This window comes from Streptomyces sp. NRRL S-337 (assembly GCF_000720175.1).
GTDB lineage: Bacteria > Actinomycetota > Actinomycetes > Streptomycetales > Streptomycetaceae > Streptomyces > Streptomyces siderophoricus.
Window position 1 is genome coordinate 171,623 of record NZ_JOIX01000003.1, and the last position, 55,791, is coordinate 227,413.

Here is a 55,791-nt window from a genome sequence, read left to right on the forward strand (position 1 = left end):
TGTCAGCGAAGATCAGCGTGCACTCGGCAACGGCGCACCGTCGGAGCCGGTGCATGCCCCGCCCCACCAGATGCAGCGCGGTGCCCACGGAGATGAGGGAGAAGAGCAGGGAGCCGAGGGGCTGGTCGGCGTCGCGGTAGTGCAGGTGCCAGCCGCTGCCCGCGTGGTCGGTCAGCCGCGGATGGGCGGCGGTCGCCCCCAGCATCTCGTTGAGCAACGCGGCCCGCGCACGCTCGTCGTCGGCGGTGTCGACGACCTTCTCCCATGCCTCCAGCGCGACGTGGACACGCTCCAAGTCTCGTGATGTCACCGGGAGTTCGAGCACCAGCCCGGCGGCGCGGCAGCGGTCCGCGAGCTCCTCCGGGCTCGTCGGCCGCCGGTTCGCCAGGTCCGCGGCCAGGTTCACGGCATCCTCGCCGTAAGGGTTGAGGTGCATAAGACCATTACAGCATCGTGCTCGGCATGGCACATCACAAGCACCACCCACACCACGAACCCGACACCGGACACGCCGGCGAGCTGCGTCGGGCGCGGCGGGACGACATCGCGGGGCCGCTACGCCTGCGGGCCCTGGTGTTCGGGACGCTGGGCGGTGATTTCTCTCACCGACCCGGCGTACCGGCGGCGCGGGCACCGTCGCGCGATCATGCAAGGCCTGCTCGACCGGTTCCGGGAGCTCGAGGTCTGCCGGGTGGGCCTGTACGCCTCGGTCGACGGCGAACCGCTCTACCGTGCGCTAGGTTTCGTCGACCACCCCGACCCGTCGCTGTATTGGCGACCGTGAGAGGTGGTCGGCCGTGACATCCCTGGAACCTCAACAGCCTCGACACCCCCGTCTGCCTCACCCGCCGCCGCATCAGCCTCGGCCGTCCCGGCACTGCGTCACCCCGGGCCGAGGGCCAATGACCGTTGACCCGCCGACGCGCCGCGCCGGGCGGTACCGATGGATCGTCCTCGGCATCGCCACCTTCACCCAGGCCGCCTCCGCCTTCTTCGTGCAGGGCATCGGGGCGATGGGCATCGACCTGCAACGGGATCTGCACCTGAGTACGGCCCAGTTGGGCCTGCTGCTCTCCGCGGCCCAACTACTGCCGCTGGTCGGGCTGTTGGTGGCAGGAGAACTGCTGGACCGCTACAACGAGCGCTGGGTCGTCGGGATCGGCGGCTGCGTGGTGGCCGCGGGCCTGCTCGTGGGGAGTGCGGCACCGGGATATCTGTCCCTGCTCCTCGTATTGCTGGTGGTCGGCGCGGGCTACAGCACCGTTCAGCCCGGCGGGAGCAAATCGGTGGCGTCCTGGTTCGACGCGTCCCGGCGAGGGCTCGCGATGGGCATCCGGCAGGCCGGGCTGCCGCTGGGGGCGGCGTTGGCCTCGGCCGTACTGCCCCTCCTCGCCGCCGCTGCCGGCTGGCGAGCCACACTCGTGGCCGGTGGCCTGGTCGCCCTGCTGGGAGCCGGCGTTTTCATGGGCTTCTACCGGCGGCCGCCCACCCGAGCCACCCCGCCGGAAGAAGGCCCGTCGGCTTCTCGCAGCCCGTCGGCCCCGCCCGGGTTGTCTTCCTCGGTCAGGGCGCAGCTGGGTGCTCGGCTGCGGATGCTGCGCGAACCGGCCATGGTGCGGATCATGCTCTCCGGAGCGAGCCTGATTTCGGTGCAGACGGGCGTGGGAATCCTGACCGTGCTGCATCTCCACGAGCGGGCGTCCGTGGGGGCCGGCGCGGCGGCCCTCGTCCTGGTGGCCGCCCAGGCGGCGGGCGCGGTCGGACGGATCGTCCTCGCGTGGGGCAGCGACCGGCGGAGGTCCGGGTCCGGACGTCGCCTCTCTGGTCGATGCGTCTCTGGTCGACGCGTCTCCGGTCGTTACGTCTCCGTCATGACCTGCATGGTCGCCGTGATCGCGGGACTGGCCTTGCTGATGACGCCCGTGGGGAGCTCACCCGTGGCGGCCTGCGCGGTGTTCGTCTGGCTCGGGTTCTTCGGTCTCGGCTGGTACGGCCCGTGGGTCGCCTACGTCACCGAATCAGCCCCGCCGGACAAGACGGGCTTCGCTCTCGGCCTGGCCATGTCCGTCAACCAGGTCGCCATCGTGGTGATGCCACCCACCCTCGGTCTGCTCAAGGACGGCACGGGCAGCTTCACGCCGGTCTGGGGGCTGCTCGCCCTGCTGACCGCTGTCGCCCTGATGCTCACGGCCCGCGGTGAACGTCGGGCGGCGGGGCAGTCCGAGAAGCCGTAGCGGTCGATGTGCTCCTGCGGTGGGCGGAACCACGGGAAATGACGCACGCCGTCGTACCCGGCCGGAGTCTCCCCGCTCCGGCCGGGAGACCGCGCTTCACCGTTTCGGTGCTCGCTTCGGCTTCTTGCCGCGTACCGACGGCTGATCCGCGTTCACTTCCTCGGCGCTTCGGTCGCGCTCGTCCTTGGGCGGCTGCCGTTTCAGGGCCTGGCCCGTCTCGTCCTGGTGTGCCTGCCGTTGTTTGCGCTTCTCGGCCATGCTGACTGACTCCTGAGGTGCGACGACGAGCCGGAATGTGGTCTCCACCACCGCTGTCCATCACCGCATGCCGCATGTGGACGGGCAACTCGGTGACCGCCATTCCGACCACCGTTCCGGCTTCGCCGTGTGCGCGGCCCATGCGGCGCCATGGTTGTGCCGCGCCTTGCCGGGCAGCCGCCTGAAAGCCCGGCGGATCGCTGATGCCTTGACGGACCGGTCACGTTCCGGCCCGTACGCGCAGGACGAACGGGAGATCACACCTGACGAGCCCCGACGAGCCTGACGAACCCCGACGAGCCTGATGAGGAGAGGGAGACCACCTGTGACGACCACTTCGGCAAGCACGTCCGTCACCACTTCAGCAAGCACCGCCACGACCAGCTCGGCAAGCCCGTCCGACACGTCCCGCCACCTGGCCTCCCTTCCTCTCCTGAGGGGGCAGAAGGCGCTGGTCACCGGTGCCAACTCCGGGATCGGCAGGGCGACCGCCGTTGCGCTGGGGCGGGTGGGGGCCGATGTCGTGGTCAATTACGTCGCCGGCCGCGAAGCCGCCGAAGAGGTCGTCCGGGAGATCGAGGGCTTCGGGGTGCGGGCGTATGCGCATGAGGCGGACGTGTCCCAGGAGGACCAGGTCGGCGCGATGTTCGCGCGCATGGCCGAGGAGTTCGGCACCATCGACGTCCTCGTGGCCAACGCCGGGCTGCAGCGGGACGCGCCCAGCACCGACATGACCCTCGACCAGTGGAAGAAGGTTCTCGACGTCAATCTCGCCGGAGAGTTCCTGTGTGCCCGTGAGGCGGCCAGGGAATTCCGGCGCCGCGGGGTGGTCCCGGAGGTCTCCGCCTCCGCGGGGAAGATCATTTGCATGAGCTCGGTCCACCAGGTCATCCCCTGGTCGGGCCATGTGAACTACGCGGCTTCCAAGGGCGGCGTACTGATGATGATGGCGACCCTGGCCCAGGAGCTCGCACCCCATCGGATCAGGGTCAATGCGGTGGCCCCGGGAGCCATCCGCACGCCCATCAACCGCAGCGCCTGGGAAACTCCCGAGGCCGAGGAGGAACTGCTGCGCCTGATTCCCTACCGGCGGGTCGGTGACCCCGAGGACATCGCCAACGCCGTCGCCGTACTCGCCTCCGACCTCATGGATTACGTCGTCGGCAGCACCCTGTACGTGGACGGCGGGATGACACTCTTCCCTGGCTTCGCCACGGGGGGATGACCGGGCGACGGACCACGGGCCGCCTTTGCCGCAGGGAGACTCACGGTGCGCGCGGTGGTGGTATCACCACGGCAGCCGCTCATCGTTGATCATCCAGTCGTCGCCCAGCTCCTGCCGCAGAGCTGTGAGTGCCGCGTCCGACTGCTGGTCGAAGAGCTCCCGTTCTTCGTCGGACCACGGGGACGGGCCGGCCGGGTCCTTCCAGTCCAGGGAGGACTGGAACCACTCGCACAGCCGCGTGAGTTCGGTGCGGGTGGCCGAGCTGATCGGCAACCGTTGCAGATCGGTGGGGTAGCCGTACGGGTTCTTGAGCTCGTGGGGCCACAGCGGGGTGTGCGGGACGCCCGCTTCGAAGAAGAAACGCAGGTGCTTGGACATGCTGCAGCCTCTCACGACGGATGAGAGGACCCTCCCTGGTTTTGTCGCCCGGGGACCGGTCAGTCCGGGCGTACGGAGTCGAGGAGCGTGGCGCAGCGGCCGAGCAGGGCCACCAGCGTTGCCCGCTCCTCGTCCGTGAACTCCGCGGCCAGTGCGCGCTCGACGCGGATGGCGCGTGCGTCGGCGTCGTTCATCACTGCCCGGCCCTGGTCGGTGAGCCGGGTTTCCAGGACGTTCCGGTGCCACTCGTGCGGGGTGCGCTCGATGAGGCCGCGCTCCTGGAGGTTCTTGAGCACCGTGTTCATGGTCGGCGGCGTCACCCCGCAGGACCGCGCCAGTGCGGCCGCGGAGATCCCGGGCTTCTCGGACAGGAAGAGCAGGGCCGCGTACTGCGGAACCGTCAGACCGGCCGGCTTGAGCGCCGCGTGCTTGGCGCCCTGGAGCGCCCGCTCGGCGAGCTTGATGGAGGATCCGAGGCGCTCGGAAGCGGGCATGGACGTCATCTCCGCATCGTAATGGCTGTGCCGAGGGGGAGACTCCACCGGCGGAGGAGGGTCTACATGTGAGTGAGGACCTACATGTCTATACGAACCTTGACGGGCATTAGAGTTCTAACCTAGGTTCGTGTCTATCGCCGGTGGGGGCCCCGCGGTTCCCGGTCCGCGCGTGCTCCGGTTCCTGACTTCTCGGACCGGATCTCTGTCTGCTACCGAGAGGCGCTCACGTTGTCCCGAGAGGCATCCACCTTCTTGTCCCGCACCAACCGGCGCCGGCGCCATGTGCTGGGCGTGGCGGCTCTGGCCCTGACGGCCGCTTCCGCCTCCGTCACCGTCGCCGCCACGGCCCAGGCGCACGTGCCCGCCTCGCCCCCGGCCGCCGCCCAGCAGGGCGCCCATGCGCGGGTCTTGGCCGCCTACGACCTGCCGGGTGACCGCGTCTACCCCGAGGGCATCGCTGCCGACCCGGTGAGCGGCGACCTCTACGTCGGCTCGTACGCGACCGGCGCCGTGTACAAGGCGACGCCCGGTCACCGCACCGCCGAAATGTTCCTGCCGGCCGGTACCGACGGACGTCATACCGCCAACGGCCTCAAGGCCGACCGTGCCGGTCATCTCTGGGTGACCGATTCGACGGCCGGTGTCGCGGTGTATGACCTGCGGAGCCGCGCGCTCGTCGCGCGGTTCGACGTCACGGGGTCGGCCAAGTCCTTCGTCAACGACCTCGCGATCACTCCCGACGGGACCGCATATCTGACGGACAGCTACCGGTCCGTGCTCTACCGGGTCACACCGCGGCAACTGGCAGCGGCCGCGGCGCACGGCGGACGGGCCGAGCTGACCACCGCGTACGACCTGACCGATGCGCTCGGCCCGCGCCCGGCGGACGCCGTCAGCCTGAACGGCATCGCGGCCGATCGCTCAGGCCGCTATCTGCTGACCGTCGACATGACTGCCGGGACGCTGTACCGCGTCGATCTGCGCTCCGGGGCGGTGCGCCGGGTCGCGCTGCACGGCGGGGACGTCCTGCACGGCGACGGTCTGGAGCTGCGCGGCAATACGTTGTGGGTCGTCCACAACGTCACCAACACGATCAGCCGCTGGCACGTCTCCGACGACGGCGCGTCGGCGCGCCTGGAGCGCAAGGTCACCGACGAGGCGCTGCAGATCCCGACCACCATGGTGCGCAGCCACGGGCGCACGCTCGTCGTGCGGTCCCAGTTCGACAAGGGCGGCCCCATGGGTCCGGGAACGCCGCAGATACCGTTCACCGTGGCGACGGTGAACGGTATCTGAGGCGGAAGCCTGAGGTGGGCGCCGGCCGAGCCTGCGGCTGGCGCCGTGCCGGGGGCTCAGGGGTGCCAGATCTCCTTGATGCTGTTGATCTGGCCCTCGGAGTCCAGGGTGATGTCGTAGATGTTCCCGGAGCAGGTGTAGGGCGGCTTCACGGCGCTCTGGTTCGTCATGCAGTCGCCGGCGTGCGTCCACAGCTGGCCGACCGGAACCGACTTCGTGCGGCCGGACCCGGTGGCCAGTTCCGCCTTGACGTCCTCGGCGAAGAGGTAGTACTTGGCCTTGCCCTGACCGTGGTAGATCCAGTCGTTGGGCGTGCAGAACGGCTTGGCGTCCTTGGCGGACAGCGAGCCCTTCGACGGGGGAACGGCGGGCTCGACCATCTTGTGCCCGGCCGGCAGCTTCGGCGGCGCCCCGCAGTCGCCGGGGCCGTCGGCCTGGTCCGAGGCCTTGTCGCTCGGGGCCGGCTTCTTCGACGGCTGGGCGGAGGCGCTGGAGCCGCCGGAGCCGCTGGAGCCGCCGGAACTGCTGGAGCCGGCGCTGTCGCCGTGGGGATCGTCCTCCGGGCCGCAGGCGGTGAGGCCGACGCCGAGCGTGGCGACGAGCGCAAGCGTGCCGATGAGTCGTTGAGTTGGCTTCATCCCGAAAGTCCCCCGTGATGCGCAGAATGACGTGATCATGATTGATCGGGAGAGTTCTACACCAGGGAGCAGTTCGAGAGCCAATCGCGGGGGCGGCGGCTGCCGGAACCCGCGCTGTTTCTCCGGCACTTCGACGATCACCAGGGTCCCGTGGCTGCCCGGGCGCCCGGCGTGCCGGGCGCCGGGGCAGCAGGGGAAGGCCTCATGCTCGGCTGGGGTTCCGGTCCGGGGACGGGGTGATCATCGCGGCGAGGACGGAACGGAGGTCTTCGCCGGGTAGCGGGCGCAGGGGGCGCGCCAGGCGGTCGGAGTGGTAGTGCCAGTGGTGGTTGAGGTCCGGGTGGATGTCGTCGGATTCCACGAAGTCGACGGTGGCGCCGAGGAGTTGGGAAAGCTCGGCGCCGAGGTCGTGCCAGGTGACATGGCCGCTGATGGCGTTGGCCACGCCGTGTACGGGAGCGTCCAGGCAGGACACCACCGCTCGGGCCAGCGCCGCGGCGTGCACCCAGGCAGCGCCGTACCAGGCGTGACCGCCGGCGCCCGGGCGGGGCACGGCCAGCGGCCGGCCCTCGCGGATGGCCTGGTAGAGGACTCCCGTGGCGCCCCAGCGCAGCTGGTCGCGGAGCCGGTCGTGCGGGCCCCAGACCAGCGGGGAACGGACCGCGCTCGCGCCGCCCCGCCCCGCGGTGCCGGCCGCCCGGAGCAGCCGCGCCTCACAGTCGAGCTTCGCCCGGCCGTAGGGGCTGAGCGGTTCGTACGAGGGGGACTCCTCGGCCACCTGGCCGCCGTCGGGATGCCCGTACGCGTCCACGCTGCTGACGAAGACGAACGGGCCCCGCGACCAGGCGTCCACCATGGCGTCCATCGCCGCCACATCCACCTCGGGACGGGTGAAGGTGCAGGCCGCGTGGATGATGGCGTCCGCGTCCTGAACGGCCTTGCGCAGCCCGTCGAGGTCGGTGAGGTCGCCCTCGACGACCTCCACGCCGTCCGCCGCGACCAGGTGCGCGGATTCGGGACGGGCCAGGGCCAGTACGGGGCGCCCCTGGGCGGCGAGTTCCTGCACCAGGAAGCTGCCGACGCCGCCGGTGGCGCCGGTGACCAGTACGGCGCCGTTCCGCGCCCGGCCCGCCCGCGGTGCCGGCTGTCCGGCCGGCGCTGTCCGGCCCGTGCCGCCGGTCCGCCCCGGGCGGGTGGACGCTCGGAGGGATGCGGCGGCGCGTTCCGCCGCCCGTGCGTCGAGGAGGGCGGAGACCGCGCGGGGAGTGCGGGCCTGCATGATGTCCAGGCCGGTCAGGGGCAGGGTCAGCGCGCGACGCAAGCGTTCGGCGAGCTGTACGGCGACGAGCGAGTGACCACCGAGGGCGAAGAAGTCGTCGTCCGGGGCCGGCGTTCGGCCCAGGAGTGCCGCGAAGCCCTCGCGTACGGCGTCGGCGTGCGGCCCCTCGGGTGCGGGCGGCGAGGGGAGGCCGGGCAGATGCGCCGGGTCCACCGTGCCGTCGGCGGCGCGGGGGAGAACGTCGAGCAGGGTGACGGCGGCCGGGACGAGGCCGGGCGCCAGGCGCTCCCGCAGGTGGGCGCGCAGCTCGGCGGGCGACGGGCCGCCGATCTCCCGCAGGACCGCGTAGGCGAGCAGCGGGCCACCGGCAGGGGAGACCACCGTGGCGTCGGAGACGTCGGGGTGGCAGCGCAGGAGCCGCTCGGCCGGGTGCGCATCGCTGCCCTGCAATGCGTCGAGGCCGGAAGGGAGTTGACCGCCGGCACCCTTGGCAAGGTGAGAGAGCGGCAGGTCGTCCGTGGCGGCCGCGAGTGCGGTGAGGACGGCCGCGTAGGTTGCGCCGAAGGCGGTGGCTGCCTCCTCGTCCAGTGCGGCGCGGCGGTACTGGACCAGGGCGGCCGGCCGATCGGTGTCCACCAGGCCGAAGGAGAGGTCGAACTTGGCCTCGCCCACGCCGACCTCGACGTACTCCGCGTCCGTCCCGGGCAGGCGCAGCGTCGTCGGGGTGCCGAGGACGTCCGCGGTCACCCGCACCAGGGACGTGCCGTCCGCACCGCGGGCGGCGGCACCGATCCGGTCCACGATGCGGTCGAACGGCACGTCGGCGTGCTGCTGGGCATCGAGCAGGGCGGCACGCACCCGCGTCAGCAGCGTGCTGAAGGACGGCTCGCCGGAGGTGTCGACGCGCAACGGGAGCGTATTGACGCACAGCCCGACCAGTCCGCGCATGGCCGTTCCCCGGCGGTGCGTACCGGCGATGCCGATCACGAGGTCGTCCTGCCCCGTACAGCGGTGCAGGGTGGCGAAGGCGGCGGTGAGCGCCACGGTGAACGGCGTGGCGTGGTGCCGCCGGCCCAGCTCGCGCAGGGCGGCCGGTACCTCCGGGTCGAGCGGTGTGGTGTGTGACCCGGTGGGCCGGGCGGTGAGGTCGGTGGGCGGGTGAGCGGGGCCGGGGAGTCGTGGGGGAGCGGCGCCTTCGAGGAGGGCGTGCCAGTGGCGCAGCCCCTCGTCGAGGCCGTCGGCCGCGGCTCGGTGTTCGTGCCGGGCGAAGTCGGCGTACTGGGGCGGTGGGGCCTGCGGCTGTGGCTTCGACAGTGGCAGTGACGAGGGCTGTGCGGGGTCGGACCCGGGGGCCGGAGCGGAGGCTTCACGAGGACGGACGGCGGTCTCGTACAGTGCGGCGAGTTCCTCCGCCACGATCTCCAGGGACGGCCCGTCGAGCGAGATGTGATGGAACGTCAGAAGCGCGGTGTGGTCCTGGGCGCCGTGTCGCAGGACGAGTGCGCGGGGCACGGTCCCCGCGGCGAGGTCGAACGGGCGGCGGGCCTCCGCCGCCAGCAGCGGTGGGGCGTCCGCCGGGTCGGCCGGGACCACCGGCACCGCGAACGACTCGGGTGCCGGCAGCACCTCCTGGCACGGCTCGCCGTCCCGCTGTACGTAACGGGTGCGCAGGATCTCGTGCCGGCGGACGAGCTCGGTCAGCGCGGAGGCCAGCGCGTCGACGTCGAGCGGGCCGCGCAGCCGGGTGGCGAACGGCACGCTGTACGAGGCGCCGTCGTGACCGAGCCGGTCCATCAGCCACATGCGGTGCTGGGCGCGGGAGAGCGGTGCCGGGCCGCGGTCGGCGGAATCGGGGCGGGCGGTGGGCCGGGCCGCGGCGCGTTCCCGGGCCCGGCGCAGCAGCTCCTCCTGGAAGGAGGGGGCGGCGGGGCGGTCAGTGGCCATCGGTGTCCTCCGGGGCGTGCGGGTGAAGATCACCGTGCGCGGCGAGCAACGCCCGCTCGACCAAGGCGGCCTGGCCGGCCACGGTGGGGGAGCCGAAGAAGTCGGCGAGCGACAGTTCCACGCCGAGTTCCTCGCGGAGGTCGTCGGTGACGGCGAGCGCGAGCAGCGAGTGGCCGCCGAGGGCGAGGAAGTCGGCGTCCGGGCGGGTCACTTCGCAGCCGAGGGAACGGCTCCAGACGTCGGCGACTGCCTGCTCCAGTGGCGTCAGTGGTCCGTCCGGAGCAGCCGTCGGCGACCCGTCCGCCCCGTCCGACTCGTCCGAACCACCTGAAACACCTGAACTACCTGAGCTCTCGGCCCCGTTCGCGGAGAGCAGGTCGGCCAGGGCGCGGCGGTCGACCTTGCCCGAGGGGTTGAGCGGCAGGTCGGCGACGACGGTCAGTTCGTCGGGTACCAGATGGGCGGGCAGGGCCGCGGCCAGCCGGTCACGCAGGGCGTCCGGCCGGGGGACGGGACCGGGTGCGGCGACGACGAAGGCGACCAGCCGGGCGTCGTCGGGGGCGGGGCGGTGCACGGTGACGGCCGCATCGGCCACCTCCGGCTGCTCCCGCAGCGCGTACTCGACCTCCCCCGGCTCGATCCGGAAGCCGCGCACCTTCACCTGGTCATCCGTGCGGCCGTGATAGTCGAGCACACCGTCCGGGCGTCGGGAGACCACATCGCCGGTGCGGTAGAGGCGGCCCCACCGGGGGTGGGTGGTGAAGCGTTCGGCGGTCAGCTTCGGACGGCCGGTGTAGCCCAGCGACAGCCGACTGCCACCGACCCACAGTTCGCCCCGCTCGCCGTCCGGGACCGGCCGGCCGGCCTCGTCCAGGACGTGCGCGGTGGCTCCGGCGATGGGACGGCCGATCGGTATCTGTCCGGCGCAGTCGGCGGCGGTGACCCGGTGGGCGGTGGCGAACGTCGTCGTCTCCGTCGGCCCGTAGCCGTTGACCAACTCCAGCCAGGGGAACGCCCGCAGCACCTCGCGGGCATGGTGCGCGGCGAGCGCCTCGCCGCCGACCACGACCGTGCGCAGCGGCGCGAAGATCCGGGAACGGCGCACCGCCAGCTGGTGGAAGAGCGCGGTGGTGAAGAAGGCCACCGTGACGCCGTGCCGCTCCGCCTGCTGGGCCAGGTCCTCCAGCGAGGGCCGCTCAACGGTGCACACCACGACGGCGGCGCCGTTGGCGAGGGCGCTCCACACCTCGAAGGTCGACGCGTCGAAGGTCAGCGGCGAATGGAACAGCACCCGGTCGCGGGGCGTCAGGGTGAGGTACGCCGGGTCGCTGACCAGCTCGGCTATCGCGCGGTGGGCGATCGCCACGCCCTTGGGGCGACCGGTGGAGCCGGAGGTGAACATGATGAACGCGGCGGCGTCGGGGAGGGGCCCGTCAGCCTGGGTGCCCTCGGCCTGCGGTGCGTCAAGCCGCGGTTCCTCCACCTGCGGCTCGTCGGGCAGGGCGAGGGTCGGGCCGGGCGGAGCGGCGGATTCCAGCAGCTTGGCGTCCCCGACGGTCAGCGTCACGCCGGCCTCCGCGGCCAGTGCCTCGCTCCGCGGGCGCGGGTGCACCGGATCGAGCGGTACGCAGACGGCACCGGCCCACCACAGCGCGAGCTGGGCGATGACGGTACGGGCCGAGCGGGGCGTCAGCAGCGCCACGGCGTCACCCCGGCGGACTCCCCGCCGGCGCAGATGCCCGGCGAGCGCCCGGGCGGCACGGACCAGCTGCGCGTACGTCAGCGTGGTGTCGCCGTCCGCCACGGCCAGGGCGTCCGGGGTCCGTTCGGCGTGCCGCGCCACGAGTGCCGGCAGGCCGGTCGGAGCGGGCTCGCTCGGCAGGGTGCTTTCGGTGGGCACGGGCCCTTCCTTCCAGGTGTCGTCGGGGTGCGGGGACAGCGGGACGGTCATCTCAGTCCCGCCCCGGCTTCGGGTCCACGTCCGCGGCTGCCCGGCGGGCGTCCACCAGGGCTGCCACGGCGCGCAGATCGGGCTGGCGGAGCAGCTCCGGAGCACGCAGCCGTACGCCGGTCTCCCGCTGGACGGCGGTCAGCAGACGGGCGGCGATCAGCGAGGTGCCGCCCGCCGCGGTGAAGTTCTCGGCCAACGTGGTCTCCGGCCGGGCGAGCAGATCGCGCACCGTGCCGAGCACCAGCCGTTCCCCGGGGGTGGACCCGTCGGGGAGCACCTCCGACTCGGACGGCGCTGCCGGGCCGGACGAACCGGGGCCGGGCGGACCGGGCGGTACCGGCGAGACGCTCTCCTCGGTCGCTCGGCGCACCAACTCCGGCCGGTCCACCTTGCCGTTGGCGTCCAGGGGGAAGGCGTCGACGATGCCTACGGCCGAGGGGACGGCCTGCTCGGGCAGCCAGGCCTGGACCGCCGTCAGCAAACCCTCCGCCGTCGGGGTGGCGCCGCCGGCCGGCCGTACGTACGCCACCAGGCGGGTGCGGCCGTCGGGCGTCCGGGGTGCGACGACGACGGCGCTGCGCACCGCCGGGTCCTGCTCGAACGCGGCCGCCACCTCCGCCGGTTCGATCCGCACGCCGCTGATCTTCACCTGGTCGTCGAGGCGTCCGAGGAACTCCAGCAGCCCGTCGGCCCGCATCCGCACCCGGTCCCCGGTGCGGTACAGCCGGTCCACGCCGGGCGGCAGGGCGAGGTCCGCGGGCGGGGTGGTGAAGCGGCGGGCGGTCAGCTCGGGGTCCAGGTAGCCGAGCGACAGGCACCGCCCGCCGAGCCGCAACTCGCCCTCGGTGCCGCGGGGTACGGGGCGGCCGTCGTCGTCGGTGACCACCACGGTCACGCCCGGCACCGGGCCGCCGATCGGCGGCGCGCTCTCCGCGTCCTCCGTCTTGGCGGCGTCCGCGCCGCGCATGGCGTACGAGGTGGCCATGACGGTGGCCTCGGCGGGGCCGTAGGCGTTGTGGACGGTGGCCGTCACGTCCGCGGCCGGGCGGCGGCGCAACCGGTCGCCGCCGACGATGAGGTGACGGAGTGTCAGGCCGCTGGGCCAAGGACGGTCGAGGAGCGGCTCGATCATCGGGGTGGCCCCGATCGACACCGATACCGCGGCATCGCGCCACCAGTCGGTGAGCACCTCCGAGTCCCAGCGGACCTCGTCCGGCGCGGGTACCAGCGCGGCGCCGGACGTCAGCCCGGCCCACAGTTCCAGCACGTGCGGGTCGAAGGCGACGCCGATGAGCAGGGAATGGCGGTCGCCCGGGGCCAGACCGGTTTCCGCGCGGTACCAGTCGAGCAGGGTGCCGAGGGCCGCCTCGGCGACCGCGACCGCCTTGGGACGGCCGGTGGAACCAGAGGTGAGTACGGCGTAGAACGCCTCGGCGGGCGCGCGACGGGCTCCCGCGCCGGGTCCGTCCGCGAACGCCGCGACGGCCTGCGCCGGGGCATTGGCACCCACCACCGGCAGGGGCAGCACCACCTGGTCGACCGGTCCCGCCTGGTTCCGTTCCCCCTGCCCGGAGGTTCGGAAACGGGGCGGCAACAGCACCGGATCGCCGATCAGACAGGCCATGTCCAGGTCCTGGGTGACGGTCCCGACACGGCGTTCACCGGGCTGCGGGCCGAGCGGCAGGTAGACCGCGCCGAGGCGGGCGAGCGCGACGGCGGTCACCACCAGCGCGGCCGAACGGTCCAGGCAGACGCCGACCAGGTCGCCGGGCCGGACCCGGTCGCGGAGCGCATCCGCCACCGCGTCGGCGGCGGTGCCGATCTCCCGGTACGTCCAGGTGTGCGCGCCGTCGATCACCGCGGGCGCCTCGGGTGAACGGGCGGTCCACTCCGCGAAGCGGGAGAGCACACCGGCCGGGGCGCCGGCCGCGGGCGTGGCGCCGTGGGCGATGCTCAGCGGGCCGTCCTGGACCCGGGAGGTCTGGGGGGCCGGGGAGACCTGGTGGGCCTGGAGGGTCGGGGTCGAGGTCGGGTGCATCACGCCTCCGTCGCAGTGGTCGCGGCAGTCACAGGGGTCACGACGGGGGTGGCCGTGGTGGTCGTAGGAGCCGCGGCCGTCGTGGGCGCGGCGGCGAACGCCGCGAGGGCGTCGGCCTGGTCGGCGAGTACCGGGTTGCGGAACAGCAGCCGCAACGGCGGGCGTTCGCCCAGGTGGGGTTCCAGCCAGGCGGACAGCTGGGCGGCGAGCAGCGAATGACCGCCGACGTGGAAGAAGTGCGAGGTCGCGTCGAAGCGGCGGTGGCCCAGGACCTCCTGCCAGCCGTCGGCGAGCAGCGCCGTCATCGGGTCGTCGGACACCGGACCGGTGGCGTCGCCCTCCCCGGCCGGGGCCGCAGAAGCCGCGGCCTCCACCGGAACCGTCGGCTCCAGCGCCGCGGCCGTACGGGACAGCGCCACCCGGTCCGGCTTGCCGCCGGCCAGCCTCGGCAGTACGTCCAGGCGTGCCCACCGCCCCGGCACCAGAGCGGCCGGCAGCCGGCGGCTCAACTCCGTGTGCAGGGCCTGCTCGTCCCACTCCGCGCCCGGTGTGCCCTTCGCGTCCGGGCCGGTGTTCTCCAGGAAGCCGACGAGCCGGGGCCCACCGGGGGCCTCGCGTTCCAGGACGACGGCGCACGACCGGCCGCCGAGCACGGCCGACGCGGCGGCCTCCACCTCCTCCAGCTCGATGCGGTAGCCGCGCAGCTTGACCTGGTTGTCCCGGCGGCCCAGGAAGTAGAGCAGCCCGTCGCGGCCCCGGTAGCCGAGGTCACCGGTGAGGTAGACCCGTTCCCCGCCGAGCGCGTCGACCGTGACGAACCGGGCGGCGGTGGCCTCCGGGTTGCCGACGTACCCCTCGGCGAGCCCGGCCCCGGCGATCGCCAGCTCGCCGACCGCGCCGTCCGGCAGCGGACGGCGCCCGGCGTCCAGGACGTGGATGCGCTCGCCGGGCAGTTCGGTGCCCAACGGGATCTCCGCGCCCTCGGCCAGGCCGTCGGGGGTGATCTCGTGGACGGTGGAGCTGATGGCGGCCTCCGTCACGCCGTAGACATTGAGCACCGTGGCGTCGGTGTCGGCGAGGAAGGCGCGCATCACCTCGGCCGGGAGGCGCTCCCCGCCGAGGACCAGCAGCCGGGGCGTCCACCGGCCGTCGCGCAGGGCGGGGGCCATGTCGTCACGGGTGGCGAGGAAGTAACTGGTGGGCAGGTTCGCCACGGTGACCCTGGCGGTGGTCAGCAGCTCGGTCAGCTCGGCCCCGGTCGGCACCTCGTACTCGGGCACGACCAGGCACGCCCCGGCGTACAGCGACGGCAGCACCTCCTCCAGCGCCACGTCGAACGACGGCTGGGCGAACAGCAGCGCCCGGTCACCGGGCGCCAGGCCGAATCGCTCGGCGGCGCCGGTCAGATGGTTCGCCAGCGCCGCCCGTCCGACGGCCACGGGCTTGGGCACACCCGTCGAGCCCGAGGTGTGGATGATGTACGAGGCGCCGGGCACCACCTCCGCCTGCCGGGCCCGGGGAAGGACCGGCGCGTCGACCGGGGCCACCGGGAGACCGGCAGGGACGGAGGGGCCGGCCGGGCCGGTGACCGGGGCCTCGGCGGGAGTCAGTACCAGGGCCGGGGAGAGCCGCTCCAGCAGCAGCTCCAGCCGCGCCGGCGGATCGGACGGCGACAGCGGGCAGTACACCGCTCCGCTCCGCAGACACGCCAGCAGCGTCACGACCGAGTCGAGGCCGCGCGGCAGCACGGCGGCCACCGGCTGACCGGCCGTCACCCCCGCGGCGCCCAGCCGCTCCACCAGCGAGTCCACCTGCGCGTCGAGGTCGCCGTAGGTGATCCGGCGGGCGCCGACGAGCAGCGCCGGCAGCGACGGGTCATGGGCGGCGGCGGGGTCCAGCGGGTCACGGTCGGCACCGTCCTGGGCCGCCGGGGTGAGGGGCGTGCCGGCCTGGACCGGCTCGGGAGCCGAGGGCAGCGCCAGGTCGGCGAGGACGGTGCCCGGGGCGTCGAGGTAGGCCCGCAGCAGGTCGAGGAACCGCCCGGCGAGCAGCTTCGCCACGTCCTCCCCGAACATGTCGGCGTCGTAGTCCCACACCAGCGTCATGCCCGGCGCACCGTGCCGCGGTGTGACCCCGCGCCGGTCGTCCGGCAGCAGCACCACGTCCAGGTCGAAGCGCGTGGTGCCGGTGTTGAAGCCCTCGAACAGTGTGATGTCCAGACCGGGTACGTCGATCTCGGGCAGCTCCGCGTCGTGGGCGCTGAACATGACGCTGAACAGCGGGTTGTCCGCACCCGAGGTGTGCAGACCGAGCGCCCGGGTCAGCTCCTGGACCGGCACCTCCTGGTGCGGCAGCGCACGGATCAGGGTGTCGGTCACCTCGTCCATGGACTCCTCGGCCGGTGCGTCCGGATCCAGCCGGAGCGGGAGCGGAATCGTGTTCACGAACATCCCCACCGCGTCCTCGAACCCGCGCGGGCGGTTGCCGACCGCGGTGCCGATGACCATCTGCGTGCGGCCGCTGTGCCGGCGCAGCAGCTCGGCGAAGAGCCCCAGCAGCGCGGCGAACGGCGTCAGACCGCGCGCACGGGCGTGCTCCCGCAGCCGGCCGGCCAGGTCGGCGCCGATCGACTGGCGCAGCTGCCCGCCGTGGTGGCGGCGCCGCGACCCCGGCCGGGTCAGCCCGGGCAGCGGCATGTCGTAGGAGAAGTCGCGCAGTTCACCGGTCCAGAACTCAAGGCCGGCCCGCCGCTCCTCGTCGCCCGCGGCACCGCTCTCCCGCTGCACCCGGACGTGATCGGCGTACGAGGACGCGGCGGGCAACTCGACCGGCTCGCCCAGGACATGGCCCCGGTAGACGGTGAAGACGTCCCGCAGCAGGATCGCGAAGGAGTGGCCGTCGTGGATCAGATGGTGCTCGACGTGGATGAGCCGGTGCCGGTCCTCCGCCAGCCGGACCAGCGTCCAGCGCAGCAGCGGCGCCTGATACGTGTCGAGCGGCGTCTCCGCCTCGGTGCGCAGCAGCTCCTCGAAGGCCCGGTCGGGGTCGTCCGCCCCGCTCAGGTCCACCGTCCGCAGCCGCGGCGCACAGCCCTCGGCGACCCGCTGGCCGGGTACCGCGCCGGGGACGGCGACGAGTTCCAGCCGCAGACCGGGGTGCCGGTCGAGGACGGCGGCGAGCCCGCGGCGCAGGGCCTCGGCGTCGAGGGTGCCCCACAGATCGAGTGCGGCGGTGAAGTTGTACGCGCGGCTGCCCGGCTGCACCTGTTCGTGCAGCCAGACGATCTCCTGCGAGGAGGAGAGCGGAAGCATGGGCGGTCCTTGATGTGTGGTCGGATCGGAGTGGCGCGGCCGGGCATGGTCGGGCCGGTCCGCGCGGTGCGCAGGCCGGGCCGCGGATCACACGGCCGGCCGCGAGGTGGCTTCAGGAGCGATGGGGCGGGCTCGGAAAGAGGTGAAGAAGGTAAAGAGGGGAAGGAAGGCAGGCAGATGGCCGGGTCAGCCGACCGCGGCAGCGGGGGCACCCAAGGCACCGGTCAGCGCGGCGAAGGCGTCCTCGGCCGTCCCGTCGGAGTGCACCGCGCGGTCCCACACCATGCGCAGCCGCAGTTCCGGGCCCTGGGTGACGGACACCGCGAAGGGTCCGCGTACCGCTCTGCCGTCGATGTGGATCTCCCGGCCGGTGACCCCGCCGAGCCGGAGCGGGGGCCGCCGGCGGGCGTCGTCCACGGTCAACAGCCCGTCGAGACCGCCCCGCCAGCCGGACCCGGCGGCCCGTGCCGCGTGCACCACCGCGTCGAACGGCGTCCCGGCGTGGTCCAGATCGTCCCACCACGCGCCGGCCGTCTCCTCCGGCGTCGCCGGGCCCGTGCCCGTCGCGGTGGGAAAGACCACGGTGTTGAGGAAGCAGCCGAGCACCGGTGCGGCGGCGGAGGGACGGCCGCCCCACGGATAGCCGAGCGGCACCACGTGGCCCTTCCCGTACAGCACCTCCGCGGCGGCGCGGCAGGCGTCGAGCAGATGGGGGAAGGACGTTCCGGTCTCCGGAGCGGGTATCCGCCGCTCGGCCGAACCGCTCGGCAGCCCGTCCTGCGCCAGGCTCTGCGGCCCGTTCGTGGACCGCGCCCGTTCGCACGCCGCGCGGAGCCGGTCGCCCCAGTACGCCATCGCTGCCGGCGACCCCGCCCGTTCCTCCGCGGCCAACTGCAGGAGTACGGCCTCCCGGTAGGCGTCCAGCTCGGCGGCGGCGTCGGCGGGCGACGGGCCGTCCGCCGTGCGGCCCGCGGCATAGGCGGCGCCCAGCTCCTCGACGATCCGGTTCAGCGACTGCCCGTCGCACGCGGTGTGTTCCAGCACCACGGCGAGCACTTCCCGTGGCCCTTCGGCTCCCGATCCGTCGGGTCCGCCCGGTCCCGCCGCGCCGTCCAGGCCGTCCGCCGCCAGGAACAGCCGCAGTGGCGCTCCCTGCGGGGCCCAGTCGCGCAGGACCCGCCGCAGCGCGGCCGCCGCGTCCTCACCCGGCGCACGGGAGACCCGCGTGACCGGCACCTCCGGCGGCCCCAGCCGAAGCACCGGGGTACCCCGCAGCACCTCAGGACGGGCGCGCAACACGGGGTGCAGTACGGCGAGGCGCCGGGCCGCCGCGGCGAGGCGTGCGAGGTCCACCGTGCCGCGCGGGAAGGAGAAGAACATCGGCACCAGGTCGGGCCGCCCGGCCGGGTCCATGGCCCGTACGAGGACGAAGCGCCGCTGAGCACCGGTGACCGGCAGCAGGGCCGGTGCCCCGTCGCCGTCGGCACCATCGACGCTGTCGTCGAGCCGGCGGAAGCGGGCCAGGTACTGGCTCGTGATGCTGTGCACGGAAGCCTCTCTGGGGAGGGAGAAGTGAGGTGGGGAGGGAGGCGGGGAGAACGGGGACGAGGGCTCGGGCGCGGCGCGCGCTCTAACCGCGCCCGGCGGCCTCGACCTGCCGGCCGGCACCGGCACCGGCGGCGGTGCTCTCGTCCGACTCCTCATCGATGGCACCCAACTCGCCGTCTGTGGATGGGAGTTCACGCATCCTCCGCAGCGGCGAGAGCAGCAGCGGCAGCGGTACGGCGAGGAAGCCCGCCGCGCACCACACCAGCGCCGTACGGGCGCCGTACGCATCGGCCAGGGCACCGCCGGCCAGCGCGCCGAGCGGCAGCGTGCCCCACATCACGAACCGCAGGGTGGCGTTCATCCGGCCGAGCAGCCTGGGCGGGCAGACGGTCTGGCGGAAACTGACCTGGGCGACGTTGTAGACGACCGCCCCGAAGAAGACCACGCCGGAGCCGAGCGCGAACAACGACGCTCCCGCGCCGCGCCCGGACAGCGGCCACAGCACCGCGAACGGCCCGGTGACCAGGGCGGACAGCCAGATGATCCGGGCCCGGCCGAGCCGTGCGGCGAGCGGGCCGGCGCACAGGGCGCCCGCCAGGCCGCCGAGCGCGGCGGCGGACAGCACCAGGCCGACGGCCGCGGGTGCCAGCCCCAGCTCCCGTACCAGGAAGACGGACTGGGTGGCCATCAGCATGGCGGAGAAGAGGTTGGCCAGCCCGGTGGCCAGGGCGATCACCCGAAGCAGACGGTGGCCGAACACGAAGCGCAGCCCCTCGCCGACGTCCTTGCGGAGCGAGGCTCCCGGTACGCGTTCCGGGAGGCTCTCCGGCCGCTTGATGCGCCACAGGAAGAGCGCGGAGAGCGCGTAGCCGCAGGCGTCCGCCACGATGGCCAGCGGCGCGCCGAGCAGCTGCACCAGGCCACCGCCCAGCCCGGGGCCCGCGACCTGTGCCGAGGAACGCACGGTCTCCAGCGCTCCGTTGCCGGCGACCAGCTGTTCCTTGGGCAGCAGTTGGGGTACGAAGCTCTGGTGGGCGATGTCGAAGAAGACCGTCGCCACACCCGTGACCAGGGCGACGACGTACAGCTGGGCCATCGTCAGCACCCCGGCGACGGCGGCCAGGGGGATGCTCGCCATGGCCACGGCCCGCACCACATCGGCACGGATCAGCAGCGGCAGCTTCCGCATCCGGTCGACCCAGGCTCCCGCGGGCAGGCCGACCAGCAGGAACGCCGCGGTCTCGGCCGCGGTGAGCAAACCCACCTGGAACGCGGGCGCGTTGAGCCGGAGGACTGCGACGAGGGGCAGCGCGACCAGGGTGACCTGGGAACCGAAGAGTCCGGCCGCGGCTCCGGTGAGGAGCAGGCGGAACTCGGGCATGCGCAGCGGGCCGCTTGTGGCGGCTCGGGGTCTGACGGGCATGCTGATGACATTCGGGGACCCGACGATCTCCGGTCAAAACGAAGAGCGTAGTTTCAGACGGGTTTCTTCACCAATTACGCACACGCGCCGGAAATTTTCCGCCAGATTCTGGCAACGACAGGATGTCCGGAGTCTGTGCCGCCCTGGTCCGTCGGCAGGTCCGGTCGGGCCGACGGCGGATCAAGGCCCCGCCGGTCTGCACGCAACGTCACGAGTCGCAATCTGACCGAAAACTGCCATCGATGTCCCCTTATGAACGGAACCCCGCGCTTCACCCGCTATGCGGTCGCCGGCCCCGTTCGCGGACTCCCTCTGGAGTCACTGCGACGCGTCGGCTGCGGCGGGCGAGTCACCCTCGACGAGGGTGGCGACGGCCCGGCACAGGAGGTGCAGGCTGCGCCGGAACTTCTCGTCCTGGCTCAGCCGGGGCATCTGCGTGAGCAGGAGCGGGAAGCGCGCGTGCAGGTCCGCGTAGACCTCTTCGGTGACGGGGGGAACCTGCACCCCGCTCTGTTCCTGGAGGACGAAGCCGGTGATGTGGCTCAGCAGGGTGTCGGCGGCGGTGCCGGCGTGTTCGGCGGGGACACCGACGCCGAGAAGCGTGTGCAGAAGACGTTCCATCAAGGACAGGCCGCCGGTGCTGAGCATCCTGGGGCTGTCGACCAGCAAGAGCGCTCCACCCGGGTGCTTGAGGAGGGCCTGGCGCAGGGTGGTGGCCTGGGCCTCGATCCGGTCCCGCCAGGTCGCCCCGGGCGGCAGGGCGGCCAGCGCGGTGCTGCCGTCGTCGTAAGCCTGCCGGCAGACCCGGTCGGCCATCAAGGCGAGCAGGTCGTCCTTGCTGTGCACGTGGTAGTAGAGGCTGCCCGCGTGCGCGCCGAGCCGGTCGGCCACCTGGCGCATGGACAGGCCGTGGTAACCGACCTCGGCGAACGTGGCCATACCGGCATCGATGATCCGCTCCTTGGTGAGCTTCATCTTCCCACCGTAAAGCTTTTCCAACGCTGTTCGAAAGCTGTGTTAGCCTCCGGCCGACCATTTCGAACGGTGTTGCAGGGGGCGGGACATGGACGAGCTGCTTTTCAACGTGACCACGGCCGCGTTGATGGTGATGATCATCAACAGCGGGCTCGGTGCGGTCGGACGTGACTCGCTGTGCGGGCGCCCCGTCCCGTGGGCAGCGATCGCCCTGAGCGCACTGGCGGTGGCCGGCGTCGTCCTCCAGTTGTGCTGGTCGGGCGCGATGGCCGCCCTCGACAACGACCCCGCCAAGAGTGGCTGGTGGCGGGTGTTCACCTCGGTCTTCCTGCAGAACGGCGGCCCGGGCGGCGCCCTCTGGAACATCGCGACCCTCGCCCTCGCGGCCACGCTCGCGCAGTGGCTCTGGGGCGGCACGCTGACCCTGGGCTTCTTCGTCGCCGGCATCCTCCTGCCGGAGCACCTCGACGCGCTGCTCGGAATCGGCGGCGGCTCCAGCACGGACCCGCGCAACTTCGCCGGCAGTTCGGGCGCGACCTACTTCCTGGGCGCCACCCTGGCCCTGGCCCTCCTGACCCGCACCCGCGTCAGGAAGCAGCAGGCCCTCGCGATCGCCGTCCCGGTGCTCGGCCTGGTGATGTGGCTCGCGCAGGAGAACGGCCACGGTCTGGTCGCCGTGTACGGCTTCGCGCTCGGCGCGCTGGCCTGGGCCGTGCGCCGCTTCCTGGGCCGCACGGAGACCGAGCCGTCGCCACACTCCGCGTAACACCTGTCCGGGCCAAGGCGACCGGCGTCAGCGCACGGCGAGCACGATCTTGCCCTTGACGCGGCCGGTCGCACTGAGCTCATGTGCCTTGCCGGCCCCCTCCAGGGGAAGTGCCTGGTCGACGACGACCTTCAGCCCGCCGCGTGCCACCAGCTCGCCGATCTCCTGGAGGTCGGAGCCGGAAGGGGTGAAGCCGAACTCCGCGTAACGCAGGCCGAGTTCGGCGGCTCGTTCCCTCATCGCAGTGCGATCCGGCCCGGTGCCTCTGATGTCGAGCAGCACCCCTTGTGGGGTGAGGGTGGCCAGCGAGCGGGGACCGTATGCGCCGCTGATGGGGTCCAGCACCACATCGATGTCGCGCGCCACCTCCTCGAAGTCGACGGTGGTGTAGTCGATGAGCTCGTCGGCGCCCAGCCCGCGCAGGAAGTCGTGCTTGTCCTGCCGGGCGGTGCCGATGACATGGGCGCCCCTGGACTTGGCGATCTGTACCGCGAGATGTCCGATGCCGCCGGCCGCCGCGTGGATGAGCACCCGCTGACCGGCCTGGACGCCGGCGATCTTGACGAGCGGCTGCCAGGCGGCGAGCGCTGCGGTCGGGAGCGCCGCGGCGTGCAGATGGTCCAGGCCCGGTGGGACGAAGGCCAGAAACTCCTCCGGTACGGCCACGTACTCGGAATAGGTGCCGCGCGGTGGCAGCACGGCTGCGAACACCGCGTCGCCCGGCCGGAATCGCGTCACCTGGCCGCCCACCGCTTCCACCACGCCGGACAGGTCCAGTCCCAGGACGAACGGCGGCTCGCCCGGCCTGCCCAGCAGGCCCGAACGCCGCTTCCAGTCGGCCGGGTTGACCCCGGCGGCATGCACCCGCACCAGCACCTCGCCGGGCCCGGGTACCGGCCGCTCGGTCTCGATGACCTCCAGTACCTCCGGGCCGCCGAACACCCGCTGGCTGACCGCCCGCATGCCGCCGCTCATCTCTCCGCCTTCCCCACACCCGCTCCGCCGTGGCCGGTCGGCCACTTCTCCATCCTGGAAGAAGGCGGTACCCGTTGTGAAGTAGGCACCTGTTTGATATCTAGGTACCTCATGGATACCACTGCCCGATCCCGAACCGACCGAACCGATCAAGCTGATCAAGGTGATCAAGCCGGCCGGGCCGACTGGAAGCTCACCTATCGCCGTGACTGCCCCTCGCGCACCGTCGTCGAAGTGCTCGCCAGCAAGTGGGCGTTGTACGTCCTGGCCGCCCTGCGGCGCTACGACCGGCCGATGCGGTTCAGCGAACTGCGGCGGGTCCTCGACGGCATCACGCAGAAGATGCTGACCCAGACCCTGCGGGCCCTCGAACGCGACGGCCTGGTCAGCCGTACCGTCTATCCGACCGTACCGCCGCGCGTGGACTACGAGTTGACCGCGCTCGGTGTCGAGGCCGGGCAGCTCACCGCCGCCATCGCTGACTGGTCCGTGGCGCACGCCCGGGAAATCCTCACGGCTCGCGGACGGTTCGACGAACGCGACGCCGCGCCGCCGGCACCGGTGCGGTAAGCACCCCCGGAAGATCCCTAACGCCCCGCCCTGCGCTTGTTCCAGACGTCGAAGCCGACCGCGGCGAGCAGCACCAGGCCCTTGATGACCTGCTGGTAGTCGGTGCCGATGCCGACCAGCGACATGCCGTTGTTGAGGACACCGAGGACCAGGCCGCCGATGACCGCACCCATGACCGTACCGACGCCGCCACTCATGGAGGCGCCGCCGATGAACGAGGCGGCGATGGCTTCGAGTTCGAAGTTCAGGCCGGCCTGCGGGGTACCCGCGTTCAGCCGGGCCGCGTAGACACATCCGGCGAGCGCCGCCAGTACGCCCATGGTGACGAAGACGGCGAAGGTGATGCGCTTGTCCTTGACGCCGGACAGCTGCGCGGCCGCCTTGTTGCCGCCGAGGGCGTACACATGCCGTCCGACGACCGCGTTGCGCATCACATGACCGAGGATGAGCAGCAGGCCGCCCATCAGGAGCATCACCACCGGCACGCCGTGGAAGCTGGCCAGCGTCAGGGTGAAGGCCACGACGGCGGCGGTGAGCGCGGTGCACCTGGCCACCCACAGACCCGTCGGCAACACGTCCAGTGCCAGGGCGAGTTGGCGGGTGCGCTGCCGCCATTCCCGTAGCAGGAGGAGCACGACGGCGCAGAGGCCCAGCGCGAGGGTGGGGTTGTGGTACTGCGTGTACGGGCCCACTTCCGGGAGGAATCCCTTGGCGAGGTCCTGGAAGCCGTCCGGGAACGGCGCCAGGGACTGGCCCTCCAGCACGATCTGCGTCGCGCCGCGGAACAGCAGCATGCCGGCCAGCGTCACGATGAACGACGGGATCCCGAGGTACGCGATGAAGAAGCCCTGCCAGGCCCCCGCGACCGCCCCGATCAGCAGCGAGAGGAGCAGGGCGGGTACCCAGGGCAGGTCGTGCTTGACCATCAGCACCGCCGCCATCGCGCCGACGAAGGCGACCAGCGAACCGACGGACAGATCGATATGGCCCGCGATGATCACGATCATCATGCCCATGGCCAGGATGAGGATGTAGCTGTTCTGCTGGATCAGGTTGGAGACGTTGTTCGGCAGCAGCAGCGTGCCGTCGGTCCAGATCTGGAACAGCACGACGAGGAAGACCAGGGCGATGAGCATGCCGTACTGGCGCATGTTGGCCCGGGCGCGGTGGAACAGCAGGGTCAAGGCCGGCGGTGACGCGGGCGGGTCCTCGGGGGGAGTGGTCGTGGTGGTGGTCATGGCGGGGCCTCAGCTCCCGTTCCTGGTCGTACGGCGCAGGGTCATATGGCGCATCAGGACTTCCTGGGTGGCCTCGGTGCGGGAGACCTCACCGGTCAGCCGGCCCTCGGCCATGGTGTAGATCCGGTCGCACATCCCGAGCAGTTCGGGCAGCTCGGAGGAGAGGAAGAGGACCGCCTTGCCGCGGGCCGCGAGTTCGCCGATCACGGTGTAGATCTCGTACTTCGCGCCCACGTCGATGCCGCGCGTCGGCTCGTCGAGGATCAGCACCTGCGGGTCGGCGTGGATCCACCTGCTCAGCACGACCTTCTGCTGGTTGCCGCCGGACAGCCGGCCCACCTGCTCGGCGACCGTGGGGGTCTTGATGTGGAGGGCCGTGCGGTAGTGCTCGGCGACCCGGCGTTCGTGGTGTTCGTCCACGAAGCCGCGCATGCCGTGCCGCCGGCCGGCGTCGTGGCGCCGCATGCGGGGCAGCGAGGCCAGGGAGACGTTGCGCTGCAGGGTGTCGAGGAGGTTCAGGCCGTAGCGCTTGCGGTCCTCGGTGACGTAGGCGAGGCCCGCGGCGATGGCCGCCGGTACCGTTCTGGTGTCGACCTCGCGGCCGCCGACGGCCACCGTGCCGGCGACGTACTGCCCGTAGGAGCGCCCGAAGACGGACATCGCGAGTTCGGTGCGGCCCGCGCCCATCAGCCCGGCGAGGCCGACGATCTCGCCGCGGCGCACGGTGAGCGACACCTGGTCGACGACCGTGCGCCGATGGTCGACCGGATGGCGTACGGTCCAGCCGCCGACGGCGAGGGCCACCTGGTCGGCGTCCTCGCCCCGGTAGGGAGCGCGGTCAGGGAAGCGGTGGTCGAGATCGCGGCCGACCATGCCCCGGATGAGGCGTTCCTCGGACAATTCCGGTGCAGTAGAGGTGGCTTGACGCACCGTCAGCGTCTCGATCGTCCGGCCGTCGCGCAGGATGGTCACCGAGTCGGCGATCGCCCGGATCTCGTTGAGCTTGTGGGAGATGACGATGCCGGACACGCCATGGGCGCGCAGCTGGAGGATCAGTTCGAGCAGATGAGCGCTGTCCTGGTCGTTGAGCGCCGCCGTGGGCTCGTCCAGGATGAGCAGCTTCACCTCCTTCGCCAGGGCCTTGGCGATCTCCACCAGCTGCTGCTGTCCCACGCCCAGCTCCGCGACCGGTGTCTGCGGCTTCTCGCGCAGCCCGACCCGCTCCAGCAGCCGGCTCGCCTCGCGGTAGGTGGCGTTCCAGTCGATGGTGCCGCGGGCCGATCGTTGCTCGTTGCCCAGGAAGATGTTCTCGGCGATCGACAGCTGCGGCACCAGCGCCAGCTCCTGGTGGATGATGACGATGCCGCGCTGTTCACTGGCCCGGATGTCCTTGAAGGCCACCGGCTCGCCCTCGAAGCGGATCTCGCCCCCGTAACTGCCGTGCGGATACACGCCGCTGAGGACCTTCATCAAGGTGGACTTCCCGGCGCCGTTCTCCCCGCAGACGGCGTGGATCTCGCCGGCCCGTACGGTCAGATGCACATCACAGAGCGCGGTGACACCAGGGAAGGTCTTCGTGATGGCGCGCATCTCCAGGACGGGCCGCGGTCGCCCGGCCGTCGGCAGCGGCTCACCGACGGGCCGGGTCACCGCAGCTGTCCCGCGGTGAAGTACCCCTCGCGCACAAGGATGTCGGTGTTCCCCTTGTCGATGCTCACCGGCTTCAGCAGATACGCCGGCACGGTCTTCTTCCCGTTGTCGTAGTCGGTCGTGTTGTTGACCTCGGGTTTTCGGCCGTGGAGCAGGGCATCGCCCATCTGCACGGCACTTGCGGCGAGTTTGCGGGTGTCCTTGAAGACCGTCTGTGTCTGCTCACCCCGGATGATGGACTTCACCGAGGCCAGTTCCGCGTCCTGCCCGGTGACGACCGGCAGGTCCGCGCCCCGGTAACCGGCGCTCTTGAGGGCGGAGATGATGCCCAGCGACATGCCGTCGTACGGGGACAGCACCGCGTCGACCCTTTCCTCGCCGTAGTTCTTGCTGATCAGGTCGTCCATCCGCTTCTGTGCGGTCCCGCCGTCCCAGCGCAGCGTGGTGGCCTGGTTCATTCTCGTCTGCCTGCTGCCGACCACCAGTTGCCCGCTGCGCAGGTACGGCGTGAGGACATCGAGGGCGCCGTGCCAGAAGTAGCGGGTGTTGTTGTCGTCGGGCGAGCCCGCGAACAGCTCGATGTGGTAGCTCTTGCCCGCGTCGCTGCGGGGCCGGCCCAATCTCAGCTTGTCGACGAGGTACTGCCCCTGGAGGCGGCCGACGCGTTCGTTGTCGAAGGACGCGTAGTAGTCGACGTTCTTCGTGCCCATGATCAGCCGGTCGTAGGCGATCACGGGGACGCCCGCGTCGTGCGCGCGCTGCAGTACGTCGGTGAGCGCGGAACCGTCGATGGCGGCGACCACCAGCAGCCGGTGCCCCTCGGCGATCATGTTCTCCAGCTGGGCGACCTGGTTCTCGACCTTGTCGTCGCCGTACTGCAGGTCCGCCTGGTACCCGGCCTTGCGGAACTGCTCCGCCATGTTCCGGCCGTCGGCTATCCAGCGCTCCGACGCCTTGGTGGGCATGGCGATGCCGATGGTGCCGCCCGCGCCGCGGTCGGGCCGGTAGCGGCTGCCGCCCCTGGCCTCCTGGCCGCAGGCGGTCAGCGAGACGGCGAGCAGGGCGGCGCTCGCGGTGACGAGGAGGGTACGGGAGCGCATGGGATCAGTCCCTTTCCGGTACGGGGAAGCGGTGCAGCCGGCCCGGGAGGCGGGCGCCCAGCGGTGACATCCCGCCGTCCGCGCCGTGCCGGGCCAGCAGGTCCAGGACCAGGCGTCCGCGCCGGACCCGTTCCCGGGCGGTGGCGAGGGCGTGCTCGCGCAGTTGCGCGCCGTAGGGATAGATGCCGGACGCGTTGCTCAGGCCGAACTTGAGGTACAAGGGCGCGCCGCGCCGGATCAGCTCGGCCGTCTCGTACATCCGCACATAGCCACCGAGGTCGTCGGGCGCCTCGACGTACAGGTCCATCGGGGCACCGCTGACCCGCCGGATCTCGGTGAGGTGCTCCGCGGTCAGGTCGGAGGGCACGTTGAGGGAGTCGGCGCCGAGCCGCTCGTACACGGCGAACGAGGCGGGATTGACCGGCCCGGAGAGGGCGGACACCTTGAAGGTGGTGTCGGCGGGCAGGTACCGGGCCGCCCGCAGCCGGTGCAGCGTCCACAGCACGCCCTCGTCCGCCACCAGCAGACAGCGCACCCCCAACTCCGCGGCCCGCAGGGCGTCTTCGACACATCCCGCGAGGCCATCATGGCCGCGGGCGCGCAGGCCCGCGCCGCCGGAGCAGGTGCGGGTGGAGCCGCCGATGTCCCAGGTGCCGCGCGGACCGGTGAACAGGCACAGCTCGATGTCGCGCGCGGCGCACGCCCCGGCCATCTCGGTGATCTCACCGTCGGTGAGCATCCACACGCCGCTGCCCTGACTGATCCGGTGGACCGGCACATCGAGCCGGGCGCTCTCCTCCAGCACGACGGACAGCGCCTCCGGGCCCTCCACCGACGGGATCTCGGTACGCCAGACGCCGCCGTCGGGAAAGGTGTGCGGTGAGGCGTCCGCGGGGTCGGCCGGGGGAGTGGGATGGCCGATGCGGGCGAGGGCACCGGCGCCGGGGCGACGGGGTTCTGACTCTGATGGGGCGGTCACGAGGCTCCCATGGTCGAATGTTCGGTATCTCGGACGGCGTTCGGAGTGGTGGGTGTGCGGATGCCTTGTGCAGCTCGGGGGGTACGAAGGCACGTGGGGTGCGGTGGTACGGGGCGGGCGCGGCTCCCGTACCACCGCACGTCTCAGGAGGGCGGCAGCACCTCAAGCACGGCAGTGATCAGGGACACAGCAGCACTTTCCCCGTCCCCGGGTCGCCGTCGCCGACCAGCGCGATGGCCTCGGCGAACCCCTCCAGGGGAAACTCATGGGTGATCAGCGGTGCCGGGTCGAGCAGTCCGCGGCCGAAGGCGCGCACCGCGTACGACCAGGCCGACGACGGCGCCCCGAAGATGCTGCGGATCTCCAGCTGGCTCAGGGACAGGTGCACCGGGTCGATCCCGGCCGCGCCCGGCGGGAACATCCCGGTGAGCACCACCCGGCCGCCCCGGCGGGCCAGCAGGCAGGACGAGGCCGCGGTCGAGCGCGCTCCCGCGGTCTCCACGACCAGGTCGAAGCAGCCGTTGCGCTTCGCCGCCTGCTCGGGCGTGCACACCGCGCTCGCGTCGAACCGCAGCGCCTGGGCGCGGCGCCCGGACCGCGGATCGACCACCACGAGTTCGGTGGGTTCCGCCGCGGCCAGAAGCTGCACCGCGAGCAGCCCGAGCGTGCCCGCACCGACCACCGCGATCCGCTCACCGGGCCGCGGCCGCCCGGCCCGCACCGCCGCGGCGACCACCGCGGCCGGTTCCAGCAGCGCGGCGGCCCGCAGATCGGCGTCGTCGGGCAGCGGATGCAACAGCGCTGCGGGCACGGTGAGATGGTCCGCGAAGCCGCCCGGCTCGGTGAACCCGGTCTCGGCGTACCCGCTGGTGCACAGGCTGGTCTCGCCGGCCCGGCAGCGCTCACATTCCCGGCACGCCCGGAACCCCTCGGCCACCGTCTTGCGCCCCACCAGCGCCGGATCGACCCCCGCGCCGACCGCCGCCACCGTGCCCGACCACTCATGACCGGGTACGACGGGGTAGTGGACGTACCCGGCGTCGCGCCGGCCGTCATAGACCTCGCGGTCGCTCAGGCAGATCCCGGCGGCGGCGACCCGCACCAGCACCTCACCCTTCCCCGGCTCGGGCACCGCGCCGCGCACCAGCCGATGGTGCCGGGGCCGCTCGACGACGATCGACCGGCTGACCTCCGCTCCGCGGACCCGCCCCACCGCATCCCCGTTCGCCGCCCGGCCGTCCAGGCGGCCGCCCGCTCGGCTCATCGCGGCCGCCTCTGCTCCCAGCCCTCGGCCCAGAGGTCGAAGCGCGCCTGCTGCTGCGGGAATGCGGCCGCGGCGTCCGGATCGAACTCGACGCCGAGCCCCGGCGCGTGCGATACCGCGAAACAACCGGTCTCCGGATCCACGGACGGCGCGCCCCGCACCACCTTCGTGATGTCCGCGTCCGCGAAGTCGTTGAAGTGCTCCAGGACCTTGAAATTCGGTGTACAGGACGCGAGTTGGAGCGAGGCCGCGGTCAGTACCGCACCGCCGACGTTGTGCGGGGCCACCAGCACGTAATGCGTCTCGGCGGTCGCGGCGAGCTTGCGGGCTTCGAGAATGCCGCCGATGTGCCCGAGGTCCGGCTGGATGATGTCGGCCGCCTGCGCCTCGAACAGCTCCCGGAACTCGATCCGGTCGTGGATGCGTTCACCGGTGGCCACCGGCAGCTCCACCTTGTCCGCGACCTTCTTCAGGGCCTTGAGGTTCTCCGGCGGCACCGGCTCCTCCAGCCAGGCGGGCCGGAAGGGCGCCAGTTCGCGGGCGAGCCGGACCGCCGTGGCCGGGCTGAACCGGCCGTGCATCTCCAGCATCAGCTCGGTGTCCGGGCCGATGGCGTCCCGTACCGCCTCGATCAACGACACGGAGTACAAGGTCTGTTGGTGGTCCAGCTCGAAGTGGCCGGTCCCGAACGGGTCGATCTTCAGGGCCCGGTAGCCGCGCGCCACCACTTCCTGTGCCGCCTTGTGGTACGCCTCGGGGGTGCGCTCGGTGGTGTACCAGCCGTTGGCGTACGCCATCACGCGATCGGTGACCCGGCCGCCGAGGAGCTGCCACACCGGAACCCCGAGTGCCTTGCCCTTGATGTCCCAACAGGCCATCTCCACACAGGCGATCCCGGACATCACGATCTCGCCGGCCCGCCCGTAATCCCCGTACTTCATGCGCCGGACCAGATCCTCGACCGCGAACGGATCCGATCCGCGGATGTGGTTCGCCTCCGCCTCGCGCAGATAGCCGAGCAGGGCATCGGTACGGCCGAGCATCCTGGTCTCGCCGACCCCCGTCAGCCCCTCGTCGGTATGGACGAGTACGTAGGTGAGATTGCGCCAGGGGGTTCCGACGACGTGTGTGCTGATTCCCGTGATGCGCACGGCAATTGCCCTCCATGTCGTTCGAAATTTCGTCACTCGTTCGAAATGGTGGCGTGACCGTAGTCAGCTCCCGACAGGGGTGTCAATGGGTTGCGCAGCGGCCGGTCCGTCCCCACCATTGCCCGGCGAACCCCGCTGTGCATAGCCTGCGTTCGGCATACCGGTCAGCGACCGGCTCCTCGAACGAAACGGGTGGTGAGGCACATGGGACGGCTGGTCCCCGCGGTGACCAGGGCGCTCGACATCCTTGAGCTGTTCCTCGAAGGCGACGGAACGCTCTCCGCGCCCGACATCACCCGCAAGCTGCGGCTGCCGCGCACCACCGTGCACGAGCTGGTCACCACCCTCGCCGCCCGCTCGTACCTGGTACCCGCTCCCGGCCGGCCCGGCCACTACCGTCTCGGCGTCCGCACCTACCAGCTCGGCAGCCGCTACGCGGAACAGCTCGACCTCGCCGCCGAAGGCCAGCAGGTGGCCCGCGAGGTGGCCGAGACCTGCGACGAGACCGTGCACGTCGCGATCCTGGAGGACCTCGACGTCATCTACATCGCCAAGGTCGACTCCATCCACGCCGTGCGCATGGTCTCGGCCGCCGGCCGCCGGCTCCCCGCCCATTGCACCGCGGTCGGCAAGATGCTGCTCGCCGCCCTGCCCGCCGACGAACTGGCGCTCCGCATCGAGGAGGCCGGCGAGCTCGACGCGATGACACACCACAGCATCACCGACCCCGAGGCACTCCGCGCCGCGCTCGCCGTCGTCCGCGAGCGCGGCATCGCCATCGAGCACCGCGAGTCCAACCCGGACGTGAACTGCGTGGCCGCACCCGTACGGGACGGCACGGGCCGGGTCGTCGCCGCCCTGTCCGTCTCCGTACCCGTGATCCGCTGGAGCGAGGAACGCGAGGTCGAGCTCGCAGAACTGGCCGCCAAGGGCGCGAGCGACCTGTCCGTACGCCTGGGCCACCGCGGTGGCCACCGATGAGGGCCGAGGTCGCGGTCCGCGCTTCGGCCACGCTCGGTGAGGGCCCCACCTGGGACCCGGCGACGGACCGCCTGATCTGGGTGGACATCCTCGGCTCCCGCATCCACACCTACCATCCGGCCACCGGACGGCGCACCGTGATGGCCACCGGACAGCACGTCGGCGCGGCCAAACCGCGCGCGACCGGTGGCCTGGTGGTCAACCTGCGGGACGGCATCGCCCGCTACGACGCCGACGGGGGGTTCTCCTGGCTCCTACGCGACCCCGTCCCCGGCCGCCGTGGCAACGACGCCGCCGTCGCCCCCGACGGTTCGCTGTGGGCGGGCACCATGCGCTACGACGAGGCCGCGGGCGGCGGCACGCTCACCCGTATCGCCCCCGACGGTGAGACCCAGGTGATCTTCCGGTCCGTCACCGTCAGCAACGGCCTCGCCTGGAGCCCGGACGGCACTCGCCTCTACTACATCGACTCCCCGACCCGCCGCATCGACGTCTGCCGGATGAACGGTCAACTCCCGTCAGACCGCCGCCCGTTGGTGGCCATCGAGCCCGACGCCGGCTACCCCGACGGCCTGACCGTCGACGCCGACGGCTGCCTCTGGGTCGCCCTCTGGGACGGCGGCCAGATCCGCCGCTACACCCCCCACGGCCACCTGGACCGCACCCTCCCGCTCCCCGTCCACCGCCCCACCGCCTGCAGCTTCGGCGGCCCGTCGCTACGCGACCTGTTCATCACCACGGCCGGATCCGGCTCCGCCCACCCCCACCCCCTCGCGGGCTCCCTCCTGGTGATTCCGGAAGCGGGGCAGGGCATGTCGGGCGTGGCGTTCGGAGGCTGACCGGCCGCCGGGAGGCCCTTTCGGGTGAGGCGTCGCGACCCCGCCCACCGGGCGCGCCGATGCCTGATAGCTCACGTAGTCAGTCGTGAATACCAACCAGCCGCACCGGATCAGCGCACGGGTCTGGACCACCAATGGCTGGAGCGCCAACGCCAAGGTCGAAGACGTCGCCGCCTTCCGGACCTACCGGGACCAGGTCTACCCGCAGCGCCACTTTCCGCCGGGCACCCGGCTGTGCGCGGAAGGCATCCGCGGGGGCGAGAGCGTGGGCCTGCCCTGCGTGACGCTGGTCGACTGAGCCCCGGCGCGAAGCCCCGGCCGGCCGCGCCGGGGCTTCGCACGGAAGGTCAGCGGCTCCGCAGGACGAACACACCCCACCCGAGATGTTCGCGCTGGTACCTGGCGTACGGGCGGGGAGGCGGCGAGTTCCGCGCGCAGCTCGTCGGCGAACTCGTCGTCGGGATTCGCGTCGAGCCGGCGGCGGATGTTGAGCCACTGCGCCGCGACGTAACGGTCCCAGCTGGTGCCCAGGTGCACAGCAACTCGCCCTTGCCGCACGCCGGATGGGCCCGTGCGGCCGCCCTGTCTCAGAGGCCGGGCGGAGTACCCGTTCCGGGTACCACGGCACCGCGGCCCGCCCGGACCGCCCGGAGTACGGCCCGGTGGAGCGCGCGGAGGCCGCCCGGCGGGAGCGGGACCGGGCTGCCTTCGAGGTCGTAGCACTCCTCCGCGCCGGTGTACCGGACGGTGACGCGCGCCGTACCGTCGCCCCGGTCGGCGGTGGTGACGGTCAGGTCGCCGGTGATGACGCCGACCTGGACCGTCATCGCTCCGCCGGGGCCGGCGGTGATCTCATCGGTGAGCGCGTCACCGTCGTGGGTGGTCATTGCCTGGGGATCACTCTTCGCAGGTGTCCAGCATCTCGTTGAGCTTGTCCTTCTCCGGCTCGGTGACGTTCAGTTGGTAGAGGTGCTTGATGTCGGTCCAGGCGCGGGCGTAGACGCACCGGTAGGCGATTCGCGGCGGAGACCACTGGTCCGGGGACTGGTCGCCCTTCTGCCGGTTGGAGGAGGCCGAGACCGCGATGAGCTGGGCGTGGACGAGGTCGTTGGCGAAGGTACGGCGCTTCGGGGTGGCCCATTCATCGGCGCCGGAACGCCAGGCGTTGGCCAGCGGCACGATGTGGTCGATGTCGAGCTGCCCCGACGCGGAGAAGACCTTGCTGTCGTATTCGCTGAACCACGTCCCCGAAATGGCCCGGCACTTCTCGTCCTGCTGGACGTCGATGCCGTCCCGGGAGAGGACGACTTCGCGGGTGTCGCATTCGCCGTACTGTTTGATCCAGTGCGGGAATTTCGCGCGGCTGTAACCCTCCATCGAATGGGGTGTGTCGACGTTCAGATCGGCGAGTTCTTCGCGTGCCACGTCGGCGGGCGGGGGCTCCGGCAATTCCCGCGGAGAGGTGGGGAATGCGGTGTCGGCGGGGTGGATGACGGCGCTGGGACGGGCAGGTGAATGAGGGGCGGCAGCGGCTGTTGCGCTGGCCGGTACCGCCGGGACGACTGTGGTTGCGATGAGGGCGGTGGTCATGGCGACTCGGCGCCACCAGGCGTGGGTCATCACCCGGAAAGCATCGCCCGGGGAAACGATTTGCCATGCCGCAATTCACTCGTTGGTGGGGAATTCGGAAAATTGGCCCTCATGTCGAATTCGGGGCGAGGGCGCTTTCCTGCCGGGAGGGCAGCCGCCTGCTCCCGATTTCACCACGGAACCCATACGCTGCCCGGAGCGAGCGCTACGGGATTCCTACTCTCCTGGAGGCCACACCCCATGACCGAGCTCCCCGAAAGCGGCCTGCCGCTGGCCGGCATCACCGTCGTCAGCGTCGAGCAGGCGGTGGCGGCCCCCTACGCCACCCGCCAGCTGGCCGATCTCGGCGCGCGCGTCATCAAGGTGGAACGCCCGGGCGGGGGCGACTTCGCCCGCCGCTACGACACCACGGTGCACGGCGAGTCCAGCTACTTCGTGTGGCTCAACCGGTCGAAGGAGTCCGTGACGCTCGACCTGAAGTCGGACCGGGGCCGGCAGGTCCTGGAACAACTCCTGGGCGGTGCCGATGTGTTCGTGCAGAATCTGGCCCCCGGCGCGGCTGCCCGGATGGGCCTGGGGGCGGATGCCCTCGCCGAGCGCTTCCCGTCCCTCATCCGCTGCTCCGTCTCCGGCTACGGCACCAGCGGGCCGTGGGCCGGCCGCAAGGCGTACGACCTGCTGGTGCAGTGCCAGACGGGGCTGGTCTCCCTGACGGGCACCGCCGAGGAAACCGCGCGGGCCGGGATCTCGATCGCCGATATCGCCGCCGGCATGTATGCGTACTCGGGCATCCTCACCGCACTCTTCACCCGCGCCACCACCGGCGTCGCCCGCGCCGTGGAGGTCTCCCTGTTCGAGGCACTGGCCGAGTGGATGGGTCAGCCCGCGTACTACACGCGTCACGGCGGCACCCAGCCCCCGCGCATCGGTACCCAGCACGCCACCATCGCCCCGTACGGTGCCTACACCGCGGCGGACGGCAAGGACGTGCTCTTCTCGATCCAGAACGAGCGGGAATGGGCCGCCCTGTGCGAGCAGTTCCTGCGTCGGCCCGGACTCGTCGACGATCCGCGCTTCGCCACCGGCTCCGACCGCGTGGCCCACCGCGACGAGCTGAACGCGATCGTGGCCGAGCGGTTCGGCGAGCTGGACAGCGGCGAGGTGATGAAGCTGCTGGACGAGGCGGACATCGCCAACGCCGGCGTCAACGACGTCCAGGAATTCCTGGACCACCCCGTGCTCAGCGCCCGGAACCGCTGGCGCGACGTACGCATCCCCGGGGGAGCCGTGGTGCCCGCGCTGCTGCCCCCTGCGGACCTCACCGGCACCGCCCCGCGCATGGACGCCGTACCAGCCGCCGGCGAGCACACCGAGCGCGTCCTGACGGAACTGGGGTACAGCACGGCCGACATCGCCACCCTGCGGACCGACGGCGTCGTCTGACCCATGCCTCCCCCCGGACCTCCGCCTCCACGATCCCGTGCGATCAACGCAGCGATCTCTGCCCGCCCCGCCCGCCTCCCCGCCCTTCAGCAAGGAGCGTCACAGCGTGAGCACCCTCGACGTCCTGTCCGAGGACGAGCAGCTCGTCGTCCGTACGGTGCGCGACTTCGTCGACAAGGAGGTGCGGCCCGTCGTCCGGGAACTGGAGCACGCCGACACCTACCCGGAGACGCTGATCGCGCAGATGAAACGGCTCGGCATCTTCGGCCTCGCCATCCCCGCGGAATACGGCGGCACCCCGGTCTCCGCCCCCTGTTTCGTCCTGATCACCGAGGAACTCGCCCGCGGCTGGATGAGCCTGGCCGGTGCGATGGGCGGCCACACCGTCGTCGCCAAGCTGCTGCTCCACTACGGTACGGAGGAGCAGAAACGCCGCTATCTGCCGACGATGGCCACCGGCGAGACCCGGGCGACCATCGCCCTCACAGAGCCGAGCGGCGGCTCCGACCTCCAGGCCCTGCGTACCGTCGCCCGCAAGGACGCGGACGGCGGATACCTCATCAACGGGTCGAAGACCTGGATCACCAACTCCCGGCGGTCCGCGCTGATCGCCCTGCTGTGCAAGACCGACCCGGAGGCGGAGCCCGCGCACCGGGGCATCTCGATCCTGCTCGTCGAGCACGGGCCCGGCCTGACGGTCTCACGCGACCTGCCCAAACTCGGCTACAAGGGCGTCGAAAGCTGCGAGCTCTCCTTCGCCGACCACCGGGCGCCGGCCGATGCCGTACTCGGCGGGACCGAGGGTGAGGGCTTCGCGCAGATGATGAAGGGCCTGGAGACCGGACGCCTCCAGGTCGCGGCCCGCGCACTCGGGGTCGGCCGGGCGGCGCTGGAGGACGCCCTCGCCTACGCCCAGGAGCGCGAGTCCTTCGGGAAGCCGATCTGGCAGCACCAGTCGATCGGCAACTACCTCGCGGACATGGCCACGTCGCTCACCGCCGCCCGCCAGCTGACCCTGTACGCCGCCCGGGAGGCCGAGGCGGGCCGCCGGGTGGACATGGAGGCCGGCATGGCGAAGCTCTTCGCCTCCGAGACGGCCCTGCAGATCGCCCTCAACGCCGTCCGCATCCACGGCGGTTACGGCTACTCCACCGAATTCGACGTCGAGCGCTACTTCCGCGACGCGCCCCTGATGATCGTCGGCGAGGGCACCAACGAGATCCAGCGCAATGTGATCGTGAGCCAGCTGGTCAGACGCGGCGGCCTCGACAGGTGAAGGCCGAGCCGATGAAGGCCGAGCGCATGAGGGCCGGGCAGGTGAAGGCCGAGGACGCCCCGCCGAGCCATCGGCGGTGGAATCCGTCGCCGTCACACCCCGACCGTCGCCACCATCCAACCCTCGTCACCACCCGACTGTCGTCACCACCCGACCATCGTGACTATCTGGCCCTCACCCGACCATCGTCTGGGTTCCCAGAACGGCGAGGAGTTCCAGCCGTTCGGCGTCCTCGGTGCCGGGCTCGGCCGTGTAGATCATGATGCGCAGGTCGCTGCCGGCGACGCTCAGCAGGTCGCAGTCCAGCGTCATGGTGCCGACTTGCGGGTGATCGATGGTCTTGCGCGACGCCTCATGCCGGCCGACGGCTCCCGAGTCCCACAACTCGGCGAACCGGTCACTGTTCGCGCGCAGTTCCGCGATCAGCTGCCGTAGCCGCTGGTCCGCCGGATACCGGCGCACGGCCGCGCGCAGGTCGGCGACCACAGCGGTCTCCAGCGCGCGCCGGGACTGCGTGGTGTGGCGGACCCGGCCGCCCGACCCGAGGAACGCGCGCCAGGCGCCGTTGCGCTCCCGGCCCTGCCGCTCGCCCATCAGCGCCGTGTACAGCGGGTTGGCCAGCAGCAGCGTCCACGACGCGTCGGAGACCGCGACCGGCGTCCCGGTCAGCCGGTCCAGCATCCGGTGCACGCTCGGCGTGATGTACGCGGGCACCGTGCCCTGCCCCGGCGGCACCAGCCCGGCGACGTGGAACAGGTGCTCGCGCTCGGCTCCGGACAACCGCAGGGCCCGCCCCAGAGCCTCGACGACCTGTTCCGACGGGTGGGTCGCCCGGCCCTGTTCCAGACGGGTGACGTAGTCGACCGAGATCCCGGCCAGCATCGCCAGCTCCTCACGGCGCAGCCCGGCCGCGCGCCGATGGCCGCCCCCGGGCAGCCCGGCCGCCTCCGGGGAGGCACGGTCGCGCCAGCGCCGCACCGTCCGCCCGAACTCCGTACTCGCCATGCCCCCACTGTGCACCGCGCCACCCGGATCGTCCTGGTACTGACAGTCCCAGGAAGGCGGGACGCCTGGCTGCTCGCGGTCCGCCGCCGCAGCCTGGAGTCATGACGACCACACTCATCACCGGAGCGAACAAGGGCCTCGGCTTCGAGACCGCCCGCCGGCTCATCGCCGCAGGTCACACCGTCTACGTCGGTAGCCGGGACGCCACCCGCGGCCGCCGGGCCGCCGAACGGCTGGGCGCGCGGACCGTCCGGCTCGACGTCACCGACGACGCGTCCGTGGCGGCCGCGGCCCGGACCGTCGAGGCCGAGGGAGGGCTGGACGTACTGATCAACAACGCGGGCATCGAGACCCGGGACGCCGACAACCACGTGCCCGGCGCCGCGGAGATCACCGCCGACGTGATGCGGCAGACCTTCGACACCAACGTCTTCGGCACGGTGCGCGTCACCCATGCGTTCCTGCCGCTGCTGCGCCGCTCACCGGCTCCCGTCATCGTCAATGTCAGCAGCGGCCTGGCCTCCCTGACCCGCGTCAGCGACCCGGGCAGCCCGGCGTACGCCTACCCGGGCGTCGCCTACCCGGCGTCGAAAGCCGCGGTCAACATGATCACCATCCAGTTCGCGAAGGCGTTCCCCGATATGCGGATCAATGCGGTCGAGCCCGGCTTCACCAAGACCGACCTGAACGGCAACACCGGCACCCAGAGCGTGGAGCAGGGCGCCGAGATCATCGTGCGCATGGCCCAGGTGAGGCCCGACGGGCCCACCGGCGGCTACTTCGACGCGGAGGGCACGCTGCCTTGGTGAGTGAGATCCGACACGCCATCTCCCGTACTCCACCGTATACTTGACCCTCCTTCCGTAAGGTTGCAGCTGTCTTACCACTGACTTCTTCCCATGGAGGATCGATGACAGCGGAGAGTCTCAGCCGCTTAACCTCACGCGTGGCGCACTTCGTGCTCCACGGCCGCCGGCCCCGGCTCGACCACCCCGACTCCCACCGGGCCGCCCGGCCCAACCAGCACGCGGGCTTGATCGACCACTACCGTCCTTCTTCCCCGACGGGAGGCGGCGGCCTGCAGGGACCGCTCTGACGGCCGGCCGTCCTTCGGCCCGCTCGACCGGGTGCACGGGCCGTGTTGCTGCCGGCCCGCGCTCTCGGGTTCGATGACCGGATGACGCGCACCACGACAGCCCGAACCCCACGAGCCGCGAAGACGTCCGGCGGATTCGCCGGAGGCTGTCTGGCCGTGGGACTGCTGTTGCTCAGCGCCCTGCTCATCCTGGTGAGCTTCGCGGCCACCACCGAGATCGACTCGCCCGAGGCCTTCCCGGGGATCAAGGACAACCGCATCGGCCTCGTGCTGATGATCCTGATCCTCGGTGTGGCAGCGCTGCTCGGGGCAGCCGCGACCGCTCTGCGCATCTCCCGCAGAGCGCTGCCCACCGCCGCGGTCAGCCTGGCGTGTGCCCTCCTGCTCGCCGCAGCCGGCTGTCGCGCCTACACCCTCGCCCCGATGCTCAAGTGCTGGGGCCACGAGTCCCTGGCCCACAACCCGGACGACTCCTACACCTGCCACGACCGCAGAATGTGACCGCAGCGGCCGCTGTCGAGGCCTTCGCGAAACGGGCGTTGCCCTTGGGGTCCGTCCCCGCCTAGCGACTCCTTGCCTGAGGAAACGACGCAACCGCATCGATGCCCGCGGCCCGCAGCTTGCGGGCGATGAGCTCAACCTCGGGCAAGGTTCCCGAGTACTCCCCAGCCAGGACCTGCTGCAGCACCGTCTTGACGTTCGCCAGGTCGAGGCCGAGCTCTGCGCGCAGCACCCGCATGATCATCGCGCCTTTCACCGGCGGCGTCACCTGCAACCTTGCCCGCCCGTGCCCGTCGAGCAGTCGCTCCCGGAGCTCGGCCGTCAGGTCGCCGCCGCAGAGGGCCATCCCACACCCGCAGGTGGAGCAGACGGATTCGACGTCCCCTCGCAACGAGTCACCCACCAGCTGCTGGACACACCACCACTCCGCCTGCGCATCGCATTCCTGGCATGCCTGGAAGTATCTGACGGTGGCGTAGACCGGCTCCTGCACTTGCTCATCCCCTCCGCCCAACGACGCTTGACCCTCCGGTAACCGGAGGCCCTACGGTCCAAGACATGAAGATTCTTGTTCACGACACCGCGTCCGCCATGATCGACCTTCTGCAGCGGCCGCTGGAGGAGCGGCCCGAGGCGCTGCGGGAGATGCTCAGTCCGCTGCAGGAAGTGCTGGCTTCCGTCATGGGGGACGTGGATGTGGTCCAGACGCACAGCGCAATGGGAAGTGGGTTCCGGCTCGATCGGGACGATGAGCGGTATCTGCCCGCCGTGCGGCAGATGCGGGACGCGGGGGTGTGGGAGCGGATCGAGGAGTCGCTCACGGCGGCGTGGCAGGAGATCAGCGGGGCGGCACCCGGAATCAAGCACGCTGAGACCGTGCATGTCTTCCTGGTGCTGGGCAATCCCGATGACGAACACCTGACGGTGCGGAGCAGCGGCTACTTCGGGATGGGAGGGTTCCCGGGGGCGATCCAGTTGGTGATGTGGCCCACCGAGACGAGCCTGCAGAAGATCGCCCACGCTGCCGCACACGAGCTCCACCACAACGTGCGCTATGCGAACGTGGTCTGGGACCCGATGACCGTCACCGTCGGGGAGCACGTCGTCGCCGAGGGGCTGGCCGAGGCGTTCGTGCGGGAGTTGGCCGGGGAGGAGGCCATGGGGCCGTGGGCGACGGCGCTGAGCGGTGCCGAGCTGGACCGCGCGTACGAGAAGATCACTGCCGATATCGATGTCGCCGGGATGCAGAACCTGACCGGATATGTGCTGGGCGATGCCACGGCGCGGCTGATGGGACAGCCCACCGTGGGGCTGCCGGACTTCGCCGGGTACGTGGTCGGACTGCGGATCGTGGAGGCGCACCGGGCGGCTTCCGGCCTGACCGCCGCCCAGAGCGTCGGCCTGCCGGCGAGTGAGGTACTCCGCAACGCGGGTGTGGCGACCAGTGCGTGAGCGCGAAGCGGGGTAGGAGAGTGGTGGCGGCCGGGGACCGGGCACGGCACAATTCCGGCCGTGAAGATCACCGTTACCGCGCGCGAACTCAACCGGGCCACTCTGAGCCGCCAACTGCTGCTGGAACGGCAGGAGTTGGAGGTTATGGAGGTCATTCGCCGGGTTGTCGCGTTGCAGGCCCAGCACGCGGCTTCGCCGTATCTCGCGCTGTGGAACCGCATCGACGGGTTCAAGGCGGAGGAGGCGGACGACGCGTTCGCCCGGGGCACGGCCGTCAAGGCGACCCTGCTGCGGATGACCCTGCATGCGGTCCACGCCGATGACTACCAGCTCTTCCGTGAGGCGATGCAGCCGACGCTGTACGCCGCGCGGCTCGGCTACCACTTCGCCGCCACGGGGCTCACTCCCGCGGAGGGCGACGCGCTGGTGCTGGAGGCGTTGAAGTTCGCCGATCAGGCCCGCACCGCCGCCGAGATGGAGACGTGGGTGGAGCAGCAGGTCGGGGCGGAGCGGAAGGCGGGGGCGTGGTGGGGACTGCGGGCCTACGCCCCGCTGCTGCATGTCCCGACGGGCGGGCCGTGGTCGTTCGCCGCCCGGCCGTCGTACATCGCGGCGCGCACCGGTCCCGTACCCACGGGCCGGGAGACGAGGACGGAAGCGCTGACCACCCTCGTCCTGCGCTATCTGGCGGGGTTCGGGCCGGCGTCGGTGGCGGACGTGGCGCAGTTCGCCACGGTCCAGCGCACGCCGATCCGCCAGGTGCTCACCGCCCTCGATTCCCTCGACGGGGCCGTCGAGAGGCTCGAAGGTGCCGACGGCACCGCGCTGTTCGACCTCCCGGGCGCCCCGCGCCCCTGCGCGGACACGCCGGCCCCGCCCCGGCTGATGGCGATGTGGGACAGCGTCCTGCTCGCCTACGCCGACCGTAGCCGTGTGATACCCCCGGCCTACCGCCGGCTGGTCATCCGCACCAACGGCGACGTGCTGCCCACGCTGCTGGTCGACGGGTACGTCGCCGGTGTGTGGCGCCCGGTCGACGGAGGCGTGGAAGCGACGGCGTTCCACGCCCTCCCGCCCGCAGCGTGGGAGGGGCTTGGCGAGGAGGCACGCTCGTTGATGGCTCTGCTGACCGACCGGGACACCGGGGTCTATCGCCGGTTCGACCACTGGTGGGCCAAGCTCGCGCTGCCCGGTGAGGCAGAGGTACGGGTGTTGCCGGGATAGGGAGGGAGGTCGGAGGGGGCGACTCCTAGGCGTTCGCCCGGGACGTGGAGTGGGCCAGGTGGTGGGCGGCCGACTCCGCGAGGGTGCGGAGCGCGGGGTGCCAGGGGCGGGCCTGCGGGCCGGTCAGCACGAGGCGGCGCGAGGTCTCGGGCGCCAGCGGCAGCAGGACCAGGTCCGGCGGGACGAAGGCGCGGGAGACCTCGGAAAGGATCGTCACGCCGATGCCGGCCTGCACCATGCTGATCAGGGTCGCCAGGTCCCGTACCCGGTGAGTGGGGTCGAAGCGCAGCCCGGCCAGTCGGTGGATCGTACGGATGCGGGCCTCGCATCCGTTGGGTGAGATCAGGAACTGGTCGTCCTCCAGGTCACGGATGTCCACGGCCGGCTCGCCCGCCAGGGGGTGGTCCCGGGGCAACAGGGCCCGGTAACCGTCCACGGCGAGCTGGACGCCGGGCCCGGGTTCCGGGTCGATCAGGACGGCGGCATCGGCCGTTCCGTCGTCCAGCCAGGTGGTGACCTCGGCGCTGTCCCCTTCGAAGACCCGGACGGTGATACGCGGTTGGTCCTCGCGCCAGTGCCGGAGCAGGCGGGGGACCAGCCCCTGGCAGACCGTTGGCGTGGCGGCCAGCCGGACGATGCCGGACATGGCCTCGGTGGCAGTGGCCGCGATCTCTTCCACGGACCGGGCCGCGGAGACCGCGAGGCGGGCGTGCGGCAGGACCCGTTCGCCGAGCGCGGTGGTACGGGCGGGCGTGGCCCGGACCAGCAGCGGGGCGGACAGCTCGCGCTCCAGGGAGGCGACGGCGTGCGACACCGCCGATTGGCTCAGGCCCAGCTCGGCGGCGGCCGCACCGAAGCCGCCGGTGTCCACGACGGCGAGGAAGGCCCGCAGTTGGGGAAGGTTCACGGTCATGCGTCGGCCTCATATGCGTATGACAGCTATGCGTTGGATCTATCGTGCCAGGTCGGCGACGCTAGCTGGGTGCCACGTCGGCGCCGCCAAGAGCCGCGCACCGTGCGCAGAGCACCCAGCCACAGAGCCCAGACGAAGCAGAGAGGCATGCCATGCCGTACTTCCGGGTCACCGTTCCCGACCCCGACCTTCCGTCCGACGTCCAGCGCGCCCTCGCCGAGGGGCTGACCCAGCTGGCGGTCTCGGCCCTGAACAAGTCCAGTGCGCGCACCATCGTCCAGATCAACCTGGTTCCGGCCGGCAGCTATTTCGTCGACGGAAAGCCCTTGAGTGGCCACCGTGACGCACATGTGGAGGGCAGTCTCACGCTGGGCACCAACAGTGCCGCGGAGAAGGCCGACTTCATCGCCCGGGCCGGTGAACTGCTGTCGGAGCTCCTCGGCCCCCTGCCCCGGGCCGGCGTCGCGCTGCACGAACTGCACCCCGAGAGCTACGGCTACAACAAAGTCACGCAATTCGACTTCTACCGCCGGCCGGCGGGTACGTAGCCGGCACCCCGTGGCCCGGTCAGGGCAGCGGCATGAGCCGGTAGAGGACCGTGGCGACCAGGTCGCGGGCGTACTGCGGGTCGAGGAGGCCCGGGCGGAAGAGGATGCGGTACATCAGGGGCGCCACGACGTGGTCCATCACGGTGTCGGTGTCCGGTACGTGTTCACCGCGCTGCCCGGCCCGGGTGAGGATGGTGTCGACCTGGTCGACGGCGTAGGCGGAGCACTGCCCGGAGTTGCTGCCGTCCGGATCCCCGGCCAGGGCGTCATGGATGTACGAGCGGCCCGCCGGTGACGACATCTCCTCCAGGAACGCGGTGGCCCAGTGCTCCAGGTCAGCGCGGAGGTTCCCATGGTCGGCCGGAGGCGCCTCGGGCCGCAGCCGTTCCACCGCGACGTCCGACAGCAGCTCCTGGAGGTCTCCCCAGCGGCGGTAGAGGGTCGACGGGGTCACGCCGGCCCGCGCGGCGATCTGGGGGATGGTGAGGTCGCCGCGCCCCTGCTCGGCCTGGAGTTCGCGCACCGCCGCGTGCACGGACTGCTGTACGCGGGCACTACGGCCTCCAGGCCGGGCAGCTGGTTTGGGACTCATGCCCCCAGCTTAACGCAAAATCGTTGCATCAGCGGGCGGGGTGGGCCGGGAAACGGGGGTGGGGGCAGAGGCGGTCGTCCGCCGCCCGACTGCCCTGCCGAAGAGGGCGACCGGCGGATGTGCCGTCTCATAGGCGCGTCCGGCGCGCAGCAGCGTGGCCTCGCCGAACGCCCGGCCGATGAGCTGCATGCCGATGGGCAGCCCCGCGCCGTCCAGGCCGACGGGCAGGGAGAGCGACGGCAGGCCCGTGAGGTTCGCCGGGGCCGACAGCCTGACGTACGCGTCGGACACGCTCTCGCTGACCTGCGGGCCGGGGGTGCCCGCGCGGGCGTCCGGGCCGGGCACGCCCTCGCGGGCGCCCGCGTCGGGCTCGCTCTCGGTGCCTCCGGTGGCCGGCCAGCTGACCTCCTGCTGGTCACGGTGGACGGCCGTGCAGGGCACGGTCGGCGCGGCGATGAGGTCGACCTCCTCGAACAGCCGCGCCCAGGCCCGCTGCATCAGGGCCCGGGCCCGCTGAGCGCGCAGGTAGTCGGTCGCCGGTACCAGCCCGCCCGCCTCCAGCAGCACGCGGACGTCGGATCCGTACAGCTCCGGGGACGTGCGCAGGGTCTGTTCGTGCGAGGCGGTGGCCTCGGGAACCATGACGCCCCACTGGGTGGCCTGGACGTACTCGGTCATCGGGATATCGACCTCCGTCAACTCGGCGCCCAGCGCGGCGAGTTGAGCGATGGCCCGGTGGACGGCCGCCGCCACCTCGGGGGCGACGCGATCGAAGTAGTAGTTGCGGGGGACGCCGACGCGCAGGCCGGCCGGACTCTCGTCCGCGCGGGCGGGGCCCTCCGTGGGGTGGTGACCGGTGAGGGCGGCGAGTACGAGTTCCGCGTCGCGCACCGTGCGGGTGATCGGGCCGACGTGGTCCAGGGACCAGGACAGCGGTGTGACACCGTCCACGGGGACGAGTCCGTAAGTGGGCTTGAGCCCCACGACGCCGTTCAGGGCGGAGGGGACGCGGATCGAGCCGCCGGTGTCCGTTCCCAGGGCGAAGGTCGCCTCACCTGCCGCGACCGCCACCGCCGAGCCGCCGCTGGAGCCGCCGGCCACCCGGTCAGCGGCCCAGGCGTTGCGGGTCTGAGGGGTCGTCAGTCCGTAGGCGAATTCATGGGTGTGGGTCTTGCCCAGCAAGACCGCTCCGGCGCTTCGGAGGCGTGCCGCGACGGCGCTGTCCTTGAGGGCCGTGTGGTGCGCGCGCACCCGGGAACTGGCCGTGGTCGGCAGCCCGGCAACGTCGATGAGGTCCTTGAGGCTCATCGGGATGCCGTGCAGCGGTCCGAGGTGCCGGCCCGCCGCGATGTCCCGTTCTGCCTGTGCGGCGGCCTTCCGGGCGTCGTCCGCGCGTACGGTGACGTAGGCCCCGAGATCGTCCTCCACCTCCGCGATGCGCTCCAGGACCGAGTCGGTCAGTTCCACCGGGGAGAGCTCACGAGCGGCGATCGCCTGCGCCGCGTCGGCGAGTGACAGTTCATACGGCAAGCGCATCTGCCTGCTCCTCTCCTGAGGTGAGCGCCGTGGTGCGACCGAGGGGTGGCTGTGCGACGGCCGGGGCCGCGTCCGAAAGGTCCAGTTCGCGGAGCGGGCGCAGGACGTGCTGGATGTGGTTCGCCGTGGCGGCGATCACGTCGAGCCGCCCGGGTTCCACGGGCAGGCCCGCCCGCAGAGCCCAACGGGCAGCCTCCTGCGGGGAGAGATCTTCGGTGGTCATAGCGGATTGTTCCTTCCTGGATTGTGCGTGGGTATCGGCGTGCGTTGTATGGGGCGCGAGTGCGCGTGGGGCGAGAGTGCGTAGGGGGCGAGAGCGTGTGAAGCGGGCCGGCGTCACACGGGAGGGGTGCTACGAGCCGCTAAGGCTGAATATTTGCGTGAGTGGACCGTACGGCATACCGTGCCACTAACGCAAAGAAATTGCTTTAGTTGCAGAGGGTCGAGGAGAGAAGTCATGCATCAGTTCACGCCGCCCCCGCACGCCATCACCCGGGGAACCACCGGGCCGACCTGGGCCGTCGGCGATCTGCTGGTGCACCGCGTCGACGAGACGGAACTTCCGCCGCCGACCGGTGCCTGGCTGCTGCCCGAGGCCACTCCCGACGTGGTGGGTGACGCCCGCTGGCTGCGGCCCGACTTCGCCGCGTCCGACGGTGCGTTGCGGCTGGCCAGCCACAGCTTCGCCGTCGAGGCGAACGGCCTGCGGGTGCTGGTCGACACCGGCATCGGCAACGGCAAGACCCGCGCCAACCCGGCCTGGGACCACCTGGACACCCCCTATCTCGGACGACTCACTGCCGCGGGCTTCGCGCCCGAAAGCGTCGACCTGGTCATCCTGACGCATCTGCACACCGATCATGTCGGCTGGAACACCGTTGAACGCGAGGGGAGTTGGGTGCCCACCTTCCCCAACGCCCGCTACCTGGTCGCGCGCACCGAGTGGGACTACTGGGCCGGCGTCGAGATGGACGAGCCGCGCCGGCAGATGTTCCGGGACTCGGTGCACCCGGTGCGGGACGCCGGGCTGCTCGACCTGGTCGACGTCCCGGACACCGGCAGCGACGTGGCCCCCGGTATTCGGCTGCTGCCCACCCCCGGCCATACGCCAGGTCAGGTCGCGGTGGAACTCCGCAGCGGCGCCCGCTCGGCCGTCATCACCGGTGACTGCGTCCACCACCCCGTGCAGCTGCACCGCCCCGGCATCACCAGCTGCGTGGACATCGACCCCGCTCAGGCGATCCACAGTCGCCGAGAACTGATCGCCTCGCTCGCCGACACGGAAACCCTGCTCCTCGGCAGCCACTTCCCGCCGCCGACCGCCGGCCTCGTCACCGCGGAGGCGGGCACCTACCGGCTGCGGCCCGTCCCCGGGGTTTCGCCCTGATCCTCCGTGCGCGTGGCAGGGCGGCCGGCTGGCGGGATCAACGAGCTGCTGGTTCGTATCGACGCAGCTCATAAATGAGTTGGTCCACCGCCCGACCACACCCATACGCTGGGCGGGACGACAGCCTTGATGCAGAAGGGGACACGTTGCAGCCGGCCTTACGTGCCGCGGGTGGTGAACGGGCGAGCCGACGGCCTCTCAATGCCCACACCACCTGGTGGCCCTTGGTCCGAAGACCATAGCCGCACCGCGGAGCCTGCCGATCCCGGCACGGCTCTGCTCAGCGTGCCCGCATGCCTTCTTCCCATCAGGTCCGTTCCCCATGAGGCCATGAAACAACACAGATATCTGCCTGCCCTTCTGGTCGTGACGCTGATCGGCACGATCATGGAACTCGACATGTCCGTGCCCAGCTTCCCGGACATCGCCAAGAGCCTGACGGCGTCCGAGTCCTCGGTACAGCTGACGATCACCTACAACTTCTTCGGCTACTGCCTCGGCGCCCTGGCCTACGGCCCGCTCTCGGACCGGTTCGGCCGGCGCAGGGTCATGCTGATCGGCAACACGATCATGCTGGCCGGCGCTCTGGGTTGCGCGATCGCACCCAACATCACGTTCCTGCTCGGCTCCCGGCTCGTCCAGGGCGTCGGCGCCAGCACCTCCGTGGTCCTGGTCTTCGTCATCATCGGCGACGTCTACCAAGGCACCGCGCTGTTCAAGATGTTCGGGCTCACCAATGCCGCGATGTCCACCTTCATGACGGTGGCGCCCGCGCTCGGCGGACTCATCAACCGCACGATCGGCTGGCGCGGCAACTACGCCACCGTCTGCGGCGTCACGCTGGTCGCCGTGCTGCTGATGGCATGCTTCCTGCCCGAGACCAAGGGCAGTCGTGACCCGATGACTGTCGGTCAAGTCAGCGCCGATTACCGCGCGTTGCTCTCCAGTAAGGAGTTCCTCGCCGCCTCGCTCGTACCCAGCCTGCTGTTCGCCGCCTACATGGTGTTCATCGCGTCCAGCTCGTTCCTCTACACCGGCACCTACGGGCTGTCCACGATCGGGTTCGCCGGCCATCTGCTGATCATCGTGGCCTCGTTCGCCCTGACCAGCCTGTTCGCCTCGAAGCTCATCTCGGTACTGGGCGGCCCGGACCGCACGGTGGTCCCCGGCATCGCCGCCACCGTCCTCGGCATCGCCCTGTTCCTGGTGTTCGGCGAAGGTGCATGGGCGACCACCGGCCCCATCGCCGTCTTCTGCGTCGGCTTCGCCGCGGTCTACCCGGTCATCTTTGGTCGCTCCCTGGCGGTCTTCCCTGAGCTCCAGGGCGCCGCGTCCTCGTTGAACATGAGCGGACGAGCGCTGCTGGTGACGCTGCTCACCGGCGTCGCCAGCAGCCTGTTCACCGGTGACTCGATCGTGACTGCCGGAGTGATGGCTCTCGCCGTGCTCATCGCCGCGCCGCTGGCCTTCGTGAAGCCGAAGCGGAGCACCGCGGAACAGGGCGAAACGGAGCAGGTACCTAAGGCCGGCTGACAACCGAACCGCCGCACGCTGACGGGGAGTTGCGAACGGAAGGCGTGCGGCGGGCAACCGGGCCGGGTGGATGGGGGAGTGGAGGGGACCCGGGGGGAGGAGCGGAGGGCGCCCGGCGAGGGGCGGAGGGTGGGAGTATTGCGCCCACTCTTGGGGGTCGTGCGCACCCGCCTTCCGTCCTAGCCTCGATGCCATGGAGATCACAACGGAGAACCTCCTCGGGCGATTCCTGCGGGCCCGCCGCGAGCTGCTCCGGCCCGAGGACCTGGGGCTACCGGCCGGCGCCCGCCGCCGCGTCGCCGGGCTGCGACGCGAGGAGGTGGCGCGGCTCGCCGGTGTGAGCACCGACTACTACGTACGGCTGGAACAGGGCCGGGAGTGTCACCCCTCTGCCCAGGTGGTCGACGCACTGGCCCGGGCCCTGGAGCTGGAGGACGACGCGGCCGCGCACCTGCACCGGCTCGCCCGCCCCTCCTCCGTCCGACGCCGCCGGCCCGCCCGGCGCGGGCAGGTCAGCCCTCACCTGCTGCGCATGATGGCGGCCTGGCCGCACACCCCCGCCGTGGTCCTGGACCACTGCCTGACCGTACTGGCCGCCAACCCACTGGGGGAGGCCCTGTTCGACGGCCACACCTACAGCGATGACCTGGTCCGGCTCGTCTTCCTCGACCCGGACGCCCGCGACTTCTACCCCGACTGGGACCAGGTGGCGGCCAACACGGTCGCCGGTCTGCGCGCGGCAGTCGGCACCGCGTACGACGACCCCCGCCTCATCGAGGTGGTCGGCGAACTGTCGGTCAAGAACGAGACCTTCCGGCGCCTCTGGGCCCGTCACGACATCCGCCAGAAGACCCACGAGACCAAACGCTTCCACCACCCCCTCGTCGGCGAACTCGCCCTGCACTACGAGTCGTTGACCGTGAACAGTGCCCCCGGACAGCAACTGGTCGTCTACCAGGCCGCCCCGGCCAGCCGCTCCGAGGAGGCCCTCTCCTTGCTGGGCAGCCTCACCGCCGCTTCCGCCGCCGTCACTGGCGCCGTGGCCGATCCCGCCGTCGAGTCTGTGGCCGAGCCGGCCGTCGACGTGGATCCGCGTACGCGCTGATTCCGGTTCCTCCCGCACATCGGCCCTGCTGGCTGCCGCCGATGCGCCATGCCGCCGTGCCCCTCCACCGTTCCACCACAGCCCCTTCAGGAGAACGCATGACCGCGCCACAAACCCAAGCCGCCATAGCCGCGCCGGAAGGCACCACCGACCCCGTGCCGGGCGCGGCCCCGGAGTCCTCCACCCCCTCCAAAGTCATCCTCATCACCGGCGCGAGCAGCGGCATCGGTCGCGCCACCGCGCAACGCCTGGCACACGAGGGTCACAAGGTGGTACTCGGCGCCCGCCGCGAGGACCGACTGATCGAGGTCGCGCAGGAGATCGAGGCCGCCGGCGGCAGGGCCGATGTGCGCCGCCTCGACGTGACCGACCGGGTGGCCGTCACCGCCTTCGTGAACGCGGCCGCCGAACGGCACGGCCGGATCGACGTCATCGTCAACAACGCCGGAATCATGCCGCTCTCCCGCCTCGACGCCCTCCAGGTCGACGACTGGGACCGCATGATCGACGTGAACGTCCGCGGCCTCCTCCACGGGATCGCCGCCACCGTGCCCCACTTCCAACGTCAGGGCAGCGGCCACTTCGTCACCGTGGCCTCGATCGGCGCCCACCAGGTGGTGCCCACGGGTGCCGTCTATTGCGCCACGAAGTACGCCGCCTGGGCCCTCACCGAGGGCCTCCGCCTGGAACTCGACCCGAGCATCCGCGTCACCACGGTCTCCCCGGGCGTCGTGGAGTCAGAACTGGCCGACTCGATCACCGACGAGGCCGCCCGGGAGGCGATGCGGGCATACCGAGCGGACTCCATCCCGCCGAGCAGCGTCGCCGACGCCATCTCCTACGCGATCGGCCAGCCACCCGGCGTGGACGTCAGCGAAATCGTCGTCCGCCCGGCCAAGCAACGCTGACCGGCGCCACGACGGCGACCGGAATCAACCACGCCGCCGCCCTTCCGTCCTGCAGTGTCAGGCCCTTCCGTCGTCTGCACCACCAGTTGTAGGTGGGGCCTGATCGGGTACGCGCACCGGCGGAACGGTTTCCCTGTAGGCAAAGGAGGCGGAAGACGACGATGAGGGACTCAGAGGCCGGCGCGCAGGCCCGTCAGCAGGCGGACGAGGTCCAGGTGGAGGTCACCGACTGCCGGGCCGAGGACGCACATGCGGTGTTCGGCGCGCTGAACGCGCTGTTCACCTCCAACCGGGCGACCGAGGACGTGCCTCGCGGCTCACCCGGGGTGCAGCCGACGGTATGGGCAGCGTCCGTTGACGTATCGGAGGATCCTGCCGAGGTGGAGCCGCGCCGGCTGACCGAGTCGGTGACGGTCAGCCTGCAGGGCGGCTACCGGGCGGTCCACCGCCTGCACGCGGGCTTGGCCCGCACGTTCGCCGTCCAGGAGGTCGGCTCGGCCTCCGGTGATCAGGAGAAGGAGGTGCAACTCCGGCTGCGCACACGGCAGGTGCCTTCGTAGGCCGCCGACCGGGACGTTCGCGGAAGGCCGTGGCGGGCGACTGGCGGGCGTGAAGGCCCGATCGTTCAGCGCAGTTCCAGACCGAGGTGCTTCTCCAGTACGGTCGCCTGTTCAGGTGTGGCGAAAAGGTAATGCGTGTCGTAGTTGCTTTCCCGGATGCGCACGAATTGGACCAGGTAGAACCGGCGTGGATCGTCCTCGGGGTCGGGGTTGACGTGGTCGATGAACTCCATGATCGCCAGATGATCCAGGTAGTCATCCGACTCATGCTCGGTCTGTTGGGTCACCACGACGCCGTTGCGCTTGAACTCCAGGATCTCACCGAGCTTCTCGTCCTCACGCAGCCGGACGTCGGTGATGGTGACCGCGCCCTCGGTGAGCGCCTCGGCGTCCGCCAGGATCCACGCGTAGCTCCCCTCGAGGTCGTCGACGTCGTCCCCGTGGGCCGATATCGCCACACCGAACGCTTCGAGGGTGTCCGGCACTTCATGGGGTGGCAGCTCGTTGTGCGCAAACTCGGCGTACTCGGCGAGGACGCGGTCGACCTTCTCCTGCGACACCATGCCCATCCGCGCCAGCAGCGCTCCCACGTGCGCGTACGAGGTCGCCCTGAACCAGATCAGCAGGTCCCGGAGGCTGTCCTCCGTAAGGAACAGGTCCCGCAGGCACCCCAGCGGAATCGCCGCGCCCCCGACCCGCTTGTCCGGCTGGTCGATGAACGGCACCTCGGTCCACGGGCTCTCCCGCGATCCCGGGGCCCCCGGCCCGGCCTCCGGATCGAAGGGGATGTACTGCCACACCGCGCCCTTGACGCGGCGGATCACCTCGCCCAGGTACCAGCAGGCGCCCTGCACGAACGGATCGTCCCGGGCCGCATCGAACTCCTCCGCCGTGGCGAACCGTTGCCGCACCACGGTTTCCAGCCAGTCCAACGTGTCGGGGTGGAAATTCCATCTCCATGCTCCGTTGAACGCGTCCTCGGCCCAGGCGGACAGTGCCTTGCGCCGCTCGTCCAGCCAGGCGGTCAGCACCGGATCCTCAGGCATCGGCACCGTGGGGTCCACCCGCGGTGTGTGCTCCTTGACCGGCTTCCACCCCGGAACCGCGTCCTGCAGCGCGGACACAGCTGCCCGCAGCCGCTCCACCTCATTGGCGAACGCGGTACCGGTGCGGACCCGGAGGGCGTGCGCTATCAGCAACCGCGGTGCAATGGGGGAGAGTTCAAGGTCCGGGTCCGGCCAGACGACCGGCTGACCCGGACGGTCGTCGACCGGCCGGGTGTTCCAGCCCCAGCCACCGCCCGCTGTGCCGAGCAGGACTTCGCCGAGATAGGCCATCGCACTTTCCACGAACTCCGCCCGCTTCTCGGGCTCTTGGACGGAGTCGTGGTGCTCCAGCAGGCGGGCCTCCAAGGTCTCCAGCGACTCGGGGGAGTAGTCGAAGGGAACGCTCCTGTCGAGGAGCACCTTCTCCAACAACAGCAGCTGATACGGCAGATCGCCGATCCACTGCTGAAGCAGCTCCTCCGGGGAGTTTTCCGGCTGTGTCTCAGGCACCATACGGACACTGTAGGGGCGACCACTGACAGCGACCGTGCTCGCAGACGAAGGTCCGCCCGAGGTGACCGACGCGGGCTGCTGAGCCGTCCACCTCCCAGGCGCAGAACGTGGACATACCGGGCATAGGTGTAACGGGCGACGTGGTCGGAGCGGGGGCATGCTTGCAGGTCAGGCGCCTGCGCGGCTGCCGGCAGGTCAGATATCGGCCATGTCTCGGTGCGGCCACGCTTTGGGTAGCGCGGCGCCTCTCCGGCCCTCTGACGTTGACCGAAACCCATGGTCTTAGGTAAGCCTTACCTTCGTTATTTGTCCTTCCCGCCTGGAGCTCGACGTGTCATCGCTGTCCGCAACCACCACCGCCGCAAATCACCCCTCACGGCTGCGGTTGCACGACTCGTGGTGGGCCGTCGGCGCCGCGGGCCTGCTGGCCGTCCTCGCCCTCACCCTCTGCCTGTGGGCCTCCGCCCACCTGCACCCCGACCCGGCGCTGCACACGGCGGCACTCTTCGTCCACCTGGCCTCCATGGCGCTGGGATTCGGCGCGGTCTTGGTGATCGACTACTACGGTCTGCTGTGGCTGACCGGCAGATGCACCCTGGCCGAAGCGCTCACCACGGCCGACCGGCTCCACACGCCGGTCTGGGCGGGCCTCGCGGGCCTGGTCGCCAGCGGCGCCCTGCTCCACCCCGACCTCGGCTCCACCCTCACCCGCACCAAGCTGGCCTTCGTCCTCGTCCTCACCCTCAACGGCCTGCAGGCCCGGGTCCTCGCTCGGCACCTGGCCCGCCCCGCGGCAACCGCGCGCCCTGAGGCACCGGTACTGAGGCCGCGGACCCTGTGGTGGGGCGCCGCCACCGCGGCGGTGTCTCAAATGTGCTGGTGGGGAGCGGTCACCATAGGGTTCCTCAACAGCCGGCACTGAGCGGCGACGTCGTCCGGGGAGAGCGCTGCAATCGGGCGTCCCGGCCCGTCCGGCTCATCCGGCCCGTACAGCTCATCCGGCCTGTCCGGCTCATCCGGCCCCACCGCCCATCATGCGGAGCATGTCGCGTCCGCCCGTACGGAAGAAGCGGAGGAGGAGGACGGCGGCCAGGAGGAGGAAGGCGATGTTGAGCCAGGTGGTGTAGTTCCAAGTGACGCCCTCCATAGGGACCTTGGCGTCGGACTGGTCGGGGATGAGGCCGAGGCCGCCGAAGGCGAACTCCACCGTGTAGCCGGCGATGACGGTGGCGAGGTAGAAGGTGCCGAGGAGGAAGAGGGCCATCCTGGCGCCGTAGTACTTCCGGTAGATGTTGAGGATCGGCAGGATCAGCAGGTCCGCGAAGATGAAGGCGACGACGCCGCCGAAGCTGATGCCGCCCTTCCACAGCACGACCGCGAGCGGGACGTTGCCGATCGAGCAGACGAACGAGGCGATCGCGACCAGCGGGCCGATGACGGGCCCCCACAGTTTGGCGGCCAGTGGGTGGCCCTCGAAGAAGAAGCCGCGCCAGAACGCGTCCGGTACCCAGGCGGCGATGGCACCGGCGATGAGCAGGCCGAGCACCAGGTCCCGGACGATCGCCGCCCACTCCATGACGAACACATGGCTCGTGGCGGTGAGGCCCTCACCGGACACCAGCCGTCGGGCGAAGGAGCCTTCGCGCCGTACGGACATGTCCATCGCGGCGTGGCCCTCCATGGACCCGGACAGGCCGCGTTCGGCCTGCCCGCGCGCCCGCCGCAGGAGCCCGTCAGGCAGCAGCAGGCGGAACAGTGCGGCCAGCACGACGATCATGGCGGGCCCGCCGACGAACTCCGCGGCCGTGAATTGCCAGCCCATGAGCAGCGCGAGGATGACCCCGAGCTCGATGACCAGGTTGGTGGAGGCGATCTCGAAGGCCATGGCGGCGGTGAAGTGCGCGCCCTTGCGGAAGAGGGAGCGGGCCAGCGCGACCGCGGCGTAGGAGCACGAGGAGGACGCCGCGCCCAGGCCGGCGGCGAGCGCGAGGGTGCGGGGCCGGTCGTCGCCCAGCAGCGACACCACGGTGGATTTGCGGACGACCGCCTGGACCACGGCGGACAGGGCGAAGCCCAGGATCAGGGCCCAGGTGATCTCCCAGGTCATGGAACCGGCGATCGACAGCGCATGCAGTACGGAGTGGACCATCCCTGAAGCCTTCCCGCGGCAGTACGGGACAGGGGTGATCGACACGGCTGACGGGGCGGGCGCGGGTGGCCGGTGTCGGGTCGCGGGTGCCGGGAGGGGGTGCCGGGAGGAGCGTGCCAGGCGCCGGGCGGCGGCTCGCCGGGACGGCCTTCGAGCAGGCAGATTCCGGCCCGCAGAGCGTCACGTACCCGAGCCGCCCGAGCCGGCCCCGCCACCAGAGCCGAGCACGCCGCCCGAGCCGTCCTTGCCGTCCGAGCCGCTCCGGTCGGCCGGTGCGTCCTCCAGCAGCTGGGGTCCGTTGTTGCGGACGTCGTTTACGGCGGGGGAGACCGCGCGGGCATTGAGGTGGCCGTCGGCGGGGGTGGTCAGGAGGGCGCGTAGCTCTTCGGGGTCCTGGTGGGCGGGGTCGAGCCAGGCGTCGTAGTGGGTGGGGGCGATGGCCAGCGGCATGCGGGGGTGTACCCGTCCGGCCGCATCGGTGGCCTCGGTGGTGATGATGGTGCAGGTCGTCCACCACGCCGCCGGATCGTCGTCGGCCACGTCCGGGTCGCGCCAGAACTCGTACAGTCCCGCCATCGCCATCGGCTGCCCGTCCTCGGGGCTGATGAAGTACGGCTGCTTGCGCGGCTTGGCCCTGCCCTCCGTCGGGACCGCCTGCCACTCGTAGAAGCCGTCCGCGGGCAGCAGACAGCGGCGCCTGGCGAAGGCACGGCGGTAGGCCGGCTTCTCGTGGACGGTCTCCATCCGCGCATTGATCATCTTCGCGCCGACGTCCACGCTCTTCGCCCAGGACGGCACCAGCCCCCACCGCAGCGCCCGCAGCTGCCGCGCCACCTCGCCCGTCTCCCGATCAGGGCGCTCCAGCACCGCCCACACGTCATCGGTGGGCGCGACGTTCCAGCTCGG

53 protein-coding genes and 1 pseudogene (2 of these 54 only partly in view) are annotated in these 55,791 nt (G+C 71.4%); 23 read left to right on the forward strand and 31 right to left on the reverse strand.

Annotated elements, in window-relative coordinates; all coding sequences use genetic code 11:
* Positions 1–436, reverse strand: partial view of a CGNR zinc finger domain-containing protein gene (locus IG62_RS0104755; RefSeq protein WP_030797944.1) — the 5' portion only. Its footprint begins 98 nt before the window's first position; 436 of the gene's 534 nt are visible here — the first part of the coding sequence; it begins with the start codon at positions 434–436; its stop codon lies off the left edge, out of view.
* A gap of 156 nt (positions 437–592) precedes the next feature.
* Between IG62_RS0104755 and IG62_RS0104760 the strand changes: the two genes are divergently transcribed.
* Together IG62_RS0104760 and IG62_RS0104765 are read left to right on the forward strand one after the other, a co-directional pair.
* Positions 593–784, forward strand: a complete 192-nt coding sequence (locus tag IG62_RS0104760; RefSeq protein WP_051797599.1) for a GNAT family N-acetyltransferase — start codon at positions 593–595, stop codon at positions 782–784.
* 118 nt (positions 785–902) lie between these two features.
* Positions 903–2,234 (forward strand): MFS transporter, encoded by a 1,332-nt coding sequence (locus IG62_RS0104765; protein WP_037837757.1) that lies wholly within the window; start codon positions 903–905, stop codon positions 2,232–2,234.
* A 96-nt stretch (positions 2,235–2,330) separates the two neighbouring features.
* Here IG62_RS0104765 and IG62_RS47025 read toward each other — a convergent pair whose 3' ends face one another.
* Positions 2,331–2,492, reverse strand: a complete 162-nt coding sequence (locus IG62_RS47025; protein ID WP_158794979.1) for a hypothetical protein — start codon at positions 2,490–2,492, stop codon at positions 2,331–2,333.
* Between the two features lie 415 nt (positions 2,493–2,907).
* On the opposite strand from IG62_RS47025, the gene IG62_RS0104775 reads away from it, so the two are divergent.
* The gene (locus IG62_RS0104775) at positions 2,908–3,717 is read left to right on the forward strand and encodes an SDR family oxidoreductase (RefSeq protein ID WP_030797951.1); all 810 of its coding nucleotides are present in this window, start codon (positions 2,908–2,910) and stop codon (positions 3,715–3,717) included.
* A gap of 63 nt (positions 3,718–3,780) precedes the next feature.
* Here IG62_RS0104775 and IG62_RS0104780 read toward each other — a convergent pair whose 3' ends face one another.
* Both IG62_RS0104780 and IG62_RS0104785 read right to left on the reverse strand, forming a co-directional pair.
* Positions 3,781–4,095, reverse strand: coding sequence for a hypothetical protein (locus tag IG62_RS0104780; RefSeq protein ID WP_030797954.1), 315 nt, complete (start codon positions 4,093–4,095; stop codon positions 3,781–3,783).
* A gap of 59 nt (positions 4,096–4,154) precedes the next feature.
* Positions 4,155–4,598 (reverse strand): MarR family winged helix-turn-helix transcriptional regulator, encoded by a 444-nt coding sequence (locus tag IG62_RS0104785; protein ID WP_234326273.1) that lies wholly within the window; start codon positions 4,596–4,598, stop codon positions 4,155–4,157.
* Between the two features lie 246 nt (positions 4,599–4,844).
* Here IG62_RS0104785 and IG62_RS48320 point away from each other — a divergent pair, with 246 nt between their 5' ends.
* Positions 4,845–5,888: an SMP-30/gluconolactonase/LRE family protein gene (locus IG62_RS48320; protein ID WP_107052905.1), complete on the forward strand. Its 1,044-nt coding sequence runs from the start codon at positions 4,845–4,847 to the stop codon at positions 5,886–5,888.
* A gap of 56 nt (positions 5,889–5,944) precedes the next feature.
* On the opposite strand, the gene IG62_RS0104795 is transcribed toward IG62_RS48320, so the two are convergent.
* The 8 genes from IG62_RS0104795 to IG62_RS0104830 all read right to left on the reverse strand — a co-directional run bounded on the left by IG62_RS0104795 (position 5,945) and on the right by IG62_RS0104830 (position 20,995).
* The gene (locus IG62_RS0104795) at positions 5,945–6,526 is read right to left on the reverse strand and encodes a hypothetical protein (RefSeq protein WP_030797961.1); all 582 of its coding nucleotides are present in this window, start codon (positions 6,524–6,526) and stop codon (positions 5,945–5,947) included.
* 202 nt (positions 6,527–6,728) lie between these two features.
* The gene (locus IG62_RS0104800; RefSeq protein ID WP_030797963.1) at positions 6,729–9,749 is read right to left on the reverse strand and encodes a condensation domain-containing protein; all 3,021 of its coding nucleotides are present in this window, start codon (positions 9,747–9,749) and stop codon (positions 6,729–6,731) included.
* Positions 9,739–11,700, reverse strand: a complete 1,962-nt coding sequence (locus IG62_RS0104805) for a non-ribosomal peptide synthetase (protein WP_030797966.1) — start codon at positions 11,698–11,700, stop codon at positions 9,739–9,741. The genes IG62_RS0104800 and IG62_RS0104805 overlap by 11 nt, the downstream gene beginning before the upstream one ends.
* Before the next feature lies 1 nt (position 11,701).
* On the reverse strand, positions 11,702–13,738 hold the full coding sequence (locus IG62_RS0104810; RefSeq protein ID WP_051797600.1) for a non-ribosomal peptide synthetase: 2,037 nt from the start codon (positions 13,736–13,738) through the stop codon (positions 11,702–11,704).
* Positions 13,738–17,049: a non-ribosomal peptide synthetase gene (locus IG62_RS0104815; RefSeq protein ID WP_051797602.1), complete on the reverse strand. Its 3,312-nt coding sequence runs from the start codon at positions 17,047–17,049 to the stop codon at positions 13,738–13,740. The genes IG62_RS0104810 and IG62_RS0104815 overlap by 1 nt, the downstream gene beginning before the upstream one ends.
* Before the next feature lie 186 nt (positions 17,050–17,235).
* Positions 17,236–18,597, reverse strand: coding sequence for a hypothetical protein (locus IG62_RS0104820; RefSeq protein WP_030797973.1), 1,362 nt, complete (start codon positions 18,595–18,597; stop codon positions 17,236–17,238).
* A gap of 82 nt (positions 18,598–18,679) precedes the next feature.
* The gene (locus IG62_RS0104825; protein ID WP_051797605.1) at positions 18,680–20,020 is read right to left on the reverse strand and encodes an MFS transporter; all 1,341 of its coding nucleotides are present in this window, start codon (positions 20,018–20,020) and stop codon (positions 18,680–18,682) included.
* Positions 20,021–20,338: 318 nt separating this feature from the next.
* Entirely contained in the window at positions 20,339–20,995 is a 657-nt protein-coding gene (locus IG62_RS0104830; protein ID WP_051797607.1) for a TetR/AcrR family transcriptional regulator, read from the reverse strand.
* 88 nt (positions 20,996–21,083) lie between these two features.
* Here IG62_RS0104830 and IG62_RS0104835 point away from each other — a divergent pair, with 88 nt between their 5' ends.
* The gene (locus tag IG62_RS0104835; protein ID WP_030797978.1) at positions 21,084–21,761 is read left to right on the forward strand and encodes a hypothetical protein; all 678 of its coding nucleotides are present in this window, start codon (positions 21,084–21,086) and stop codon (positions 21,759–21,761) included.
* A 27-nt stretch (positions 21,762–21,788) separates the two neighbouring features.
* Here the strand turns inward: IG62_RS0104835 and IG62_RS0104840 are convergent, their stop codons facing one another.
* On the reverse strand, positions 21,789–22,736 hold the full coding sequence (locus IG62_RS0104840; protein ID WP_030797980.1) for an NADP-dependent oxidoreductase: 948 nt from the start codon (positions 22,734–22,736) through the stop codon (positions 21,789–21,791).
* A 234-nt stretch (positions 22,737–22,970) separates the two neighbouring features.
* Between IG62_RS0104840 and IG62_RS0104845 the strand changes: the two genes are divergently transcribed.
* The gene (locus IG62_RS0104845; protein ID WP_051797610.1) at positions 22,971–23,306 is read left to right on the forward strand and encodes a winged helix-turn-helix transcriptional regulator; all 336 of its coding nucleotides are present in this window, start codon (positions 22,971–22,973) and stop codon (positions 23,304–23,306) included.
* Between the two features lie 17 nt (positions 23,307–23,323).
* On the opposite strand, the gene mmsB is transcribed toward IG62_RS0104845, so the two are convergent.
* From mmsB to IG62_RS0104875, 6 genes are all read right to left on the reverse strand, one after another.
* Positions 23,324–24,544, reverse strand: a complete 1,221-nt coding sequence (gene mmsB / locus IG62_RS0104850) for a multiple monosaccharide ABC transporter permease (RefSeq protein WP_030797983.1) — start codon at positions 24,542–24,544, stop codon at positions 23,324–23,326.
* A gap of 9 nt (positions 24,545–24,553) precedes the next feature.
* Complete coding sequence (gene mmsA / locus IG62_RS0104855) at positions 24,554–26,134, reverse strand: multiple monosaccharide ABC transporter ATP-binding protein (RefSeq protein WP_030797985.1); 1,581 nt, start codon at positions 26,132–26,134, stop codon at positions 24,554–24,556.
* A 56-nt stretch (positions 26,135–26,190) separates the two neighbouring features.
* Complete coding sequence (gene chvE, locus IG62_RS0104860; RefSeq protein ID WP_030797987.1) at positions 26,191–27,294, reverse strand: multiple monosaccharide ABC transporter substrate-binding protein; 1,104 nt, start codon at positions 27,292–27,294, stop codon at positions 26,191–26,193.
* Positions 27,295–27,298: 4 nt separating this feature from the next.
* Positions 27,299–28,273, reverse strand: coding sequence for a hypothetical protein (locus IG62_RS0104865; protein ID WP_030797989.1), 975 nt, complete (start codon positions 28,271–28,273; stop codon positions 27,299–27,301).
* Positions 28,274–28,451: 178 nt separating this feature from the next.
* Complete coding sequence (locus tag IG62_RS0104870) at positions 28,452–29,537, reverse strand: zinc-dependent alcohol dehydrogenase (RefSeq protein ID WP_078871817.1); 1,086 nt, start codon at positions 29,535–29,537, stop codon at positions 28,452–28,454.
* Positions 29,534–30,688: a mandelate racemase/muconate lactonizing enzyme family protein gene (locus IG62_RS0104875; protein ID WP_030797994.1), complete on the reverse strand. Its 1,155-nt coding sequence runs from the start codon at positions 30,686–30,688 to the stop codon at positions 29,534–29,536. Before IG62_RS0104875 ends, IG62_RS0104870 begins: the two co-directional genes overlap by 4 nt.
* Positions 30,689–30,892: 204 nt before the next feature.
* Between IG62_RS0104875 and IG62_RS0104880 the strand changes: the two genes are divergently transcribed.
* The 3 genes from IG62_RS0104880 to IG62_RS0104890 all read left to right on the forward strand — a co-directional run bounded on the left by IG62_RS0104880 (position 30,893) and on the right by IG62_RS0104890 (position 32,806).
* Positions 30,893–31,669 carry an IclR family transcriptional regulator gene (locus IG62_RS0104880; protein WP_030797996.1) on the forward strand — a complete coding sequence of 259 codons (777 nt, stop codon included), beginning with the start codon at positions 30,893–30,895 and terminating at the stop codon, positions 31,667–31,669.
* On the forward strand, positions 31,666–32,508 hold the full coding sequence (locus IG62_RS0104885) for an SMP-30/gluconolactonase/LRE family protein (protein ID WP_030797997.1): 843 nt from the start codon (positions 31,666–31,668) through the stop codon (positions 32,506–32,508). Before IG62_RS0104880 ends, IG62_RS0104885 begins: the two co-directional genes overlap by 4 nt.
* Positions 32,509–32,593: 85 nt before the next feature.
* Positions 32,594–32,806, forward strand: coding sequence for a hypothetical protein (locus IG62_RS0104890; RefSeq protein ID WP_234326276.1), 213 nt, complete (start codon positions 32,594–32,596; stop codon positions 32,804–32,806).
* Positions 32,807–32,855: 49 nt separating this feature from the next.
* Here the strand turns inward: IG62_RS0104890 and IG62_RS48325 are convergent.
* From IG62_RS48325 to IG62_RS0104900, 3 genes and pseudogenes are all read right to left on the reverse strand, one after another.
* Positions 32,856–33,030 (reverse strand): annotated as a pseudogene (locus IG62_RS48325) (SAM-dependent methyltransferase); the annotation flags it as partial.
* A gap of 65 nt (positions 33,031–33,095) precedes the next feature.
* Positions 33,096–33,395: a hypothetical protein gene (locus IG62_RS0104895; RefSeq protein ID WP_030798002.1), complete on the reverse strand. Its 300-nt coding sequence runs from the start codon at positions 33,393–33,395 to the stop codon at positions 33,096–33,098.
* A 10-nt stretch (positions 33,396–33,405) separates the two neighbouring features.
* A complete protein-coding gene (locus IG62_RS0104900; RefSeq protein ID WP_030798004.1) occupies positions 33,406–34,131 on the reverse strand; it encodes a GmrSD restriction endonuclease domain-containing protein in 726 nt (241 codons plus the stop codon).
* A 207-nt stretch (positions 34,132–34,338) separates the two neighbouring features.
* Between IG62_RS0104900 and IG62_RS0104905 the strand changes: the two genes are divergently transcribed.
* Together IG62_RS0104905 and IG62_RS0104910 are read left to right on the forward strand one after the other, a co-directional pair.
* On the forward strand, positions 34,339–35,541 hold the full coding sequence (locus IG62_RS0104905) for a CaiB/BaiF CoA transferase family protein (RefSeq protein ID WP_030798006.1): 1,203 nt from the start codon (positions 34,339–34,341) through the stop codon (positions 35,539–35,541).
* 106 nt (positions 35,542–35,647) lie between these two features.
* Positions 35,648–36,817, forward strand: a complete 1,170-nt coding sequence (locus IG62_RS0104910; protein ID WP_030798009.1) for an acyl-CoA dehydrogenase family protein — start codon at positions 35,648–35,650, stop codon at positions 36,815–36,817.
* Between the two features lie 174 nt (positions 36,818–36,991).
* Here the strand turns inward: IG62_RS0104910 and IG62_RS0104915 are convergent, their stop codons facing one another.
* On the reverse strand, positions 36,992–37,822 hold the full coding sequence (locus IG62_RS0104915) for a helix-turn-helix transcriptional regulator (RefSeq protein WP_030798011.1): 831 nt from the start codon (positions 37,820–37,822) through the stop codon (positions 36,992–36,994).
* Positions 37,823–37,923: 101 nt separating this feature from the next.
* Between IG62_RS0104915 and IG62_RS0104920 the strand changes: the two genes are divergently transcribed.
* From IG62_RS0104920 to IG62_RS0104930, 3 genes are all read left to right on the forward strand, one after another.
* Entirely contained in the window at positions 37,924–38,631 is a 708-nt protein-coding gene (locus IG62_RS0104920) for an SDR family oxidoreductase (RefSeq protein ID WP_030798013.1), read from the forward strand.
* Positions 38,632–38,732: 101 nt separating this feature from the next.
* Positions 38,733–38,918, forward strand: a complete 186-nt coding sequence (locus IG62_RS47030; protein WP_158794980.1) for a hypothetical protein — start codon at positions 38,733–38,735, stop codon at positions 38,916–38,918.
* A gap of 81 nt (positions 38,919–38,999) precedes the next feature.
* Complete coding sequence (locus tag IG62_RS0104930) at positions 39,000–39,419, forward strand: hypothetical protein (protein WP_158794981.1); 420 nt, start codon at positions 39,000–39,002, stop codon at positions 39,417–39,419.
* A 61-nt stretch (positions 39,420–39,480) separates the two neighbouring features.
* Here IG62_RS0104930 and IG62_RS0104935 read toward each other — a convergent pair whose 3' ends face one another.
* The gene (locus tag IG62_RS0104935; RefSeq protein ID WP_030798017.1) at positions 39,481–39,912 is read right to left on the reverse strand and encodes a hypothetical protein; all 432 of its coding nucleotides are present in this window, start codon (positions 39,910–39,912) and stop codon (positions 39,481–39,483) included.
* Between the two features lie 65 nt (positions 39,913–39,977).
* Between IG62_RS0104935 and IG62_RS0104940 the strand changes: the two genes are divergently transcribed.
* Complete coding sequence (locus IG62_RS0104940; protein ID WP_030798020.1) at positions 39,978–40,871, forward strand: DUF2268 domain-containing protein; 894 nt, start codon at positions 39,978–39,980, stop codon at positions 40,869–40,871.
* Positions 40,872–40,937: 66 nt separating this feature from the next.
* The gene (locus tag IG62_RS0104945) at positions 40,938–42,095 is read left to right on the forward strand and encodes a winged helix DNA-binding domain-containing protein (RefSeq protein WP_030798021.1); all 1,158 of its coding nucleotides are present in this window, start codon (positions 40,938–40,940) and stop codon (positions 42,093–42,095) included.
* A 25-nt stretch (positions 42,096–42,120) separates the two neighbouring features.
* Here the strand turns inward: IG62_RS0104945 and IG62_RS0104950 are convergent, their stop codons facing one another.
* On the reverse strand, positions 42,121–43,008 hold the full coding sequence (locus IG62_RS0104950) for a LysR family transcriptional regulator (RefSeq protein WP_030798025.1): 888 nt from the start codon (positions 43,006–43,008) through the stop codon (positions 42,121–42,123).
* 152 nt (positions 43,009–43,160) lie between these two features.
* Between IG62_RS0104950 and IG62_RS0104955 the strand changes: the two genes are divergently transcribed.
* Positions 43,161–43,556 (forward strand): tautomerase family protein, encoded by a 396-nt coding sequence (locus IG62_RS0104955; RefSeq protein WP_030798027.1) that lies wholly within the window; start codon positions 43,161–43,163, stop codon positions 43,554–43,556.
* A 19-nt stretch (positions 43,557–43,575) separates the two neighbouring features.
* Here IG62_RS0104955 and IG62_RS0104960 read toward each other — a convergent pair whose 3' ends face one another.
* Genes IG62_RS0104960 through IG62_RS0104970 form a run of 3 tightly spaced genes read right to left on the reverse strand, consistent with a single transcriptional unit; the run spans position 43,576 to position 45,907 of the window.
* Entirely contained in the window at positions 43,576–44,148 is a 573-nt protein-coding gene (locus IG62_RS0104960; RefSeq protein ID WP_030798030.1) for a TetR/AcrR family transcriptional regulator, read from the reverse strand.
* Positions 44,149–44,157: 9 nt separating this feature from the next.
* Positions 44,158–45,684, reverse strand: coding sequence for an amidase (locus tag IG62_RS0104965; RefSeq protein WP_063755329.1), 1,527 nt, complete (start codon positions 45,682–45,684; stop codon positions 44,158–44,160).
* On the reverse strand, positions 45,668–45,907 hold the full coding sequence (locus tag IG62_RS0104970) for a hypothetical protein (RefSeq protein WP_030798034.1): 240 nt from the start codon (positions 45,905–45,907) through the stop codon (positions 45,668–45,670). Before IG62_RS0104970 ends, IG62_RS0104965 begins: the two co-directional genes overlap by 17 nt.
* A 234-nt stretch (positions 45,908–46,141) precedes the next feature.
* Here IG62_RS0104970 and IG62_RS0104975 point away from each other — a divergent pair, with 234 nt between their 5' ends.
* From IG62_RS0104975 to IG62_RS0104995, 5 genes are all read left to right on the forward strand, one after another.
* Entirely contained in the window at positions 46,142–47,071 is a 930-nt protein-coding gene (locus IG62_RS0104975; RefSeq protein WP_030798036.1) for an MBL fold metallo-hydrolase, read from the forward strand.
* A gap of 330 nt (positions 47,072–47,401) precedes the next feature.
* Entirely contained in the window at positions 47,402–48,604 is a 1,203-nt protein-coding gene (locus tag IG62_RS0104980; protein ID WP_234326277.1) for an MFS transporter, read from the forward strand.
* 193 nt (positions 48,605–48,797) lie between these two features.
* On the forward strand, positions 48,798–49,709 hold the full coding sequence (locus IG62_RS0104985) for a helix-turn-helix transcriptional regulator (RefSeq protein WP_051797611.1): 912 nt from the start codon (positions 48,798–48,800) through the stop codon (positions 49,707–49,709).
* 98 nt (positions 49,710–49,807) lie between these two features.
* A complete protein-coding gene (locus IG62_RS0104990; protein WP_051797613.1) occupies positions 49,808–50,617 on the forward strand; it encodes an SDR family oxidoreductase in 810 nt (269 codons plus the stop codon).
* 161 nt (positions 50,618–50,778) lie between these two features.
* Positions 50,779–51,177 (forward strand): hypothetical protein, encoded by a 399-nt coding sequence (locus IG62_RS0104995; RefSeq protein ID WP_030798042.1) that lies wholly within the window; start codon positions 50,779–50,781, stop codon positions 51,175–51,177.
* 65 nt (positions 51,178–51,242) lie between these two features.
* Here IG62_RS0104995 and IG62_RS44235 read toward each other — a convergent pair whose 3' ends face one another.
* Positions 51,243–52,736 carry a hypothetical protein gene (locus IG62_RS44235; protein WP_051797615.1) on the reverse strand — a complete coding sequence of 498 codons (1,494 nt, stop codon included), beginning with the start codon at positions 52,734–52,736 and terminating at the stop codon, positions 51,243–51,245.
* A 331-nt stretch (positions 52,737–53,067) separates the two neighbouring features.
* On the opposite strand from IG62_RS44235, the gene IG62_RS0105010 reads away from it, so the two are divergent.
* Positions 53,068–53,658, forward strand: coding sequence for a hypothetical protein (locus IG62_RS0105010; RefSeq protein ID WP_199812411.1), 591 nt, complete (start codon positions 53,068–53,070; stop codon positions 53,656–53,658).
* A gap of 90 nt (positions 53,659–53,748) precedes the next feature.
* Here the strand turns inward: IG62_RS0105010 and IG62_RS0105015 are convergent, their stop codons facing one another.
* Both IG62_RS0105015 and IG62_RS0105020 read right to left on the reverse strand, forming a co-directional pair.
* Positions 53,749–54,885: a permease gene (locus tag IG62_RS0105015; protein ID WP_030798045.1), complete on the reverse strand. Its 1,137-nt coding sequence runs from the start codon at positions 54,883–54,885 to the stop codon at positions 53,749–53,751.
* A gap of 180 nt (positions 54,886–55,065) precedes the next feature.
* On the reverse strand, positions 55,066–55,791 hold the 3' portion of the coding sequence (locus tag IG62_RS0105020) for an SOS response-associated peptidase (RefSeq protein WP_078871818.1). It continues 90 nt past the right edge of the window; only the last 726 of its 816 coding nucleotides appear in the window; its start codon lies off the right edge, out of view; its stop codon occupies positions 55,066–55,068.

What these genes read in the sequence shown, in the direction of transcription:
- IG62_RS0104765 (WP_037837757.1), top strand. Translation starts at nt 903, where the DNA reads ATGACCGTTGACCCGCCGACGCGCCGCGCCGGGCGGTACCGATGGATC.
- IG62_RS47025 (WP_158794979.1), bottom strand. Translation starts at nt 2,492, where the DNA reads ATGGCCGAGAAGCGCAAACAACGGCAGGCACACCAGGACGAGACGGGC.
- IG62_RS0104780 (WP_030797954.1), bottom strand. Translation starts at nt 4,095, where the DNA reads ATGTCCAAGCACCTGCGTTTCTTCTTCGAAGCGGGCGTCCCGCACACC.
- IG62_RS0104785 (WP_234326273.1), bottom strand. Translation starts at nt 4,598, where the DNA reads ATGACGTCCATGCCCGCTTCCGAGCGCCTCGGATCCTCCATCAAGCTC.
- IG62_RS0104795 (WP_030797961.1), bottom strand. Translation starts at nt 6,526, where the DNA reads ATGAAGCCAACTCAACGACTCATCGGCACGCTTGCGCTCGTCGCCACG.
- IG62_RS0104800 (WP_030797963.1), bottom strand. Translation starts at nt 9,749, where the DNA reads ATGGCCACTGACCGCCCCGCCGCCCCCTCCTTCCAGGAGGAGCTGCTG.
- IG62_RS0104805 (WP_030797966.1), bottom strand. Translation starts at nt 11,700, where the DNA reads ATGACCGTCCCGCTGTCCCCGCACCCCGACGACACCTGGAAGGAAGGG.
- IG62_RS0104810 (WP_051797600.1), bottom strand. Translation starts at nt 13,738, where the DNA reads ATGCACCCGACCTCGACCCCGACCCTCCAGGCCCACCAGGTCTCCCCG.
- IG62_RS0104815 (WP_051797602.1), bottom strand. Translation starts at nt 17,049, where the DNA reads ATGCTTCCGCTCTCCTCCTCGCAGGAGATCGTCTGGCTGCACGAACAG.
- IG62_RS0104825 (WP_051797605.1), bottom strand. Translation starts at nt 20,020, where the DNA reads ATGCCCGTCAGACCCCGAGCCGCCACAAGCGGCCCGCTGCGCATGCCC.
- IG62_RS0104830 (WP_051797607.1), bottom strand. Translation starts at nt 20,995, where the DNA reads ATGAAGCTCACCAAGGAGCGGATCATCGATGCCGGTATGGCCACGTTC.
- IG62_RS0104835 (WP_030797978.1), top strand. Translation starts at nt 21,084, where the DNA reads ATGGACGAGCTGCTTTTCAACGTGACCACGGCCGCGTTGATGGTGATG.
- IG62_RS0104840 (WP_030797980.1), bottom strand. Translation starts at nt 22,736, where the DNA reads ATGAGCGGCGGCATGCGGGCGGTCAGCCAGCGGGTGTTCGGCGGCCCG.
- mmsB (WP_030797983.1), bottom strand. Translation starts at nt 24,544, where the DNA reads ATGACCACCACCACGACCACTCCCCCCGAGGACCCGCCCGCGTCACCG.
- mmsA (WP_030797985.1), bottom strand. Translation starts at nt 26,134, where the DNA reads ATGCGCGCCATCACGAAGACCTTCCCTGGTGTCACCGCGCTCTGTGAT.
- chvE (WP_030797987.1), bottom strand. Translation starts at nt 27,294, where the DNA reads ATGCGCTCCCGTACCCTCCTCGTCACCGCGAGCGCCGCCCTGCTCGCC.
- IG62_RS0104870 (WP_078871817.1), bottom strand. Translation starts at nt 29,537, where the DNA reads ATGAGCCGAGCGGGCGGCCGCCTGGACGGCCGGGCGGCGAACGGGGAT.
- IG62_RS0104880 (WP_030797996.1), top strand. Translation starts at nt 30,893, where the DNA reads ATGGGACGGCTGGTCCCCGCGGTGACCAGGGCGCTCGACATCCTTGAG.
- IG62_RS0104885 (WP_030797997.1), top strand. Translation starts at nt 31,666, where the DNA reads ATGAGGGCCGAGGTCGCGGTCCGCGCTTCGGCCACGCTCGGTGAGGGC.
- IG62_RS0104895 (WP_030798002.1), bottom strand. Translation starts at nt 33,395, where the DNA reads ATGACCACCCACGACGGTGACGCGCTCACCGATGAGATCACCGCCGGC.
- IG62_RS0104905 (WP_030798006.1), top strand. Translation starts at nt 34,339, where the DNA reads ATGACCGAGCTCCCCGAAAGCGGCCTGCCGCTGGCCGGCATCACCGTC.
- IG62_RS0104915 (WP_030798011.1), bottom strand. Translation starts at nt 37,822, where the DNA reads ATGGCGAGTACGGAGTTCGGGCGGACGGTGCGGCGCTGGCGCGACCGT.
- IG62_RS0104920 (WP_030798013.1), top strand. Translation starts at nt 37,924, where the DNA reads ATGACGACCACACTCATCACCGGAGCGAACAAGGGCCTCGGCTTCGAG.
- IG62_RS47030 (WP_158794980.1), top strand. Translation starts at nt 38,733, where the DNA reads ATGACAGCGGAGAGTCTCAGCCGCTTAACCTCACGCGTGGCGCACTTC.
- IG62_RS0104930 (WP_158794981.1), top strand. Translation starts at nt 39,000, where the DNA reads ATGACGCGCACCACGACAGCCCGAACCCCACGAGCCGCGAAGACGTCC.
- IG62_RS0104940 (WP_030798020.1), top strand. Translation starts at nt 39,978, where the DNA reads ATGAAGATTCTTGTTCACGACACCGCGTCCGCCATGATCGACCTTCTG.
- IG62_RS0104950 (WP_030798025.1), bottom strand. Translation starts at nt 43,008, where the DNA reads ATGACCGTGAACCTTCCCCAACTGCGGGCCTTCCTCGCCGTCGTGGAC.
- IG62_RS0104955 (WP_030798027.1), top strand. Translation starts at nt 43,161, where the DNA reads ATGCCGTACTTCCGGGTCACCGTTCCCGACCCCGACCTTCCGTCCGAC.
- IG62_RS0104960 (WP_030798030.1), bottom strand. Translation starts at nt 44,148, where the DNA reads ATGAGTCCCAAACCAGCTGCCCGGCCTGGAGGCCGTAGTGCCCGCGTA.
- IG62_RS0104965 (WP_063755329.1), bottom strand. Translation starts at nt 45,684, where the DNA reads ATGCGCTTGCCGTATGAACTGTCACTCGCCGACGCGGCGCAGGCGATC.
- IG62_RS0104970 (WP_030798034.1), bottom strand. Translation starts at nt 45,907, where the DNA reads ATGACCACCGAAGATCTCTCCCCGCAGGAGGCTGCCCGTTGGGCTCTG.
- IG62_RS0104975 (WP_030798036.1), top strand. Translation starts at nt 46,142, where the DNA reads ATGCATCAGTTCACGCCGCCCCCGCACGCCATCACCCGGGGAACCACC.
- IG62_RS0104980 (WP_234326277.1), top strand. Translation starts at nt 47,402, where the DNA reads ATGAAACAACACAGATATCTGCCTGCCCTTCTGGTCGTGACGCTGATC.
- IG62_RS0104985 (WP_051797611.1), top strand. Translation starts at nt 48,798, where the DNA reads ATGGAGATCACAACGGAGAACCTCCTCGGGCGATTCCTGCGGGCCCGC.
- IG62_RS0104990 (WP_051797613.1), top strand. Translation starts at nt 49,808, where the DNA reads ATGACCGCGCCACAAACCCAAGCCGCCATAGCCGCGCCGGAAGGCACC.
- IG62_RS0104995 (WP_030798042.1), top strand. Translation starts at nt 50,779, where the DNA reads ATGAGGGACTCAGAGGCCGGCGCGCAGGCCCGTCAGCAGGCGGACGAG.
- IG62_RS44235 (WP_051797615.1), bottom strand. Translation starts at nt 52,736, where the DNA reads ATGGTGCCTGAGACACAGCCGGAAAACTCCCCGGAGGAGCTGCTTCAG.
- IG62_RS0105015 (WP_030798045.1), bottom strand. Translation starts at nt 54,885, where the DNA reads ATGGTCCACTCCGTACTGCATGCGCTGTCGATCGCCGGTTCCATGACC.